Origin of the sequence: Streptomyces buecherae (assembly GCF_014295035.1) — a bacterium.
GTDB classification, from domain to species: domain Bacteria; phylum Actinomycetota; class Actinomycetes; order Streptomycetales; family Streptomycetaceae; genus Streptomyces; species Streptomyces youssoufiensis.
Genome location: NZ_CP060404.1, coordinates 3566957 through 3624627 on the forward strand (window position 1 = coordinate 3566957; position 57671 = coordinate 3624627).

Below are 57671 nucleotides of genomic sequence, written 5' to 3' on the forward strand. Positions count from 1 at the left end.
GACGGCGGTCGGCGTCGGCGTGGTCGCGGTGGGCGTACTGACGGTGGGCTACGGCAAGCTGCCCTGGATCGCACTCACCCTCGCGTTCTCGTTCGGCACCTACGGGCTGGTCAAGAAGCACATCGGGCTTGACGGCCTGGAGTCGCTCGCGGCCGAGACCGGCATGCAGTTCCTGCCGGCGCTCGGCTTCCTGATCTTCCTGGGGGCGCGCGGTGACAGCACCTTCGCCACCGATGGCGTCGGGCACGCGCTGCTGCTCGTCGGCTGCGGCTTCATCACCGCGGCGCCGCTGATCTGCTTCGGCGGCGCCGCCGTACGGCTGCCCCTTTCGGCGATCGGGATGTTGCAGTACATCGCGCCCACCTTCCAGTTCGTGCTGGGGCTCGTGGTCTTCCACGAGGAGATGCCCATCGAGCGGTGGGCCGGCTTCTCCTTGGTCTGGCTCGCCCTGGCCTTGCTGACCTGGGACGCCCTGCGGACCGCCCACCGGTCGCGGAGCGAACTGCGCGCGGCCGCGGCCCGCGCCGGCGAGGTCGCGGCCGTGCGCGCCGGCGAGGCGGTGGCCGTGGCACAGGCCGGCGCGGAGCCGGGCGCGGGCGTTCCCACCCGGGCCGTTGCCGCGGCGGCGGCCGAGCTCGCCGAGACGGGACGGGCCCCGGTGACGGGCGTCGTCGACGCCGGCGGCGACCTCCCGACACCTGACGAACTGCCCCGCTGACGCGCCGTTGACCTCGGCGCCCCAGGCCCCGGACGATGGGTGAACCGACGACCGGGGGCGGGGACATGGGCACCGCGCAACGCACGGACGCTCCACCCGACGCGGTGGCCGCCCTCGCCACGGCCCACGGCCTGGGGGCCCACCGGAGCACCGAGTTACGCGGCGACGCCGACGGCGGATGCCTGGGGTGTCTGGCTCTCGTCGTCCTCGTGCCTCCCGGCGCCGGCCTGCTTCTCGGCCCCTACGGACCGCGCGGCGCCACCATCGGAGCAGCCCTGCTGTCACTTGGCCTCCTCGTGCTCGTCCTGGGCCTGCGACATGCTCGCGCCGAGCCTCACGGGCAGCGGGTCTACTGCTTCGAGGGCGGCATCGTCACCCTGAGCGGTCGTGGGCAGCCGATCCCCCACGCGTGGCTCGACCTGGAGGCGGCCGAGTGGACGGAGACCGCGACCGTGGGCCAGGGGCAGCAACAGAGCCGCTACGACGTGCTGGAACTGCGCGACCTGGATGGCACGCCCCTGGCCCGCTTCGCGCAGCGCGACGCCGCGCGCGGCGCGGACCTCATCGCCGCGGACGAGGCGACGCGCGCCTTGCGACTCCTCGGGCGGGGCGAGTCCGTACGCTACGGCCGCTTCACCCTCACCAGCACGGGCCTCACGATCGCCGGGGCACCCCTGCCGCCCGGCCGGAGCACCCCCGGCCAGGACACCTCCGACCAGGGAGCGACTCCGATCGCCGGAGAGCGCCCAGCCGTCATCAGCGCGTCCGTGGCCTGGGACGAGATCCGCGCCGTGCACGTGAACGACACCTCGATCGAACTCGCCCTCCGGTACGCACACGACGACAATCAGGGGGCGGGCCAGCGCCCCAGCATCGTCCTGCCACGCGCGGAGGAGCCTCGGGAGCGCGTGGCGTTCGCCCTGGCCCGCCGCCTGCTGCGTGACCCCGGGGCGGCCTGACCGCTGCACCCACCGCGGCTCTCCCGACGACCGGCCCGGCGCGCTGCCGCCAGGCGCCCCGTGTGAGCGCCCCGTCCGAAGGGATCTCCGACGCTCGGGCAGCCCCGCGGGCCCCGCAGGGGCTCGGCTATCCCAGGGCATCGGCCACATGGGCCATCACCTGTTTCCAGTGCTCGCGGCGGTGGGCCCGTTCACTGGCGTCGGACAGCCGCTCCTGGTGGAACCGGAGCACCGCCTTCCCCTCCGCGCGGGCGCGCGAGACCGCCACCTGGATCGTGGTGTCCCTGGTGCTGCCGGGGGCGCGGTGCGTGAGGCGAATGCGGTCGCCCGGCCGGTACCCACGAACTTCGCCGGAGATGCCGTCGGCGGTCTCGTACGGCGCTCCCTTCTCCTGGTGCAGTTCGGCGCCCGGTCCCAGCCAGATGGCGATGCCCTCGTCGCCGCTGATGAAGTCCCACACCACGGAGGGCGGGTGGGGCAGGGTCTTCGAGACCCCGATCTCCCAACCAGCGTCCCGCGTCAGGCCGCGGGGCTGCTGGCTGTCAGCGGGAGGCTGCTCGGCGTTGGCGTCGGTGCTGGCGTTGGCGCCGGCGGGCCGCGACGCCGCAAGGGGCGTGGGGGTCGCTGCCTGCTGGCGGTGAGCCCGGGGGGTGAGCCGCGGCTCGGGCGGGGTCTCGTGAGCGGAACGGTCCTGGGCTCGCGGCTCATCAGGGTGAGCTGCGAATTCCGGCTCGGCGGGGCGGTCGTCGGCCGCGGCCTGCCGGGCACGCAGGGCCTTGACCTTGTGCACGTTTCCGCATCGCTGCATGGAACACCAACGACGGCGGCCGGGCCGCGAGGTGTCCACGAACAGGAGGTAGCAGTTGTCCGTCGCGCACTGTCGTATCCGGTGCGCGTACGGGCCGGAGAACAGCTCGATCGCGTCGCGTGCGACCGTCGAGAGGAGTTGCCCACCCGTCGCCGGACGCGCCCACCGCCGGTCCGAGGCGCCCAACAGCCGCGGCACCAGCGGCGGGGCGAGCGCCAGCTCGTTGACCACATCGAGGTCGGCGACCTCCAACGGCTGCCCGTGGGCCTGACGGGTCGCCATCCGAAGCAGCGCGTCCCGCAGCCGCTTGGCCTCCACCACCTCATCGGGCGTCACATCGATCTCGGGCACGGGCGTGAGCCTCGAACGCGCAGCCCACACGGCGAGGTCCGCGGGATGGCGCAACACCTCATAGCGCGCCCACTCACCCGGCCCCCCGGTGGGCACGAGCTCCAGGCACAGCGCCCCCGGGTCGAACCGGTAGGGCACCCCTTGTGGTGAGTGGAGGACCAATCCCCTTGCCATCTCGCTCATGTAACCACTATAACTGGTTTCACGGCGGATGGAAGAGGAAAGACACTCGGCAACAGCCAGAGGCGGAACGGGAGTTGGTCGGCCACCGTGGTCGAACGGCCCCGACCACCCGTCCATCAGCAGAAGCCCGAGATCCACGGGACCCGCAGATCCGGCAGGGACTAACAACGGGGAGACGAGCAGGACATGCAGCAGACACCACTGGCCTGGAAGGTCGTCGTCGACGCCGAGGACCCGCACCGCCAGGCGACATTCTGGGCAGCGGCGCTGCGCTATCGGACCGAGGACAACGGGGCCCTGATCGAACGCCTGCTGGCGGCCGGCGCGGTCGGCGAGCAGGAGACCGTGGAGTTCCAGGGCCGCCGCGCGTGGCGCGACCTCGTGGCCGTTCGGCACCCCGACGACCCGTTCGACCCGGGCAGCGACACGGGCCTGGGTCGCCGCATCCTCTTCCAGCGCGTCCCCGAGCCAAAGGCCACGAAGAACCGACTCCACCTCGATCTACACAGCGCACCGGGCGAGCGAGATGAGGAGATAGCGCGGCTGGAGGAACTGGGCGCGACCTCGCTCCACCGAGTGAGCCTCGGAGGCATTGAGTGGCAGGTCATGACGGACCCTGAGGGCAACGAATACTGTCTGCACTGACCACCCGCCACCCAGCGCCCGCCACACGCCCGCCCCTTCTGAGGGTTACTCAGGCGCCCCAGGGCACCTCGGGAGCGCCGCGCCCGAAGCCTCGGAAAACAACCTCTGGGCTCGCTCAAATCAGGGTTTGAACCACCCTTGAGCGGAATGATCGTCACGACGACATTCGAGCGGGGGTGGGCCGATGAAGAGCATCATCACAGCACGAATGAAGACCGCCGCACTGGCTGGCACGACCACCGCGCTGCTCCTCGCAGGGGCAGCCAACGTGAGCTCGGACGGGGCGGCGGACGACACCGACAACGGCAGGCAACGTGAGCTCGCGCTGGCGGACGAGGCCGCCGCGAATCTCTCCGATACCAGCTCAGAGGGGGTGCGCATCCTGCAAGGCAAGGGGCGAGCGTCGAAGCGCGTCGCCGCCAGCACGACGAAGACACTCGCGACGGGCCAACGTCTGATCGTGGAGGCCGTGTGCCTGGGCGCGGGCAGCGTCACGATCACCGCATCGGCGGGCGGCTCGTCAAGGCCCCGGCAGGTGCGCTGCACGGAAAGCGGAACCGGCAGGGCCAAGGCATCACGCTTCACGCTCATCACACAGAAAACCGGCCCGGTACGAGTGGCGGTACAGCCGTCCGGGAAAACCAGAGGCGGCCTCGCGTTCCGCGTTCGCACCCAGACCTGACTCCGTCGCCCGCCTCGTACGCCGCAGGACCACCACATCACCGAGCGGGCCGCACCACGGGCAGGCCGTAGCGACACCGCGCACGGCAGGGGCGGCAGCCCCACCCCATGCTTCTCCGGAGAATCCTGCACGCCGCGCACCCCGTGGGGGCCGACCCCTCCCGACGGGACGGGGCTCCCTTCCCGGCAGGGCCGGGTTCGCCCTCTGTCGAAGTCGGGCCGCCCTGGTTGGCCGCAAGACGGGTGCACCGCACGAGAGTTGAACCCGGGTGACGGCGGGAGAGGCGGCCCCTCGGAGGGGGCACTCGCCGGTGGGGGCACGGCCCGGGAGGGAACGTGGATCGACGCGGATGAGCGATATCCGGGGGGCGGTGTCCGGTTTCCGCCTTGACCTTGGAGGAGCAAGCACCGAACATCATGCACGCGTCAACTGCTCCCCCGCTCAGTGTGGCGCGCTCTCGGCCTCATCATGCGAGCGCCGCCCAGTGAACTGTTCGTTCCGTCCTATCCGTTCGGATTTCGGAAACCTGGAGCCTCGTATGTCATCGCACCCCACGCGACGTACCGTCTCTTCGCCCCGGAGGGCCTGGCTTCGCCGAGCCGGCACGGCGACCGCCGCCGCCGGAGCCATCGCCGGGCTGGTCGTCGCCTCGCCCACGGCCACGGCTTCGCCGTCGGCACCCGCGCCCGCCGAGGCCAGAACGGTGAGCCTGTCCACCTCGTCCGCACTCGCGGCGCCCGACATCTCGCTCACCAACGTCAAGGGACACCTGAACCAGCTCCAGTCGATCGCCTCCAGGAACGGTGGGAACCGTGCCCACGGGCGCCCCGGCTACCGGGCCTCGATCGACTACATCAAGGCCAAGCTGGACGCGGCCGGCTACACCACGTCCATCCAGCAGTTCACCGCCAGCGGCGCCACCGGGTACAACCTGATCGCCGACTGGCCCGGCGGCGACCCGCAGAACGTCGTGATGGCCGGTGCCCACCTGGACTCCGTGTCCGCCGGGCCGGGCATCAACGACAACGGTTCGGGCTCCGCCGCCATCCTGGAGACGGCACTCGCCGTGTCCCGCGAGGGGCTCAAGCCGACCCAGCATCTCCGCTTCGCCTGGTGGGGCGCCGAAGAGCTGGGCATCCTCGGTTCGCGGCACTACGTGAACACGCTGCCCAGCACGGAGCGATCGAAGATCGATGCCTACCTCAACTTCGACATGGTCGGCTCCCCCAACCCGGGCTACTTCGTGTACGACGATGACCGGCGGCTGGAAGCGGTGTTCAAGGACTGGTTCGCGGCCAAGGGCGTGTCCACCGAGATCGAGACGGAGGGCGACGGCCGGTCCGATCACGCCTCGTTCCAGCGCGTCGGCATACCCGTCGGCGGCCTGTTCACCGGCGCGGGGCGCACCAAGACCGCGGCGCAGGCCCAGAAGTGGGGCGGCACGGCGGGCCAGGCGTTCGACCGCTGCTACCACCGGTCATGCGACACGACCGCCAACATCAACGACACCGCGCTCGACCGGAACAGTGACGCCATAGCCCACGCGATATGGACGCTCGGAGCGCCGAGCTAGCACCGCCGCACCCACCACCCCGGCCTCGGACCCACTGTTCCGGGCCCGCTGTCCCGGACCTGGCCCCAGCAGGGAGCCAACCTGCTGGGGCCAGGCCCGGGTGATGGCTGGGCAACGAGCCGATGGACGGTTCCGGAGGTCTCGTCAGGGCTGCGGCCGGGGCGGGCCGCCGGGTTGGTGGGCGGTGGGGCCCGAACCGGTGGTGGGCCAGTCCGCGGGGAGGGTGTAGTGCCAGCCCTCGCGCCATCCGAAGGGGGCGTCGACCAGGTCCTCGATCGCGGCTCCGGTCAGCAGACAGTCGAGCGCCCACCTGTTGGCCGAGTGGGCGATCAGGAGCACGTGCTGGCCGTTCCATCCGGCGGCCAGGTCGTGCAGGAAGTCGCTGGTGGCCTGGATGACCTGACGGTAGCTCTGGCCGCCGGGGTACGGGTCGTCGATGTGCCGCGCGCGCTCGCCCGCCAGGACGGCGACCGGGCAGCCGTTGAGCTGACCGTAGTCACACTCGCGCAGGCGTGGGTCCTGGTGGAGGGGGATCGCGGTGTCGGCGAAGGCGATCCGTGCCGTCTCGACGGCACGGTGCAGATCGGAGGTGAACACGGCGGCCAGACCGGTGTCCCGGCGCCGGGCGCCGAGTTCGGCGGCGAGAAGTCGGCCCCGTTCGGAGAGCTTGCCCGGCAGCCAGCCGGTCGCGATGCCGTTCTCGTTGTCCTCGGTCAGCGAATGGGTCTCGTAGACGATGTCGACTGCCATGCCCGCTCCATGAGGTGTCGTGCGGCCGAGGCCGTGCGGCGGTGGGACGACCATGCCCAGCGGTTGCCCCGCTGTCGATGGGGATCACCTGACCGTGAGCCGTGCGCGGGTCGGCGGTGAGCATGCGGCTCGGCCAGCGAGCAGCAGGCTGCGGCCGGATCGGGCTGAGCTGGCCAAGCACGGCCGGACGGGTTGCCGCAGTCCGCGTCTCCCACCCCCGAAAGAGGTGTACCGGCGAACTCGACCCCGAGCTGTCACCGAGCCTCCTGGCGCTGGACCGGGTCATCGCCTCCACTCAACCGCACCCGCCCCGGCACGGGCGACCCGAATCCGGCAAACCTGCACGGCCACGGCACGAACGGAGGCGCCAAGAGCTGGCGCGCGGACCGAGCCGAGGAGGAGGCCGGCCCGCCGGCGCCCCTCCGGCACCGAACCCCGGCCGTCAGGATCTCCGGGGGCCGGCACCCGAACGGCCGGCCCGCCGCCCCGCCGACCCTCGGCTCAGGCTCTCGGACGCAGGGGTTCCGCCTCCGGGGCCGAGCCCCGAACCCAGGGCACGGAGACCAGAGCCTCGGACACGGGGCCCAGCCCCCCGGGCGCGGGGCCAAGGTCCCGGGCGCGGAAGAGCAGGACGGCGGGCGCGGGGGTCAGGCCGTGACGTCCCGTGCGGTGAAGCGGGCCCAGGCGGCGGAGCCGAAGACGGCCAGGTAGAGGCCCTGGAGGCCGAGGTTCTTGATGATCTCGTCCCAGTAGATCGGGTCGCGGAGGAGGTCGGCGAAGCTCAGCCAGTAGTGCGAGAAGAGGTAGGGGTGGATCACGTGCAACTGCGGGATGGTGTCCAGGATCTGCACCGTGATGAGCAGCCCGACCGTGGCCGCCATCGCCGCGATGCCGCTGTTGGTCAGCGTCGAGATGAACAGGCCGACGGCGGCCATACCGACCAGCGACAGCGCGACCACTCCGCCGACCGCCGCGGCCCGCACGATCGCTTCGGCGAAGGTGATGCGTGTCCCGGAGATCAGCGTGACGTCCCCGAGGGGGAAGAGGACCGCTCCCACGCCCAGTGCGACCAGCGCCACCGTCAACGTGGCGACCAGGCAGAAGGCCAGCGTGGTCGCGTACTTGGCCAGCAGGAGGCGGGTACGTCCGGCGGGGGCCACGAGGAGGTAGCGCAGCGTCCCCGCGCTCGCCTCGCCGGCGATGGAGTCGCCGGCGATCACGCCGATGGCCATCGGGAGGAAGACGGGAAGCGTCGCGGCGAGGGAGGCGAAGACCAGGAAGATGCCGTTGTTGGTGACCTGGGTGAGGAAGGCCGGGCCCTCACCGTTGCTGCCGCCGCCGTCCCCGACGGTGCCGCCGTCGCTGGTCTCGATCTTCACGGCGATGCCAACCAGGATCGGCACAGCGGCCAGTACGGCGAGCAGGGCCAGCGTGCGCCACCGGCGGAAGGTGATGCCCAGTTCACTGCGGAACAGGGCCAGTGACCACAGCGCGCTCGGGTGGCGTGGCAGGGCCGCGGCGCCGCCGCCCCGGGGTACGACGGCGAGCCCGTCCTCCTCCCGGTCGCCGCGCCGGGTCACGCGCGGCGACGGTTCCGCCTGCCGCCGGTCGGCCTCCCGAGCCGGTTGAGCTGCCGCGACCCGTGCGGCCTCCCGGGGGCGCTCGGTCGCCATACCCTTCGCCGGCCGCTCGGCCCCGGCCGTGCCCCCGACCTCGGACGCGCCCTCGATCTCGGACGCGCCCCCGACCTCGCCGGCCCCGACGGAGCCCACGGCGTCGGTGGCTTGCCCGGCTCCACCGGCATCGGCGGGCCTGGCAGGGCCCGTAACCCGCTCGCCGGCTCCGGGCCCTCCGGACCGCTCGGCCGTCCCGGCCTCCGCAGCGCGCTCCGGCCCCTCGGCCTGCTCGGCCCCCTCGGTCTGCTGAGCCCGCTCAGCCTTGCCCGCCCGCTCAGCCCGCGACATCGAAACCCTCCCCGGTCAGTGCGACGAACGCGTCCTCAAGCGAGGCCCGTTCCGTGCCGAAGCCTCGTACCCGTACGTCGGCCCGGACGAGGGCGGCGTTCAGGTCGGCGAGGTCGGTGGGCGTGCCGTCCGCGAGTTGGGTGGCCGGCGGCTCGCCGGTGATCCGGTCTCCCGTGACCGCGAGATCCGTCACGCCGTGCTCCTTGAGGATGCGGACCGCTTCCGCCGTGTCGGGTGTGGTGACGGTGAGTCGGCCACGCGTTCCGGCCGCGAGTTCGGCGACCGTGCCCTGCGTGATCAGGCGGCCCTGCGCCATCACGGCCGCGTGCGAACACACCTGCTCGATCTCGTCGAGGAGGTGGGAGGAGAGGAAGACGGTGATGCCGTCGTCGGCCAGTTCGCGTACCAGGGTGCGGATCTCGCGCATGCCCTGCGGGTCGAGTCCGTTGGTCGGCTCGTCCAGGATGAGCAGTTCGCGCGGCTGGAGCAGCGCGGCGGCCAGGCCGAGGCGCTGCTTCATGCCGAGCGAGTACGCGCGGGCCTTCTTGCCCGACGCCGCCGTGAGACCCACCCGGTCCAGGGCCGCGCCGACCCGGGCGGTGCGGGTGCGCGGGTCGGCGGTCGGGTCGGCGGCGTCGTAGCGCACGAGGTTGTCGCGGCCGGAGAGGAACCCGTACAGCGCGGGGCCCTCGATCAGCGCGCCGACCTTGGGCAACGCCTGACGGGCGGCGCGCGGCATGGGTGAGCCGAGCAGTCGGGCGCCGCCCGACGTCGGCTCGATCAGGCCCATCAGCATCCGGATGGTGGTCGTCTTCCCCGAGCCGTTGGGCCCGAGGAAGCCGAAGACGCTGCCGCGCGGTACGAGCAGGTCGAGCCCGTCCACGGCGAGCTGCCCACCCCGGTACCGCTTCGTGAGCCCGCGCGTCTCCACCGCGGGCGTCGATCCGGCGGACGGCTCGTCCACAGGCTCCCCCTTCGTCATCCGGTTCTCACTCGGTCGTTCTCTCGGCCCACGGCCTTGTCCGCGCCGCCCACGCTCCCGGCACCCCGGGCCGGCCACGCCTCGGACCCGTCGCGCTTCGGACCGGTCGCGCCTCGGACCGGTCGCGCCTGGGCCGCATCACCGCGAGCCACACCCGGCACAGGTGCGCTCACGCGACACAGACCGACCCGAAGGCGACCCGAGGCCAACCCACGTTGGCCTCGACCCACATCCGGACGGCACGAAACCGATCCAACACGAAACCAGTCCGTACGGAAACGAACCAGCACCGGCCGGCGCTCCCACCCGCACCAACCCCGCGGCGCGCGTGCGCCGACCCTGCGGCACCGTTCCCGTGGCGTACGCGGCCACCACCACGCATGCCCGCCATACGTCGGCTCACCCTGCCCGCCCGACGCACACCACCGAGCATGCACCGCGAGCCCGCCCCGTACCGCACGACGACACACGCGTCACGCCACAACACGCCGCTGCCGCGTGCCCGCCCCGCAGCGCACCGCACCCGCGCATCACGGGCCACACACCGCGCCCCGTACACAGCGCACACCACACGCCTCACGCCGCACGCCACGCGCGACACACCGTCCAGCACCCGTCACACGCGGCGCAGGGCAATCGGCCCACCGCATGCCGACGCAGGCAGCTTCCCCGCCTCGACCCGCTCGCCCCGGCCCGTCCCGGCTCCGCCCTGGGCCAGGACCCCAATCGGCCGCCCCCGAACCAGCCGCTCCCGAACCAGCCGCTCTCGCACCAGCCGGCGCGGGGCCCGGGGGCGCTCAGGGGCTGGGGCGCGGGCAACAGGGCGCTGGTGTGGCAAGGCCGTCCGGTGGTGCGTGCCCCTGGGGGCGTACGCACCACCGGACGGCCGGGCGCCGATCACCGTGCGGCCGGGCTCGGCCGCCGACGACCGCCGTGGGCCTGCCCGGCGGAGCCGGGGGGCCGGGCGGTCGCGGCGACCGGTTGGCCGCGTCGGCGGCTACTTGCCCGCGTTGGCGGCGTCGATCAGCGTGTCCTTGCCGACCGCACCGACGTACACGGTGCCGTCGTCCGTCAGCAGGGCGTTGACCAGGCGGGTGCTGAACACCGTGCCCGAGCCGAAGTCGCCCTTGACCTTGTCGCCGAGCTTGTCGAGGAACTGCGAGGCCGCCGCGGACTCGGCGCCCTCACCGTGCTGCTCGGTGGGCAGGCCGCCGGGCAGCTTGAGCTTGGCGACCGTGCCCCAACCCTCACCGATCACGTTCAGGCCGGACAGGTCGTCTGCGCCCAGTTCCTCACGCTGGCCGAGCTTGTCGGCCTTGCGGTCGAGGTCCTTCTGCTCGGTGACCTTGGCGCCCTTGGGGGGCGTGAACTCAAAGGTGCTGGCCTTCGGCTTGCCGAAGCTGACCTTGGTGAACCCCACGTCGACGACGGCCTTGCCGCCGCTCTTCGGGGCGAGCGTGAACTTGAGCGGGACACCGTTGTCCGCGTCCACGGCGATCCGGATGGAGCCGACCGTGGTGTCGCCCTTCGGGGTCAGCTTGAGCTGGTACGCGTCGCGACCGGCGATCTTCGCCGTGCCGTCCACCGTGACGGACGTGGTCTTGTCCGCCCCGGCCAGGACCTGCTTGGCCAGCTCCTGCGGAGTGGCGTCGGTCAGGTCCTTCGGCAGCCGCTCCTCGTGCTTGCCCTTGCCGTGGGAACGCTCCTGCTGGGGAGCGGTGGCGTGGTAGACCGAGTTGCTGCCGCTGTCGTACGCCCAGACCTGGTCACCGTTGCGGATCAGGCTGTACTCGGCGGCGTCCTCGATGATCGAGACGCGCTGCTTCTCCGGGCCGTCCGCCGCGATACGCAGGGTGTGCGAGCCCGCCGCCAGCTCGGTGAGCTTGGAAAGCGGCGCCGCGGACGCCTCGTCGCCGTCCTCGCCACCGTGCTGGCCGCCGCCCATTCCACCCAGCGACGAGCCGGCCGAGAGGCCGGGAATGCCCAGGTCAGTGCTGATCTTCACCGAGCCGGAAAGCTGCTGCGTGTCCGACGCGGCGATCTTGGCTATCAGTTCCTCTGCCGTGACCTTCGGCAGGTCGGGGTCGCCGCCGGAGTTGGCAAGCGCCGGGACCAGCCCGATCGTCGCCGCCGCCACCCCCGCCACCGCGACCGGGACGGCGTACCGCGCGGCTTTGTGCCGTCGCGCGGGACGCTCCTCGTCCCACTCGTCCGTGGCCTCTGTCGATCGGGTACGTGCCATGTGTGCTCTACCTCCGTCGTCGCCCGGCGGTTAATCAACGTCGCACTCGTCCACCCTCGGGCTTCATTGTCACCCGATCCGCCGTGCGGTGGCTTCTCCATCCCATCAAAAGCGCCGCCGCCTGGCGTCCCCCCGCAGGAGCAACTCCCCGTACCCCTGCGGGATGACACGTCTCAGACGAAAGACCAGGGTTCTCGGGGCAAGACCAGGGCCCGCACGGGAACTCGGGCCGCCACCTGGCCCGCCACCCGTCGGCCACGACGGGCACGGGTGGGTACGGGCACGGCGGGGCTTCGGGGCGGGGAAGGCGGCACTGGGGGGAAGGGAACTACGGGGGGGCGGAGGCTCAGCCCGCCCGGTGGACCACCGCGTCGCACAGGCCCTCGAGCGCCGAGCGCGCCGCGCCCGTCGGGAGCGGGGCGAGCATGGCGCGCGCCTCCGCCGCGTACCGCAGCGTGTCGCGTCGTGCCTGCTCAAGGGCGGGATGGGCGCGCAGCCTGTGCAGCACCTCGGCGTGCCGGGCGTCGTCCGTCAGGTCGCCATCAAGCAGCGCGCACAGCTCGCGGTCGGCCGCCGACCCACTCGCCTGGGCCTGGGCTCGCAGGTGGAGCACCGGCAGGGTGGCGATGCCCTCGCGCAGGTCCGTACCGGGGGTCTTGCCCGACTCGTGCGAGTCGCTCGCGATGTCCAGTACGTCGTCGGCGAGCTGGAAGGCGATGCCGAGGCGCTCCCCGTACTGGGTCAGCACGCTGATGACGCTCTCGTCCGCGCCCGCCATCATCGCGCCGAGCCGGCCCGAGACGGCGACCAGCGAGCCGGTCTTCCCGGCGAGGACATCGAGGTAGTGCTCGACCGGGTCGCGGCCGTCGCGCGGCCCCGCGGTCTCCAGGATCTGGCCGGTGACCAGGCGTTCGAACGCCTCGGCCTGGATGCGGACCGCTTCCGGTCCGAGGTCGGCCAGTATGTGCGAGGCGCGGGCGAAGAGGAAGTCGCCGGTCAGGACGGCCAGGGAGTTGCCCCAACGGTTGTTGGCACTGGGGACGCCGCGCCGCACGTCGGCCTCGTCCATCACGTCGTCGTGGTACAGCGTCGCCAGGTGGGTCAGCTCGACGACCACGGCCGACGGCACGATACCCGGCGCGTGCGGGTCCCCGAACTGCGCGGCCAGCAGAACCAGGAGCGGCCTGAAACGCTTGCCGCCGGCGCGTACCAGATGCTGGGCCGCCTCGGTGATGAACGGGACGTCGCTCTTGGTGGCCTCCAGCAGGCCCTCCTCGACGGCCGCCAACCCGGCAAGGGCGTCGGCTTCCAGAGTCTGGTCCCGCACGGTCAGCCCAAGGGGCCCGACGACGGTCACGAGAGGTACTCCTGTCTGCCTACGATCGCGTGGAATGTCGATGTGTCGCTGTCTCCACCACAAGGAAGCGTATCCGGTCGGGTATCGATCACCGTGAGCGCCTTCCCGGCCGCCGCTCCCCCCGAAGCGCTCGCCTCTTCGGGGTCGCCGCCGCCGTCGGTCACCGCGCGTGCACGCGTCTGCCCTGGTCGGCGTGCGGACGCCCACGCCAAGGCCAGGTTGCCGACAGGTGACGCCCGGCCTACGGCCCCCACCAACGCGGGCGGCCCCGCCCCCTGGCGGGCCCCGCGAGCGGCCTCCGCGCCGGCCCTCCGCAGCCCCGCCCGCCCCTCGGCCGGAACCTGGCCGGGACCCGGCCGGACCCGACCCGCCGCGCCCCGTACGTCCCGCACGCCCCATAGGCCCTGCACACTCCGCTCACCCCGTACACCCCCGGCACCACGCGCCCCCGCGAACGGCGGCCCGAGTACCCCGCCCCTCCCCCCACATCACCGGACCGAGGTACACCGCGGCCCCGCTCCCACGCGGCGCGGGCACCCGGCGAGAGACGGACACTCGGCGCCGCCGGTCCCCGCCCCAACCGCCCCGGGCACCGAGCACAACACACCCAGCACCCAGCACCCAGCACCCAGCACCCAGCACCCAGCACCCAGCAGGCCGGAAACCACGACCCGGGCTCCGCATTCCGGGATCGACGCTCCGGAAATCGGGAGTTCAGCACCGCTATGAGGCACGCGGCGTCCGATATTCGGACACGCTGAGTTATCCACAACCGCCTTGTGGCCCCCCTCAACCCGCCCTTCCAGACGTAGTCTGTGGCCTGCCAGCTTGCAGACGAGGAGAAGGCGAGGCAGCACCCATGCCCCAGCACAGCCCGCTCGACCTGGCCGAGGGTGACCCCTTCGGTCCGCACAACCTGCCGTACGGCGTCTTCACCACCTCGGACGAGCCGCAGCGGCGGCGGGTCGGCGTGCGGTACGGCGCGTACGTGCTGGACGTGCCCGCGCTGGCCGAGGCCACCGGTTCCGCCCACGCCGCCGTGCTCTCCGCCGGCACCCTCAACCCGCTGCTGGCCGCGGGCCGCGCCATATGGTCCGCCGTGCGCGCGGAGTTGGTCGACGCGCTCACCGACCCCGCGCGGCGCGCGACCGTCGAGCCGCTGCTGGTCCCGCTGGCCGACGTCGCGCTCCACCTGCCCTTCGACGTGGCCGACTACGTCGACTTCTACGCCAGCGAGCACCACGCCAGCAACGTCGGCCAGATCTTCCGCCCGAACGGCGACGCGCTCACCCCCAACTGGAAGCACCTGCCGATCGGTTACCACGGCCGCGCGGGCACCGTCGTCGTCAGCGGCACCCCGGTGGCCCGGCCCGCCGGCCAGCGCAAGGCGCCCGCCGACGCCGCGCCGACCTTCGGGCCCTCGCAGCGCCTGGACATCGAGGCCGAGTTGGGCTTCGTCGTCGGCGCCCCGTCCACGTTGGGCGAACCGGTGCCGCTGGACGCCTTCGCCGACCACGTCTTCGGCGTCACGCTGCTCAACGACTGGTCGGCGCGCGACATCCAGGCGTGGGAGTACGTGCCGCTCGGCCCGTTCCTCGGCAAGTCCTTCGCCACCTCCGTCTCCGCCTGGGTCACGCCGCTGGACGCGCTCGCGCACGCGCGTACGGCGCCGCCGCGGCGGGACGTTCCGCTGTTGCCCTACCTGGACGACTCGGCCGCCGCCGAACCGGGCGGCTTCGACATCCGGCTTGAGGTCGCCCTCAACGGGCACGTCATCTCGCGACCGCCGTTCTCCGCCATGTACTGGACGGCGGCGCAGCAACTCGCGCACATGACGGTCAACGGCGCCAGCCTGCGCACCGGCGACCTGTTCGCCTCCGGCACCATCAGCGGCCCCCGCCCCGAGGAGCGGGGCTGCCTGCTCGAACTGACCTGGTCCGGCCGCGACCCGGTGGAACTGCCCACCGGCAAGCGCACCTTCCTGGAGGACGGCGACGAGGTGACGATCACGGCCTGGGCCCCGGGGCCGGACGGCGTCCGCGTGGGCCTCGGCGAGGTCACCGGCAAGATCACCGGCCGGTAGTCGTACGGGCCCTGGACGGCGCGGCGTCGGGGTCGCCCGCGTGAGCCTCGTACGGGCCCACGCGGGGCCCGTGGCGCGGGGGTCGCGGGCGCCTCGCGGCGGGCGGGTCCGGGGGTGCCGGGGCGCCGTGCCGCGGGGGCGTCCGCGGCTCCGGAGCCGCGGACGCCGGCACTCCGTCGGTGGCGAGTCCGGCGTCCGCGGGGGCCGTACGGGCTGCTACGTTGTCAGGCTCCTGACCAAAACAGCGGCCGATCCGGGGGACGGGCCGGCCGGAACGGATGGAGAAGCGCGTGCGCAAGGCAGCCATGATCGCTGGTGCGTCGGCCCTCGCCGCCCTGCTCGTCACGGGGTGTGGCAGTGACAGCGACGGCGGCAAGGACGGCGACAAGGCGAAGCAGACGCCCTCGGGCGCCGAGCAGCAGCCGAGCGACGCCCCCGCCGAGGGCGACGGGAACAGCGCGAAGGTCGAGGGCACGTACCTGTCCAAGGACACCGGCAACGGCCAGCGCATCGTCCTCGGGGTCAAGGACAAGACCGCCTTCCTGGCCGGCCCGCACACCTGCACCGGCGCGTACCAGCAGAAGACGCTGATGCTCAAGTGCCCCGACGGCAACACCGACCGCACGATGGGCAAGGTCACCACGAACGCCGACGGCAGCCTGACCGTGGACTGGGACGCCCTGTCCCAGGACGACGTCCTCTTCCCGGCCAAGGCCGGCGATGCCATCCCGACCCCGTCCGGGCTCCCCGACATCCCGGACCTCGGCGGTGACCTGGACGACCTCAAGAACACCGGCGGTCTCGGCGGCTGACGCCCCGCCCGGTCTGGATCCGGTCCCGCGACCACCGCCACCGACCACCGCCACCGGCAGCCCCACCAGTCGGCGGCCGGTCGCCCCGCGCGGACTGCGACGGCGGCCGGTCACCCGCGCGGACCGCGCACACGCCGCGGGCCCGGCATCGCGCTTGGGTTCAAGGGGTCGTCGCAACACCGCTTGGTTTCAGGTGGTGAGTAGATCATGTAGACGCTCGGCTGGGGTATCCCAGCCGAGCGTCTTGCGTGGGCGGCCGTTGAGTTCCTGGGCGACGTGTTCGAGGTCTTCGGGAGTGTGGACGCTCAGGTCGGTGCCCTTGGGGAAGTACTGCCGCAGTAGCCCGTTGGTGTTCTCGTTCGAGCCGCGTTGCCAGGGTGAGGCGGGGTCGCAGAAGTAGACGGGCATGCCGGTGGCCATGCTGAACTGCTTGTGGCGTGCCATCTCGCTGCCTTGGTCCCAGGTGAGGGAACCACGCAGGTGGGCGGGCAGAGTCTGGATCGTGGTGAGGAGGCCGTCGCGGACGGTCTCGGCGTCGTGGGCTCCGCCGGGCAGGTGGACCAGCATGGTGTAGCGGGTGCTGCGCTCGACCAGGGTGGCGATCGCGGAACGGCCACCCGCGCCGATGATCAGGTCGCCTTCCCAGTGACCGGGCACGGCCCGGTCCTCGACGTCGGCCGGGCGGTCAGTGATCATCACCATCGGGTCGACGAACCTCGGGGTGCGTCGCTGGGGATCTCGGCGTGGCTTGCGGCGGGTACGGCCGGAGCGGATGGCTGCCTGCACTTGCCGTTTCAGGCCGCCGCGGGCCTGGAAGTACAACTCGTCTTTGGGATGCTCCCTGCGTAGAGCGTGGCAGATCTGCTCCGGTGACCACCGCCTGCGCAGCCGTCCTGGACGAAGCGCCGCAGCCGGCCTTCGTGCAGCAGTTTGCGCTCCTTGGGCCGGGGCCTGCGTGCGACGGCTGCCCGGTGGGCGGCGTAGGGCTGGTAATCCTCGCGGCCGGAGTTCGCCTCGATCTCCCGCTTGACCGTGCTCGCCGGCCGCCCCAGAACACGCCCGATCGCTCTCAGAGACCGACCCGCCGTCAGGAGGTCGTGGATCGTCTCGCGCTCGGCAAGCGTCAGGAAGCGCGGGTGGAGCTGCTTGTCCAGGGCCGCCAGGCCCACCGGTGCCGTGGTCACACCACCCATCGTGAGGGTCCCCGCCGCGTAGTCGACGCGGCGGCCGTCGGCGTAGGTGCGTGTGGTGCCGCTCTTCTTGACGCCTTGGTCCCAGTCCCGGGCCGTGCGCTCGTTCACCCCAGCGCGCCTCGCCGCCACGGACTGCGCGACGCCCTTGGCCCGCAGCTGCTCGTACTCGTCCCGCCCAGGGTGCCGCCGGGACACGCGCACCGAACTCCGGCCGGTCTGCCGGGCCCAGCCGAAGGCGGTGTTGCGGTTCACTCCCAGCTCACGCGCCACCACACTCACGTTCCCCACGACATCCAGCCGCACAAGGAAACGCTTCCTCAATCCTGCAAGATCAGCCCGCTCAACGGCCACGGTCCTCGCAACTCCCACAGATCACGGGTGTTGCGAGGACCGTTAGAACCCAAGCCCTCCATGGCGAAGGGGGCCGGGCCCGAGGCGTACGCCCGCCGTCTCGGTGCCCGGTGGCGGGGCCGGGGCGCGGGCGGACGGGAGGGTCAGCGGACGAAGACGCCCGCGTCGCCCGCCAGTTCCAGGAAGTACTGCGGCGCGATGCCGAGCACCAGCGTCACCGCGACGCCGATCGCGATCGCCGACGAGGTCAGCACGCTCGGCACGGCGACCGTCGGGCCGTCCGCGCGGGGCTCGCTGAAGAACATCAGCACGATGACGCGGATGTAGAAGAACGCCGCGATGGCCGATGACACCACGCCGACCACCACCAGGGCGCCCGCGCCACCCTCCGCCGCCGCCTTGAAGACCGCGAACTTGCCCGCGAACCCCGAGGTGAGCGGGATGCCGGCGAAGGCCAGCAGGAAGACCGCGAAGACCGCGCCCACCAGCGGGGAACGGCGCCCGAGGCCGGCCCACTTGGACAGGTGGGTGGCCTCGCCGCCCGCGTCCCGCACCAGCGTGACCACCGCGAACGCGCCCAGCGTCACGAAGCTGTACGCCCCCAGGTAGAAGAGGACCGAGGAGACGCCCTCCTCGTTGGTGGCGATGACACCGGCGAGGATGAAGCCCGCGTGGGCGATCGAGGAGTACGCGAGCAGCCGCTTCACGTCGGTCTGGGTGACCGCGACGATCGCGCCGGCCAGCATGGTGACGATCGCGACGCCCCACATCACCGGGCGCCAGTCCCACCGCAGCCCCGGCAGCACCACGTACAACAGGCGCAGCAGCGCGCCGAACGCCGCGACCTTGGTGGCCGCCGCCATGAAGCCGGTGACCGGGGTCGGCGCGCCCTGGTAGACGTCGGGGGTCCACATGTGGAACGGCACCGCGCCGATCTTGAACAGCAGGCCCATCAGCACCATGGCGCCGCCGATCAGCAGCAGCGCGTCGTTGCCCATCGTCTGCGCGAGGGCCGGGGTGATGTCGGCGACCTCGCCGTCCACCACGTCGGCGATCCGGCCGTAGGTGACCGAGCCGGCGTAGCCGTACAGCAGCGCGATGCCGAACAGCAGGAACGCCGAGGAGAACGCGCCGAGGAGGAAGTACTTGACCGCCGCCTCCTGCGACACGAGCCGCTGCCGGCGGGCGAGCGCGCACAGCACGTACAGCGGCAGCGAGAAGACCTCGAGCGCGATGAACAGCGTCAGCAGGTCGTTCGCCGCCGGGAAGACCAGCATGCCGCCGACCGCGAACAGCAGCAGCGGGAAGACCTCGGTGGTGGTGAAGCCGGCCTTGGTGGCCTCCTTCTCCGCGTCCCCGCCGGGCACGGCGGCGGCCTGGGCGGCGAAGGAGTCCACCCGGTTGCCGTGCGCCACCGGATCGAGGCGGCGTTCGGCGAAGGTGAAGACCGCGACCAGCGAGACCAGCAGGATGGTGCCCTGGAGGAAGAGCGCGGGGCCGTCCACCGCGATGGCGCCCTCCGCCGCGATCCGGGCCTTGCTCGTGCCGTAGTCGCCGACGGCCAGGCCGATCACGGCCGCGAAGGCGGCGGCGATGCCGAGCACGCTGGTGAACAACTGGGCCCCGTACCGCGCCTTGCGGGGCAGCAGCGCCTCGATGAGCACGCCCACGATGGCGGCGCCGATGACGATCAGCGTGGGCGCGAGCTGGCCGTACTCGATGTCGGGCGCCTTGAACTTGTCCGGCGACTCGGCCGCCATGGTCCACAGGCTGTGGACCGTTACGGGATCTGCCACGGCGCTCACTTCGCGGCCTCCACATCTTGTACGGGCACGTCAGGCTTGGGGTCCTGCTTGTCGACCACGGACAGCGTGCGGTCGACGGCCGGGTCGATCATCTCGGTGACCGGCTTGGGGTAGACGCCGAGGAAGACCAAGAGCGCGATCAGCGGGACCACCACGGTCAGCTCGCGCGCCCTGAGGTCGGGCATGTTCTCCACGCCCGCCTTCACCGGCCCGGTCATCGTGCGCTGATAGAGCACCAGCACGTACAGCGCGGCGAGCACGATGCCGACGGTGGCGATGATCCCGATGGCCGGGTACCGGCTGAACGTGCCGACCAGCACCAGGAACTCGCTGATGAACGGCGCCAGGCCGGGCAGCGACAGCGTCGCGAGCCCGCCGATCAGGAACGTGCCCGCGAGCACCGGGGCCACCTTCTGCACGCCGCCGTAGTCGGCGATGAGCCGCGAGCCGCGCCGGCTGATCAGGAACCCGGCGACGAGCATCAGGGCGGCGGTGGAGATGCCGTGGTTGACCATGTACAGCGTCGCGCCGCTCTGGCCCTGGCTGGTCATCGCGAAGATGCCCAGGATGATGAAGCCGAAGTGGGAGATCGACGCGTACGCCACCAGGCGCTTGATGTCGCGCTGGCCGACCGCGAGCAACGCCCCGTAGAGGATGCTGATCACGGCGAGCACCAGGATCACCGGCGTGGCCCACTTGCTGGCCTCCGGGAAGAGGTGCAGGCAGTAGCGGAGCATGGCGAAGGTGCCGACCTTGTCGACCACGGCGGTGATCAGCACGGCGACCGGCGCGGTCGACTCACCCATCGCGTTCGGCAGCCAGGTGTGCAGCGGCCACAGCGGCGCCTTCACCGCGAACGCGAAGAAGAAGCCGAGGAACAGCAGCCGTTCGGTGTTGGTCGAGATGGACAGCTCGCCGCTGGCCCGGGCCTCCGCGATCTGTTGCAGCGAGAAGGTGCCGCTGCCCAGGTCGTCGGCGGTCACCGCGTACAACCCGATGACGGCGGCCAGCATGATCAGCCCGCCGGCCAGGTTGTACAGCAGGAACTTGACCGCCGCGTAGCTGCGCTGGGTCGCGGTCTCCTGCTCGTTCTTGTGGCCCGCCCGGTCGCCGAAGCCGCCGATGAGGAAGTACATCGGGATCAGCATGGCTTCGAAGAAGACGTAGAAGAGGAAGACGTCGGTGGCCGCGAAGGAGAGGATCACCATCGCCTCGACCATCAGGATCAGCGCGAAGAAGCCCTGGGTGGGGCGCCACCGGCCGTGCGTGACGGACTGCGTCGCGGCGTCGGGCGCGCCGGCCGGCGGGTCGGCGTCGTGCCAGCCGGCGAGCACCACGAACGGGACGAGCAGCGCGGTCAGCCCGACCAGCACCACTCCGATGCCGTCCACGCCCAGCTCGTACCGGACGCCGAAGTCCGCGATCCAGGCGTGCGACTCGGTGAGTTGGTACGGATCCTCGCTGTCGGGGTCGAAGCGGACCAGCGCCACGGCGGCCAGCACCAGCGTGGCCAGCGAGAACAGCAGGGCCACCCACTTGGCGAGCGTGCGCTGTGCGGCCGGGACGGCCGCGACGGCGACGGCGCCGACGGCGGGCGCCACGGCCGTGGCCGTCAACAGGGGAAATGACATGTCAGACCGCCCTCATCAGCAGGGTCGCGGCGATCAGGACCGCCGTACCGCCGAACATCGAGACCGCGTAACTGCGCGCGTAGCCGTTCTGCAGTCGCCGCAGTCGCCCGGAGAGTCCGCCGACCGAGGCCGCGGTGCCGTTGACGACGCCGTCCACCAGCTTGTGGTCGACGTAGACCAGGCTGCGGGTCAGGTGCTCCCCGCCGCGGACCAGGACGACGTGGTTGAAGTCGTCCTGGAGCAGGTCGCGGCGGGCCGCCCGGGTGAGCAGCGAGCCGCGCGGGGCGACGACCGGGACCGGCTTGCGCCCGTACTGCGCCCAGGCCAGCGCGACGCCGACGACCAGCACCGCGACGGTGGACAGCGTGACGGTGGTCGCGCTCAGCGGCGAGTCGCCGTGGTCGTGCCCGGTGACCGGCTCCAGCCAGTGCACGAACCGGTCGCCGACGCTGAACAGGCCGCCCGCGAACACCGACCCGAAGGCCAGCACGATCATGGGGATGGTCATCGACTTCGGCGACTCGTGCGGGTGCGGCTCGGCGTGCTCGCCGCGGGTCTCGGCGGCGGGCTCGGCGCTGGGCGCCTCGGGCGAGCGGGTCGCCGTCTTGCGCCAGCGCTCCTCGCCGAAGAAGGTCAGCAGCATCACGCGGGTCATGTAGTACGCGGTGATGGCCGCGCCGAGCAGCGCCGTACCGCCGAGAATCCAGCCCTCGGTGCCGCCCTTGGCGAACGCCGCCTCGATGATCTTGTCCTTGGAGAAGAAGCCGGACAGACCGGGGAAGCCGATGATCGCCAGATAGCCGAGGCCGAAGGTGATGAACGTGATCGGCATGTACTTGCGCAGGCCGCCGTACTTGCGCATGTCCACCTCGTCGTTCATCCCGTGCATCACGGAACCCGCGCCGAGGAAGAGGCCGGCCTTGAAGAAGCCGTGCGTGACCAGGTGCATGATCGCGAAGACGTAGCCGATCGGGCCGAGCCCGGCGGCCAGGATCATGTACCCGATCTGCGACATGGTCGAGCCGGCCAGCGCCTTCTTGATGTCGTCCTTGGCACAACCGACGATCGCACCGAAGATCAGCGTGACCGCGCCGACCGCGACCACGGCGGTCTGCGCGTCGGGCGCCGCGTTGAAGATCGCGCCGGAGCGGGTGATGAGGTAGACGCCGGCGGTGACCATCGTCGCGGCGTGGATCAGGGCCGAGACCGGGGTCGGACCCTCCATCGCGTCACCCAGCCAGGACTGGAGCGGCACCTGCGCCGACTTGCCGCACGCGGCGAGTAGCAGCATCAGCCCGATCGCGGTGAGCTTGCCCTCGCCGGTCTCCCCGGTCGCCTCCAGGACGGGCCCGAAGGTGAAGGTGCCGAAGGTGGTGAACATCAGCATGATCGCGATGGACAGGCCGACGTCGCCGACCCGGTTGACCAGGAACGCCTTCTTGGCCGCCGTCGCCGCGCTCGGCTTGTGCTGCCAGAAGCCGATCAGCAGGTACGAGGCGAGGCCGACACCCTCCCAACCCACGTACAACAGCAGGTAGTTGTCGGCGATGACCAGCAGCAGCATCGCCGCGAGGAAGAGGTTGAGGTAGCCGAAGAAGCGCCGGCGCCGGTCGTCGTGCTCCATGTAGCCGACCGAGTAGATGTGGATCAGCGTGCCCACGCCCGTGATCAGCAGCACGAAGGTCATCGACAACTGGTCGAGCTGGAACGCGACGTCCGCCTGGAAGCCACTGACCGGGATCCAGCTGAACAGGTGCTGGTGCATGGCCCGGTGGTGCTCGTCCTCGCCCAGCATGTCGACGAAGAGCAGCACGCCGATCACGAACGAGGCCGCCGCGAGCAGCGTGCCGAGCCAGTGCCCGAGGCGGTCGAGCCGCTTGCCGCCGCACAGCAGCACGGCCGCGCCCAGCAGCGGCGCCGCGACAAGCCATCCGATGAGGTTTTCCACTGTCGCTACCCCTTACAGCTTCATCAGGCTGGCGTCGTCGACCGAGGCCGAGTGGCGGGAGCGGAAGATCATCACGATGATCGCGAGGCCGATCACGACCTCGGCCGCGGCGACGACCATCGTGAAGAAGGCCATGATCTGTCCGTCGAGGTTGCCGTGCATCCGGGAGAAGCTGACGAACGCCAGGTTGCAGGCGTTCAGCATCAGTTCGATGCACATGAACACGACGATCGCGTTCCGCCGGAGCAGCACCCCCGCCGCGCCGATGGTGAACAACAGGGCCGCCAGGTAGAGGTAGTTGATCGGGTTCACTTGACCTCCTCCTCGGCCCGGGCCTCGCCCGCGCCCCCGGGGTGGGTTCCGTTACGGGCGGACGGGGTGCGCTGGGCGGTCGGCCCGCCCTCGGCGTCGCCGCCGCGCTCCAGCCACTCCTCGGAGCGCTGTTCGAGGGCGGCGAGTTCGGCCAGCGATGTCCCGGAGACGTCCCGGATCTGGCCTCGGCCGCGCAGCGTCGCGCTGACGGTCTTCTCGGAGATCGAGCCGTCGGGCAGCAGCCCCGGGATGTCCACCGCGTTGTGCCGGGCGTAGACGCCGGGCGCGGGCAGCGGCGTGATCTGCTTGCCCTCGCGGATGCGGAGCAGCGCCCGCTCCCGCTGGGTCTTGGCGCGCTCGGTGCGCTCCCGGTGGGTGAGGACCATCGCGCCGACGGCGGCGGTGATCAGCAGCGCGCCGGTGATCTCGAAGGCGAAGACGTACTTGGTGAAGATCAGCTCCGCCAGTCCTTCGACGTTGCCGCCGGCGTTCGCCTTGGCCAGGCCCTCCGAGTTCTTCAGCGACGCGTTGCCGATGCCGGCGATCAGGAGGATGCCGAAGCCGAGGCCGCAGCCGGCGGCCAGCCAGCGCTGCCCCTTGATCGTCTCGGTGAGGGAGTCGGCCGCGGTGACGCCGACCAGCATCACGACGAACAGGAAGAGCATCATGATCGCGCCGGTGTAGACGACGATCTGCACGACGCCCAGGAAGTACGCGCCGTTGGCGAGGTAGAACACCGCCAGGATGATCATGGTGCCGGCGAGCGAGAGGGCGGAGTGCACCGCCTTCTTCATCAGGATGGTGGCCAGCGCGCCGATCACGGCGACGGTGCCAAGCACCCAGAACTGCACGGCCTCGCCGGTCGAGGTGGTGGAGGCCGCGGCGGCCAGTGTGCTCACGCCGTGACCCCCTTGCCCTGCGCGCTGGTCCCGCTGCGTGCCGCCGCGGCGGCCTCGGGCGCGCTGACCGGGCCGTCCTCGGCGGCGTCGGCCGGCTCCGCGCCCGGCGGCTGCTCGCCCTTGCTGACCGCGACCTGCCGGACGGTGCCGGGGGCGGCCTCGGTGACCAGGCCGCGGTAGTAGTCCTGCTCGTCCGTGCCGGGGAAGATCGAGTGCGGCGACTCGACCATGCCCTCCTGCAACCCGGCGAGCAGCTCCTCCTTGGTGTAGATGAGCGACTCGCGGGAGCTGTCGGCCAGTTCGTACTCGTTCGTCATGGTCAGCGCCCGGGTCGGGCACGCCTCGACGCACAGGCCGCACAGGATGCAGCGCAGGTAGTTGATCTGGTAGACGCGGCCGTACCGCTCGCCCGGGGAGTAGCGCTCCTCCTCGGTGTTGTCCGCGCCCTCCACGTAGATCGCGTCGGCCGGGCAGGCCCAGGCGCACAGCTCGCAGCCGATGCACTTCTCCAGCCCGTCCGGATGCCGGTTGAGCTGGTGGCGACCGTGGAACCGGGGCGCTGTGGGCTTCTTCTGCTCCGGGTACTGCTCGGTCAGCCGCTTCTTGAACATGGCCTTGAAGGTCACGCCGAACCCGGCGACCGGATTCTGGAAGTCAGACACGGTCGGCCTCCTTCACTGCCGGGGGTACGGGGGTCGCCCCCCGGAAGGCACGAGCCTGAAAGTCAGACACGGTCGGCCTCCTTCGCTGCCGGGGGTACGGGGGTCGCCCCCCGGGAGACACCAGCCTGGAAGTCAGACACGGTCGGCCTCCTTCGCTGCCGGGGGTACGGGGGTCGCCCCCCGGAAGGCACGAGCCTGGACGTCAGACACCGCCCGTCTCCTTTCCGTCACTGACAGTGTCGCCCCCGCCACTGACAATGAGCTCGCGCTCCTGGCGCGGTCGTCGTCGTGGCACGGGCGGCGGGGTCTGCCCCGGCAGGGGTGGCACGGGGAAGCCGCCCGCCATCGGGTCGAAGGCCGGTTCGGGCGCCGCTTCGGCCTCGGACTCGGCCCGCCTGTCCGCGCGGTCGCGGTACATGTCCCAGACGAACGAGAGGAGCAGCAGCGCCAGGACGGCGCCACCGACGTAGAGCACGATGTCCTGGAACTCGTAGTCCTCGTTGCGCAGCGCCCGCACCGTGGCGACCAGCATCAGCCAGACCATGGAGACCGGGATGAGCACCTTCCAGCCCAGCTTCATGAACTGGTCGTAGCGCACCCGCGGCAGCGTGGCGCGCAGCCAGACGAAGGCGAACAGCAGGGTCAGCAGCTTGCCGACGAACCAGAGCATCGGCCACCAGCCGTGGTTCGCGCCCTCCCAGAAGGTGCTGATCGGGTACGGGGCCCGCCAGCCGCCGAGGAAGAGGGTGACCGCGACGGCCGAGACGGTGACCATGTTGATGTACTCGGCGAGCATGAACATCGCGAACTTGATCGACGAGTACTCGGTGTTGAAGCCGCCGACCAGGTCGCCCTCGGACTCCGGCATGTCGAACGGGGCGCGGTTGGTCTCGCCGACCATCGCGATCAGGTAGATGATGAAGGAGACCGGCAGCAGGATCGCGTACCAACGGTCGTGCTGACCCTCGACGATGGCCGAGGTGGACATCGAGCCGGAGTGCAGGAAGACCGCGGCGAACGCCAGGCCCATCGCGATCTCGTAGCTGATCATCTGCGCGCACGAGCGCAGGCCCCCGAGCAGCGGGTACGTCGAGCCGGAGGACCAACCCGCCAGCACGATGCCGTAGATGCCGACCGACGCCGTGGCCAGGATGTAGAGGACGGCGATCGGCAGGTCGGTGAGCTGCATCGTGGTGCGCTCGCCGAAGATGGAGATCTCGTTGCCCGCCGGGCCGAACGGGATGACGGCGACGGCCATGAACGCGGGGATCGCGGCGATGATCGGCGCGAGCAGGTACACCGCCTTGTCCGCCCGCTTGACGATCACGTCTTCCTTGAGCATCAGCTTCACGCCGTCCGCGAGGGACTGCAGCATGCCCCAGGGGCCGTGCCGGTTGGGGCCGATGCGGAGCTGCATCCAGGCGACGACCTTGCGCTCCATGACGATGGAGATCAGCACCGTCACCATCAGGAACGCGACGCAGAAGACGGCCTTGATGACCACCAGCCACCACGGGTCGTGTCCGAACGCGGACAGGTCCTCCGCCGCGAGATAGCTCAGGTCGCTCTGTGCGCCAGCGACGACGCCGGTCATCCCGTCACCTCCGTACCCAGCTCCGGGGCGACCTGGGCGGGCGCGCCGATCGTGACCAACTCGCCGGTGCGGGCGCCCAGGTCACGCTGGGCGCCGCCGCCGGTCGAGTTCAGCGGCAGCCACACCACCCGGTCGGGCATCTCCGTGACCGCCAGCGGCAGCGTCACCGTGCCGGCCGGGCCGCGCACCTGGAGCAACTGGCCGTCCCGTACGCCGGCCTCGGCGGCCGTCGTGGCCGACAGGCGGGCGAGCGGGGCGTGTCGGGTGCCGGTCAGCGCCTCGTCGCCTTCCTGGAGCCGGCCCTGGTCGAGCAGCAGCCGGTGGCCGGCGAGCACCGCCTGGCCCGCCGCCGGGCGCGGCAGCGGGGCGCCGCCCTGTCCGGTCGGCGTCGGCAGCGTCGTGACCGGCGCCGCCTCCCAGCCGCCGAGCCGGTCCAGTTCGCGCCGCGCGGCGCGCACGTCGGGCAGCGCGATCGGGGCGTCCATGTGGTCGGCCAGCATGTGCAGCACCCGACCGTCGGGCTGTACGTGGCGGCGGGCCATCTGGTCGGGCTTGACCGCGGCCTCGAACGAGCGGGCCCGGCCCTCCCAGTTGAGGAAGGTGCCCGACTTCTCGACCACGGCCGAGACCGGCAGCACCACGTCCGCGCGGTCGGTGACCTCGGACGGCCGCTGCTCCAGGCTGACCAGGAACGGCACCGCGTCCAGCGCCTCGACGGCGCGGGCCGGGTCGGGCAGGTCGGCCACCTCGACGCCGCCGACGAGCAGCGCGCCGAGTTCGCCGCCCGCGGCGGCCTCGATGATCTGCCCGGTGTCGCGTCCGTGCCGGGGCGGCAGTTCGCGCACCCGCCACAGCTCGGCGACCTCCTCGCGGGCGCTCGGGCTGGTGGCCGGGCGCCCGCCGGGCAGCAGCCCGGGCAGCGCGCCCGCCTCGATCGCGCCGCGCTCGCCGGCCCGGCGCGGAATCCACGTCAGGCTGGCGCCGGTGGCCGAGGCCAGCCGGACGGCGGCGGTCAGCGCGCCGGGCACGGCCGCCAGCCGCTCCCCGACGACGATCGCCGACCCCTCGGCGCGCAGCGCGTCGGCCGCGCGCTGGCCCAGTTCGTCCAGGCCGACGCCGCCGGCCAGCGCGTCCAGCCATTCCGTCTCGGTGCCGGGCGCCGCGGGCAGCAGCGTGCCGCCCGCCTTGGTCAGGCCGCGGGTCGCGTACGGGGCGATGCCGAAGGTGCGCTGGCCGTGCTTGCGGTGGGCCTTGCGCAGTCGCAGGAAGACGCCGGGCGCCTCCTCCTCCGCCTCGAACCCGACGAGCAGCACGGCCGGGGCCGCCTCTAGCGTCGCGTTGGTCAGCCCCCGTCCGTCCAGGTCGCGGCCGCGACCGGCGACGTACCCGGTGAGGAAGTCGGCCTCCTCGGTGCTGTGCGCCCGGGCGCGGAAGTCGATGTCGTTGGTGTCCAGGGCGACCCGCGCGAACTTGGCGTAGGCGTACGCGTCCTCGACGGTCAGCCGCCCGCCGGTCAGCACCCCGGTCCGGCCGCGCGCGCCCTCCAGGCCGCGGGCCGCGGCGGCCAGCGCCTCGGGCCAGCTCGCCGGCTCCAGCTCGCCGCTGTCGGCGTTGCGTACCAGCGGCGTGGTCAGCCGCTCGGGACGCTGCGCGTACCGGAAGGCGAACCGGCCCTTGTCGCAGATCCACTCCTCGTTGACCTCGGGGTCGTTGGCGGCGAGCCGCCGCATGACCTTGCCGCGCCGGTGGTCGGTGCGGGTGGCGCAGCCGCCGGCGCAGTGCTCGCACACGCTCGGCGAGGAGACCAGGTCGAAGGGGCGGGAGCGGAACCGGTAGGCCGCCGAGGTCAGCGCGCCCACCGGGCAGATCTGGATGGTGTTGCCGGAGAAGTACGACTGGAACGGGTCGTCCTCACCGGTGCCGACCTGCTGGAGCGCGCCGCGCTCCAGGAGTTCGATCATCGGGTCGCCGGCGATCTGGTTGGAGAAGCGGGTGCAGCGGGCACAGAGCACGCAGCGCTCGCGGTCGAGCAGCACCTGCGTGGAGATCGGCACCGGCTTGGCGAAGGTGCGCTTCTGGCCCTCGAACCGGCTCTCCGGGTCGCCGGTGGACATGGCCTGGTTCTGCAGCGGGCACTCGCCGCCCTTGTCGCAGACCGGGCAGTCCAACGGGTGGTTGATCAGCAGCAGCTCCATCACACCGCGCTGCGCCTTCTCCGCGACCGGCGAGCTGAGCTGCGACTTGACGACCATGCCGTCGGTGCAGGTGATGGTGCACGAGGCCATCGGCTTGCGCTGGCCCTCCACCTCCACGATGCACTGCCGGCAGGCGCCGGCCGGGTCCAGGAGCGGGTGGTCGCAGAAGCGGGGGATCTCGATGCCGAGCAGTTCGGCGGCCCGGATGACCAGGGTGCCCTTGGGCACGCTGATCTCGATGCCGTCGATGGTGAGGGAGACCAGGTCTTCCGGTGGCACCGCCGCAGCGCCGCCGGAGGAGGGGCCCGCGGCGGAACCACTGCTGGCTCCGGTGGTCGTGACGGTCACGCGTTCACCTCCAGGTGGGCGTCTGTGGGGTCGTCGGCCCAGGCCGTGGACCTGGCCGGGTCGAAGGGGCAGCCTCGGCCGCCCAGGTGCCGCTCGTACTCCTCGCGGAAGTACGTGAGCGAGGAGAAGATGGGGCTGGCCGCGCCGTCGCCGAGCGCGCAGAAGGACTTGCCGTTGATGTTGTCGGCGATGTCCTGGAGCTTGTCGAGGTCCTCGGCGCGGCCCTTGCCGGCCTCGATGTCGCGCAGCAACTGCACGAGCCAGTACGTGCCCTCGCGGCAGGGGGTGCACTTGCCGCAGGACTCGTGGGCGTAGAACTCGGTCCAGCGGGTGACGGCGCGCACCACGCAGGTGGTCTCGTCGAAGCACTGGAGCGCCTTGGTGCCGAGCATCGAGCCGGCGGCGCCGACGCCCTCGTAGTCCAGGGGTACGTCGAGGTGTTCGTCGGTGAGCAGCGGCGTGGACGAGCCGCCCGGGGTCCAGAACTTGAGCCGGTGGCCGGGGCGGATGCCGCCGCTCATGTCGAGGAGTTGGCGCAGCGTGATGCCGAGCGGCGCCTCGTACTGGCCGGGGCGGGCGACGTGGCCGGAGAGCGAGTACAGCGTGAAGCCGGGTGACTTCTCGCTGCCCATCGACCTGAACCACTCCTTGCCCTTGTTCAGGATGGCGGGAACAGAGGCGATGGACTCGACGTTGTTCACCACGGTGGGGCACGCGTACAGACCCGCGACGGCCGGGAAGGGCGGGCGCAGTCGGGGTTGGCCGCGGCGCCCTTCGAGGGAGTCGAGCAGCGCGGTCTCCTCGCCACAGATGTACGCGCCGGCGCCGGCGTGCACGGTGATGTCGAGGTCGAGTCCGCTGCCGAGGATGTCGCGGCCGAGATAGCCGGCCTCGTACGCCTCGCGCACGGCCTCGTGCAGCCGCCGCAGCACGGGGACGACCTCGCCGCGCAGGTAGATGAAGGCGTGCTGGGAGCGGATGGCATGACAGGCGATGATCATGCCTTCGATGAGCGAGTGCGGGTTGGCGAAGAGGAGGGGGATGTCCTTGCAGGTGCCGGGCTCGGACTCGTCGGCGTTGACGACGAGGTAGTGCGGCTTGCCGTCGCCCTGCGGGATGAACTGCCACTTCATGCCGGTCGGGAAGCCGGCGCCGCCGCGACCGCGCAGCCCCGACTCCTTGACGTAGGCGATCACGTCGTCGGGCGGCATGGCCAGCGCCTTGCGCAGCCCCTCGTACCCCTCGTGGCGCCGGTAGGTCTCCAGCGTCCAGGACTCGGGCTGGTCCCAGAACGCGGAGAGGACCGGCGCGAGCAGCTTCTCCGGGCTGGTGCCGCCCCCGGCGTGTTGCTGGGCGGTGCCCCCGGTCTCCTCGGTGGACACGGTCATCACTCCCCCTCCTCGGCTGCGGGGCCGGCAGGATGGCTGGGGTCGGAGGCCGCGGTGGACTGCGGCGCGTCGTGCGAGCTGGGGTGGGTCTCGGGCGGCTGCTGGCCCGGGCCCGGCGCGGGCGGGGCGTCGCTCGGCTCGCTCTCGCCGCGCGGCGAGACGATCCGCCCCGGGGCCGCCTCGCCCTTGGCGAGCTTGAGGCCGACCAGCGAGGCCGGGCCCGCGCCGCCGCTGGCGGCGACCGCGCCGGGCCGCTCGTCGGGGAAGCCGGCCAGGATGCGCGCGGTCTCCTTGTACGTGCACAGCGGCGCGCCCCGGGTGGGCCGCACGGCCCGGCCGGCGCGCAGGTCGTCCACCAGCGCCTTGGCGCTCTCGATGGTCTGCCCGTCGAAGAACTCCCAGTTGACCATGACGACGGGGGCGAAGTCGCAGGCCGCGTTGCACTCGATGTGTTCGAGGGTGACCTTGCCGTCGTCGGTGGTCTCGTTGTTGCCGACGCCCAGGTGCTGCTGGAGCGCCTCGAAGATCGCGTCGCCGCCCATCACCGCGCACAGCGTGTTGGTGCACACGCCCACCTGGTAGTCGCCGCTCGGCTTGCGGCGGTACATGGTGTAGAAGGTGGCGACCGCGGTCACCTCGGCGGTGGTCAGCTCCAGCACCTCGGCGCAGAACCGGACGCCGGTACGGGAGACGTGGCCCTCCTCGGACTGCACCAGGTGCAGCAGCGGCAGCAGCGCGGAGCGGCTGTCGGGGTAGCGGGCGATCACCTCCCGGGCGTCGGCCTCCAGCCGGGCCCGTACCTCGGCCGGGTAGTCGGGGGCCGGGAGCTGGGGCATGCCAAGGGCTACGTCGTGCGTGGCGCTCACCGGTCGACGCCTCCCATCACGGGGTCGAGGGACGCCACGGCGACGATGACGTCGGCGACCTGGCCGCCCTCGCACATCGCCGCCATGGCCTGGAGGTTGGTGAAGGAGGGGTCCCTGAAGTGGACCCGGTAGGGGCGGGTGCCGCCGTCGCTGACGGCGTGCACGCCCAGCTCGCCCTTGGGCGACTCGACGGCCGCGTACGCCTGCCCCGGCGGGACCCGGAAGCCCTCGGTGACCAGCTTGAAGTGGTGGATCAGGGCCTCCATCGAGGTGCCCATGATCTTCTTGATGTGGTCGAGCGAGTTGCCGAGCCCGTCCGGGCCGAGGGCGAGCTGCGCGGGCCAGGCGATCTTCTTGTCGCCGACCATGACCGGGCCCGGTTCGAGGCGGTCCAGGCACTGTTCGACGATGCGCAGCGACTGGTGCATCTCCTCGACCCGGATCAGGAAGCGGCCGTAGGCGTCGCAGGTGTCCACGGTCGGGACGTCGAACTCGTAGTTCTCGTACCCGCAGTACGGCTGCGTCTTGCGCAGGTCGTGCGGCAGTCCGGCCGAGCGCAGTACCGGCCCGGTGACGCCGAGGGCCATGCAGCCGGCCAGGTCCAGGTAGCCGATGCCCACCGTGCGGCCCTTGAAGACGGGGTTGCCGGTGGCGAGCTTGTCGTACTCCGGGAGGTTCTTGCGCAGCTTCTTGAGCAGCTCGCGCAGTTGCTCCACGGCGCCCGGCGGCAGGTCCTGGGCGAGGCCGCCGGGGCGGATGAACGCGTGGTTCATGCGCAACCCGGTGATCAGCTCGTACGCGTCCAGGATCATCTCGCGGTCCCGGAAGCCGTAGACCATCACCGTGGTGGCGCCCAACTCCATGCCGCCGGTGGCGATGCACACCAGGTGCGAGGAGAGCCGGTTCAGCTCCATCAGCAGGACCCGGATCACCGAGGCCCGGTCGGGGATGTGGTCCTCGATGCCGAGCAGCTTCTCCACCGCGAGGCAGTACGCCGCCTCGTTGTAGAAGGAGGTCAGGTAGTCCATGCGGGTCACGAACGTGGTGCCCTGCGTCCACGTGCGGTACTCGAGGTTCTTCTCGATGCCGGTGTGCAGGTAGCCGATGCCGCAGCGGGCCTCGGTGACCGTCTCGCCGTCGATCTCCAGGATCAGCCGCAGCACGCCGTGCGTGGAGGGGTGCTGCGGGCCCATGTTGACGATGATCCGCTCGTCGTCGCTGCGGGCCGCGGCGGCGGCGACCTCGTCCCAGTCGCCACCGGTGACCGTGTAGACGGTGCCCTCGGTGGTCTCCCTGGGCTGCGACGGCGGCGGCTCGGCAGCCCCCGGGGCCGGCCCTGACGTGGGGTGCGCGTGCGAGGTGCTCATTAGCTGTACGACCTCCGCTGGTCGGGAGCCGGGATCTGGGCGCCCTTGTACTCGACGGGGATGCCACCGAGCGGGTAGTCCTTGCGCTGCGGAAAGCCCTGCCAGTCGTCGGGCATCATGATCCGCGTGAGGGCGGGGTGGCCGTCGAAGATGAGGCCGAAGAAGTCGTAGACCTCGCGCTCGTGCCAGTCGTTGGTCGGGTAGACGTCCACGATCGAGGGCACGTGCGGATCGGCGTCGGGGGCGCTCACCTCAAGGCGGATCAGCCGGTTGTGGGTGATCGAGCGCAGGTGGTAGACGGCGTGCAGCTCGCGGCCCTTGTCGCCGGGGAAGTGCACGCCGCTCACGCCCGTACACAGCTCGAAGCGGAGCGCCGGGTCGTCGCGCAGGGTGCGGGCGACGCGCGGCAGGTGCTCGCGGGCGATGTGGAAGGTGAGTTCCCGGCGGTCCACGACGGTCTTCTCGATCGCGTTCTCCGGCAGCAGCCCCTGCTCGTCGAGCGCGCCCTCCAACTCGTCGGCGATCTCGTCGAAGACGCCGTACCCGGCGGCGCCGTCCGGCCCGCCGTACGGGCGGCTGGAGGCACCGGGCAGCCGCACCGTGCGCACCAGGCCGCCGTAGCCCGTGGTGTCGCCGCCGTTGTTGGCGCCGAACATGCCGCGCCGGGTGCCGATGACCTCGCCGGCGTCACCGCGCTGACCCGGCAGGTTGTTGGCGTTCACGTCCTGGTCGGGGTTGGCGCCGACCGGCTCCTTGTGGTCGCTCATCGCAGCAGCCCCTTCATCTCGATCAGGGGCAGCGCGCCGAGCGCCGCTTCCTCCGCCTCGCGCGCGGCCTGCTCGCGGTTGACGCCGAGCTTGCCGCCCTGGATCTTCTGGTGGAGCTTGAGGATGGCGTCGAGCAGCATCTCGGGCCGGGGCGGGCAGCCGGGCAGGTAGATGTCGACCGGCACGATGTGGTCGACGCCCTGCACGATGGCGTAGTTGTTGAACATCCCGCCGGACGAGGCGCACACGCCCATGGAGATGACCCACTTGGGGTTCGGCATCTGGTCGTAGACCTGCCGGAGCACGGGCGCCATCTTCTGGCTGACCCGGCCGGCGACGATCATGAGGTCGGCCTGCCGGGGCGAGCCGCGGAAGACCTCCATGCCGAAGCGGGCGAGGTCGTAGCGGCCGGCGCCGGTGGTCATCATCTCGATGGCGCAGCAGGCGAGGCCGAAGGTGGCCGGGAAGACCGACGACTTACGGACCCAGCCCGCGGCGCTCTCGACGGTCGTGAGCAGGAACCCGCTCGGCAGCTTCTCTTCGATACCCATGGCGTTGTGGCTCCTCCCGCTTCCGTTAGTCCCATTCCAGGCCGCCGCGACGCCAGACGTAGGCGTACGCGACGAAGACGGTGAGCACGAAGAGGAGCATCTCCACGAGCCCGAACAGGCCGAGCGCGTCGAAGGTGACGGCCCAGGGATAAAGGAAGACGATCTCGATGTCGAAGACGATGAAGAGCATCGCCGTCAGGTAGTACTTGATCGGGAAACGCCCGCCACCGGCCGGCTGCGGGGTCGGCTCGATACCGCACTCGTAGGCTTCGAGCTTCGCCCGGTTGTAGCGCTTGGGGCCGATGAACGTGGCCGCCACCACGGAGAAGATCGCAAAGCCTGCCCCGAGGGCTCCTAGTACGAGGATGGGCGCATAGGCGTTCACCGCTCCTCGCTCCTCTCAGTCGACGATGACTGCTGGGCTCCCCCGGTGGGGGAGGGCTGCTGAGCCCGCGCACTGCCTCAAAGATCGCGAACATGTGAGGCAGTTCACAAGCCCGATTCGCCTGCATCCTATGCCTGTCGCCTTGTGATCTGCGACACGGGATACCGGACCGAGTTTGTGATCTCCACCACCTGACGAACGATCATGAAGTCGGATGAGCGGTGATCTCTCCACGGGAAGCGGCCGAGTGATCACCAAAGGTGACATTCAAGGGTGTTACCGCTGGTCAAACGAGTCTCGCTCTATCAAGAGATGGCCCATGCACGCAAATTGGCCATGGACGGCACGGCTTGATATAGGAGTCGAGGCGCCGGCGAGGTCTCGCACGACCCGCGACACCGCGACGGTGATCGTCGGCTCGCGCCTCCGTTCACGAGGCCCCCGGCCGTGACGTGCGCCACATCACCACCCGTACGAGATCTCGATTTTGCGGCAACCCTTGGCACGGACCACCCGATGGTGATAGGCGCGTTCGACGTGCCGGTTGACCGCCAAAAGCCATGCGTAGGCCCATGATCGCGAAAATCGGACAGGGCCCGGCCGGTCCCCATCAAGATCAACTTGGCCGAAAACTGGGCGCGTACACGCCAATTGTGGCGAGCGCCACGTTTGTTGTGAGCAACCTGTGCATCCTGATAGCCAGTGTTCTCATGTCCCAGACCGCTCACATACCCAGCCACCGGAAGCCCCGCCGCTCCGCCTCGTCGCGAGCACTTCGCGCAGGGGTGACCGGTGGCATCCTCACGCTCACGGTGGCCGGAACCGCTGTGTCGGCCTCCGCTGCCGAGCCCACCGCGGAGACGACGCAGGAGCTGCCCACGCTCACCGCCGACCTGGCGCTGAACACGGTGCAGTCCGCCGACGCCACCCAGCAGGCGGCCTTCAGCTACCAGCTCCAGGACCAGCAGGAGCAGGCGGCCGGCAAGGCCAAGTCGGAGGCCAAGAAGGCCAAGACCGAGGCCGAGCGCAAGGCCAAGGAGGCGAAGGAGCACGCCGAGCGCGCCGCCGCCAAGCGCGCCGCCGCCGCGGAGAAGGCCCGCGAGCAGCGCGCCTCCCGCACCGCCGAGCGCACCACGCTCAGCACCACGAGCACCACCAGCACCAGCTCCACCAGTGGCAACAGCTCCGACGCCTCGTCGTCCGACGCTTCCTCCACCCCGCGGACCGAGGCCCCCTCCACCTCGACCGGCAGCGGCAACGCCGCCGCGGTGGTCAACTTCGTCAAGGCGCAGGTCGGCAAGGCGTACATCCCCGGCGCCATGGGCCCGTCCTCGTACGACTGCTCCGGCCTCACCAGCGTCGCCTTCCGCCAGGTCGGCGTGACCCTGCCGCGCGTCTCGCAGGACCAGTCCACCTTCGGCACCCAGGTCTCCCTGAGCAACCTGCAGCCCGGCGACATCCTGTACTGGGGCAGCGCGGGCAGCGCCTACCACGTCGCGGTCTACATCGGCGACGGCCAGTTCGTCGGCGCCCAGAACTCCAACACCGGCGTGGTCCAGCGCAGCATGAGCTACGACATGCCGACGGGCGCGGTGCGGGTGCTCTGAGCTTCGCCTTCGCGGCGGGCGTCTCTGATTTCGGTTGCGGCTTCGGTTGCGGCTTCGGGGGCCTGAGCTTCGAGGCGGCGCGCCTGAGGCTTCCGCTTCGGGGTGCGCGTCGTTGCCTCGCGCCGAGTTTGCCTCGTAGGCCGGCCTCGCGGCGGTTCGCGGGTTCGCCTCGTGGCGGGCGGTGTTCGTCCCTCGGCGTGTGGCGGGTGGTGCGCGTTCGCACGCCGTGTTGCCCGGTCGGGCAAGCCGTGGGTGGTCCCCGCGGGCGCTGTACGGCCCCTGCGTGGGCGCGTGAGCGCCGCGGGGGCGGTGGTGGCGGTGCGCGTTACGCGAGTGACGCGTGTGCTGCCTGAGCCGTACGGAGCCGCCTCGCAGGCCGCCTGTACGGCACAGAGCCGACGCGCGTCGTACGCGTACGTGTCATACGAAGGGCCGCCGCTTCCTCTTGGAGGGAGCGGCGGCCCTTCGGCGTTCTTCGCTGTAGGCGGGCGCGCGGGCGCGTGCCGTTGGCGCTCGCGGAGCGGTCGCGCTGCCCCCGCGTGGCCGAAGGGCGCTGTTGGGGGCGGGGGTTGGCCGGCGGGGCCTGCCGGCTGGCGACACCCCACGTTACGGTCGTGTACACGCATCTGTGCTGTGACGGGGGGTTACGTGGTCACCGTCATGCTGTTTCTGGGCTCGATCGTGGGCGCGGTGGTGGGGCTGGCCTGGAAGTTGGGGCGGCGGGGCGGGCTGCGGGGCGAGTCGGCGGACGAGTTACGCATCGAGCAACTGCGCCGACAACAGGCGAGCGGCGCGCGAGCCAGCTACAGCTCGATCAACGTGCGCAGCACGTTCGGCTTGACCGCCGAGGACAACCACAAGTACCACCGGTGAGGGGCTCTACGGGATACGCCCTGCCCTCTTGGCCAACAGCACCCCTGTCACCGCGGCTGTTTTCCCCTCAGCGCCGGTCAACAGTTTTGGCAACGATCTAAAAGTCGTACTCCTCGCCCATGGCAGCACAGACCTGACGACCGCCAGCCGCACGTGCCACAAATTCAATGCCGCCGTACTCGCACACTATTCGCGAAATATCGGTGCGCGGGGTCAGGCGCACCCGACACCATCCGAGCTCTATGCTGCCCGCCACAAGAAATGACCCATCGGCAGCGATGATTCCGGCTCCGTGCGCCCACACCGCCCACATCCTGTGGATCTCGGCGCGGACATTCACAGCCTTGCGGGAAATTCGCGCGTTGGGCACAACTTCAGTGTTCGCTACAGCCGAGATCGCTTCGAGAACCGTCGGCGATGTGTCCTCATCTGCGGGTCCCAGTACTTCGAGACCGACCGACGCAACTCCACCTCCACGCTCAATCGATTTCTCCTACTTCGCCGCGCCACAGAAACGTCGATGCATACCGCACACTCAACTAGGCATGTGCATGAAGTCTTCCAAGGCCGACCGTAGCCAGTCATAAAAGTGTGGATATTCCGCTCGCTGCTCCCACCCAGGGGTTGTGAACCTTTCTCACCCGCGAACCATGACGCGCGAAATCCGAGAGAATTGCTCCAACCAGTAATCGGGACAGTCGGAATCATCGATCTGTAGGTCGATCTCCGCACGCGAAGCCAGGACGAACACGATCCCTGCTACTCCTCCCAGGAGGCTTCGCAGAATTGGGTGATTAGTAGACCAGTGACGCCGGAGTAGAGCTGTCGCAAAGGTGGCGAAAGACGTGGCGTTCAACTCGCATTCGTCGTCTACGACCGGACCGATACCCGTACCCTCGCTCAACAGCGAGGCGATATCTTCAGCTTCGGCAACAAACAGCTTGGCGATGGAGCTCGAGGGATTCCATATATCACGGTCTGCAACGTGAAAGAAGCAGCTCATCAAACCCCCCACCGCAGTACGACGTTTTGCACGCAGGCGCGCAGTTCATCGCCTGTCAGGTTTCCGGACTCCCAAGGACTCGCATCGAACGAATATTCTTCGACAGCAGCGAAGATCTCTTGCATGTCCGATGCAATCCGCCCCCTCGCGCGCTCGCCATCATGTAACGCCTTCCGCCGGCCGGCCAACCAACCTTTGGCGAACTCTGGTGCGGAAATTTCCCCGTGCGCGAATGACCTCATCACCGCCAACTGCCGGGCCATCCCGGTCCTGGCCGGAACATCGCGAAGCGATCCCCAGGCGACATAACGTGCGGGGTACCTTCGCGCAACATCTTGGAGAGTAGGCACACGTGCTGAGAGCCGTCGAGCAGTTCTCTCGAACTGCGTTCGCAGGCGGTCGACACCTTCGCCTGCCGCCCCGCCCAGGAAGTGGGCATCGCCCGCGATGAGGGCGTAGCCATGTTCGGTGAAGAGAAGGGCTCCGCGGAGATTGGACGCGGCAACGAGTGCTGGCCGCCCTCGACATCGGTCACCAACCGCAGTATGCACCGATTCCTGCGACACGGCAGCTTCAGTCAGCGGCTGCTTCCCTCGACCCTCAGCAAGTGTGGATATCAGGATGACGCGCGCCCCACAGGAGCGACTTCCGGCTACCAAGCGGCGCACGTGATCTGAGCCGAGTCGGGTACCAGCCACAACAGGGACAACGTGTTTATCATGCTGCGCGAGCCACTCTTCTGAGTACCGCTCCGGACCCGCGAGAGTACGGCCATTTAGCTCTTCGTTCGTTCGCACGTGCACCCCTCCACGAGGGACAGCCTCCCCCACGCCTCGCGTCCCGCATCGCTGGATTTCTGCCCCCGAAATGACACGGCCGCGCACTCGTCCACCAGCCCCATGCGGCCCCCCTGCCACATCCCCCACACGACCACGCACAGCCGCCGCCGCAGCCGCCGTGACTGCGTACCGCACACACCGTACGACACTCCGTCAGCATGTTCGAGACCGGTCGGGCACCTGCTCGCCCGGGGTGCCCCGGCGTGCCCCCGGTTCACGACTTCCGGTGAGCTGTCGCCACAACGCCCTCCCCGCCGCCCCTGGTTCGCCACGCTCGGCGGTGCAGCGAGAGACGAGCGCTCGGCCGGCCACGCGCGGCCGAGCAGAACGAAGGGCTCAGCCATGCAGGGATGGAGCACCCGCCGCCGGGACGCGCGGCTCAGGCGACTGGGGCCGTCGCGGGTGGAGCGGACGGCGCGGTTGCCGTACCCCGACGGGTGGTTCGGGCTGGCGACCAGTCGGGAGGTCAGGCGCGGGGCGGTGGTGACGCGGCGGCTGATGGGGGACGACGTGGTGCTCTACCGCACCCGAGGCGGGCGCCTGCGCGCCGTACGCCCCTTCTGTCCGCACCTCGGCGCGCACCTGGGCCACGGCGGGGCCGTGCGCGGCGAGAACCTCGTCTGCCCCTTCCACCACTTCGAGTTCGCCCCGGACGGGGCCTGCGTCGCCACCGGGTACGGCAGCAGCCCGCCGCCGAAGGCGCGGCTGGGGGCGCTGCCCGTACGGGAGGTGGACGACCTGATCTACGTGTGGCGGCACGCGCAGGGGCAGCCGCCCTCGTGGGAGATCGAGCCGTGGCCGCTCGACGCCGCGTACCCGACCCCGTACGGCAAGCGGCACCTGTTGCGTGACCACCCGCAGGACGTGGTGGAGAACATCGTGGACTTCGGCCACCTGACGCCCATTCACGGCACGGTGGGCGAGGTGCTGAGCGAGCCACGGTTCGAGGCGGAGGGACTGCGCACCAGCTTCCGCATCCTGCCGGCCGGGCGCGACGCGGCGGCCTGGGTCTCGGCCGCGGCCCCGGAGTTGACGGTGCGGGTGCAGGGTCTCGGCATCGTCTACACGAGCGTCGAGGTGCCGAAGATCGGCTGTCACATCCGTACGGTGCTGACCGCCACGCCGGTGAGCCCGACCCACGTCGAGGTGTACGTCTCCGGCACGATGTGGTTCGACCGGCTCGGGCGCGGCCGGGCGGCCGGCGCGCTGACCAGCGCCCTGTCCCGGCCACTGGCCTGGGTGGGCTCGTTCGACTTCGGCAAGGACTTCCCCGTCTGGGCCCACAAGACCTACCTGGAGCGCCCCCGGCTCGCCAAGGGCGACGGCCCGATCATGAACTACCGCCGCTGGGCCCGGCAGTTCTACAGCGAGCCGCTGGGGGCGGACGTCGCGGAGGAGGCCGGATAGCCATCGGGCGTGGGCCGGTGCCTCAGCGGGCGGCTCCACTCACGCCCGCGCGGAGAAATTTCCTACCGCCGGTGCTACGTTTTATTCATGACCGCACAGAACGCCGAGCGAGCCGGCAAGAGGTCCGTGTCGATGGCCCAGTCGTTGATCAGGGAAGTCGAGGAGCGTACGGGAAAGAGCGGCTTCTCCTCCGTCGTCGCCGAGGCCCTGGAAGAGTGGCTCGCCACCCAGAAGCTCCGCGAGGTCGTGGCCGCCGACCAGGAGGCGTTCGGGCCCGTCTCCCCCGAGGCTCGGCGGCAGGCGGAACAGGAGTGGTGAGCAAGCGTCTCAAGGTCAAGCCCAAGAGTGAGGGCACGCTCGTCCTGGACGCCCAAGGGCTTTCCTTGCACGTCGACGGCGATGAGGGGATGCGGGCCCGCATCGAGGTCGCTCAGCAGAGCGGTCGTCGAGTGGCGCTGTCCGCCCTGACCCCGCTGGAAGTCCGCCGGACCGGGGCCGCCGCCAAGCGGCTCCAGTTCCTGCTGTCCCGGTTCGACGTCAAGCCGGTCAACGACGCGGTGATGGACGCCGCGGCGAAGCTCCTGGACGCCTCGGGTCTTGACGGGCACGAATGCCTGGTGGACGCGCTCGTGGTCGCCACGGCCGCCCTCTGCACGCCTCCGGTGCTCCTCGTCACATCGGACACGTCACACATTCCGGCCCTGTGCAAGGCTGCCAGGGAACTCCCCGGCGCTCCCACGGTGAGGATCGTCCACGTCTGAGGTGTCCTTGAGGACGCGCGGGTAGCGCTCCAGCGCGGCCTCGCGCTGGGCGGCGGTCGGGCGGGCCTTGGCCTGGACGATGACCACAGCGTCCCGCGGCAGGCGTGAGACCCGCCAGCGGACTGATCAGGGGGGCTCGGCCGTACGGAACGCGACCCCGAGGGCGGCTGCGGAGCGCCTGGCACGGCGGTCATCGACCCGGCCGACAGGCGTGCGCTTGCCTTCAACCATGGTTGAGGTTCTACGTTCTCGGTATGGCCCGCACCGCAGCGCGGACCCGCACCGGAGTGCCAGGAGGGTACCCATGACGACCCAGCAGATGTCCGACGCCGAAATCGCCGGGCAGCCCGCCGCGTACTGGACCGGCGTCGCCTACGAGGCGCTCATCGCGTTCATCCGGGCCCGGCAGGCAGAGAAGGGCCACACGCAGCCTCAGTACTGGCTGCTGCGCAACCTGTCGGCGAACGACCTCTCGCCCAGCGGCGAGGGGATGTCCCTGCCCGCGCTGCGGGAGGCCATGGCCTCCTACCTCCGGCCCGAGGACGATCTGGCGGCGGAGGCCGAGGGACTTCTGGAGCGTGGTTGGCTGACGCGGGACGCCGAGGGTCGGCTGTGGCTCACCGACGAGGGCGAGCGGGCCCGCGTCGACCTGGCACGCAACACCCCCGCGATACGCGCCGTCCTGCACGACGGCATCGCCGACGCGGACTACGTCACCACGGTGAAGGTGCTCCAGCGACTGATCCACAACGCGGGCGGGCCGGTCGCCTGACGGCCGGAGGCCGGGGCGGTGCGTACCGGTGGGTGTACCGGGCGGGCCGTTCGGTGTGCCGGCGGGCCCGCCCTGGTCGTCCTGGTCGTCCTGGTCAGGCGCGCGGAGCGACCTTGCTCAGCCCGTTGATGATGCGGTCCATCGCGTCGCCGCCCGTCGGGTCGGTGAGGTTGGCCAGCATCTTGAGGACGAAGCGCATGAGGAGGGGGTGGGTCAGGCCGCGCTCGGTGGCGATCTTCATGATCTTCGGCTGGCCGATGAGCTTCACGAAGGCACGGCCGAGCGTGTAGTAACCGCCGTAGGTGTCCTTGAGGACGCGCGGGTAGCGCTCCAGCGCGGCCTCGCGCTGGGCGGCGGTCGGGCGGGCCTTGGCCTGGACGATGACCTCGGAGGCGATCTGCGCCGACTCCATGGCGTACGCGATGCCCTCGCCGTTGAACGGGTTGACCATGCCGCCCGAGTCGCCGACGAGCAGCAGGCCGCGCGTGTAGTGCGGCTGCCGGTTGAACGCCATCGGCAGCGCGGCGCCACGGATCGGGCCCGTCATGTGCTCGGGCGTGAACTGCCACTCCTCGGGCATCGAGGCGCACCACGCCTTGAGGACCTCGCGCCAGTCCAGGTCCTTGTAGCCGCTGGAGGTGTTGAGCACGCCCAGGCCCACGTTGCAGGTGCCGTCGCCCATGCCGAAGACCCAGCCGTAGCCCGGCAGCAGCTTGGGGGTGTCGCCGCGGCGGTCCCACAGTTCGAGCCAGGACTCCAGGTAGTCGTCCTTGTCGCGCGGGCTGTCGAAGTAGGTGCGCACGGCCACGCCCATCGGGCGGTTCTCGGCCCGGTGCAGGCCCATCGCGAGGGAGAGCCGCGAGGAGTTGCCGTCGGCCGCGACGACCAGCGGCGCGTGGAAGGTGACGGGCGTCTTGTCCTGACCGAGCTTGGCGTGTACGCCGGTGATGCGGTTGGTGCGCGGGTCGATGATCGGCGCGCCGACGTTGCACTGCTCGTACAGCCGCGCCCCCGCCTTCTGCGCCTGCACCGCCAACTGCTCGTCGAAGTCGTCCCGCTTGCGGACCAGGCCGTAGTCCGGGTACGAGGCGAGGTCGGGCCAGTCGAGCTGGAGGCGGGTGCCGCCGCTGATGATGCGCAGGCCCTGGTTGCGCAGCCAGCCGGCCTCCTCGCTGATGTCGATGCCCATCGCGACGAGCTGCTTGGTGGCGCGCGGGGTCAGGCCGTCGCCGCACACCTTCTCGCGCGGGAACGACGTCTTCTCCAGGAGCAGGACGTCGAGGCCGGCCTTGGCGAGGTAGTACGCGGTGGTCGAGCCGGCCGGGCCCGCGCCGACCACGATCACGTCGGCGGTGCGCTCGGAGAGCGCGTCGTCGCCGAGGCCGACGGCGACGGCCGACGGCGTGCGCGGACCCTTGGTGAGGGCCGTGTCCTTGCTGGTGGCCGTGTCCTTGGTGGCCGTGTCCTTGGAGGTGGCCGCGTCCTTGGTGGTGGCGGACTCGGACGGCGAGGCCGTGGCGTCGGCGGCGGGCTCGGCCTCCGGGCCCGGGGCGGCGGCTGCCGGTTCTATGGCGCTGGTCGCGGCGGACTCGGCTGCTCCGGTCCCGGTACCGCTGCCGCCCGTCCCTGGGGCGTCGGTCTCGGAGGCGCCGGTCTGGGGAAGGTCGGTCTCGGCGGGGGCGTTCTCGCTCACGGAGGTTCTCCCGAAGACTCGGTATCTGCGTGCCGGTCGCGCCGGGCACTGGACGGGTGCAGTCTATGTGGCGTACGCGAAGTCGCGAGAAGGGCGCCCTCATGCCGATATCCGGAGCTAGTGTGCAGTTGCGAGTACCGATCCCCGAGGACGCGGCTGCCTGGCACCGGCTCTTCGACGACCCCGACGTCATGGAGTTCCACGGCGGCGCGTCCCATGACCTCGCCCACTACGAGGAATTCAGCGCCCGCCAGCGCGCCCACCACGACCACATCGGCGTCTGTCTCTACACCCTGCTCGACGCGGCCGGCGAACCCGTCGGCTTCACCGGCGCCCAGCCCTGGCCGCACGAGTGGGGCCCGAAGGGCGAGATCGAGATCGGTTGGCGGCTCGGCCGCGCGCACTGGGGCCGGGGTTACGCGACCCTCGCCGCCGAGACGACGCTGGAGCGGGCGCGCGCGGTCGGCATCCGGCACGTGGTCGCGATGGTCGCCGCGGAGAACGCGCGGTCCATCGCGGTCATCCAGCGGCTGGGCATGAAGGAGTCGGAGACCTACGTCTCGCCGGTCTCCAAGACCCGCGGGCTCTGCTTCCGGCTCGACCTGTAGCGACGGCGGTTCCCTCCCCCGGTCCGGGGCGGCGACCGGCCGGCCGTCGTCCGGCTTCGTGGCGGCCGGCCGTCGTCCGCGATGGCTGCGATCGGCCGGTTTCCGGTGACCGCGGCCGGCCGAGCGGCCCGGCCACGCGCCGGCGGCCGGCCGGCCGTCAGCCGCCCTCGGACCAGGTGTCCAGGGCCGCGTCGAACGCCTCGCGGTCCACGGCGAACGTCTCGGCGGGGCCCTGGAAGTAGATCGCGTACTCCGTGCCGTCCTCCGTGACGTACGCCTGGTCGATGGCGTGCATCGCCCGGCCGGTCTTCTTCTCGACCCAGCGGAACTCCCAGCGGGCGCCGTCCCGGCCCTGGAAGGTGTTGGCCGAGAGGTCGAGCTGTTCGTAGTCGCCGGTGCGCGCGGACGTGATGCCCTCCAGCTCGCGGAAGTGGTCGATCGCCGACTGGCTGGTGCCGCGCAGCACGCCGATGCGCAGGTAGCTGTTGTCCTCCGTGGCGCCGGGCCCGCGGTAGTCGATCTGGCCGCCGCGCACCTCGCGCACCCAGCCGGTCGGCACGGCGAGCGAGAAGCCCTGCGGGTCCCGCGCCGTCCGGTAGCCCTCGGGTGGCTCGCCGGGCCCGAGGTCGCCCGACGCGTCGGGGGACGTGTCGGCTGACGGGGTGTCGGTCGGGGCGTCGGTGGGGTCGGGGGACGCCGGGTCGGTGGGCGGGGCGGGGGCGGTCGTCGGCGCGGAAGGCTCACGCGCGGCGGGTGACTCGCGTCCGCCGTCGCCGGAGACCTCCGTACCGCCGGCCGGGTCGGAACCGCCCGGGGGCTCGCTCTCCACGGCGACGGACGCCCGGTCGTCGTCGCCGTCGTCCCGCAACACCAGCACGCCGGCCGTGGCCCCGCCCCCGACCACGAACGCCGCCAGCCCCACGGCGAGCCACACCAGCACCCGCCGCCGCCCGGACACCCGCCGGGCCGTCCCCGCTCCGCCGGCCGCACCGGCGCCGCCGGCCACGACGACCGGGGTGGTGGGCGGGGTGTCGTGCTGTGCCGGCGGCGGGGTGGCGTACCCGGGCGACTGGGCGGCGGCGTACGGGGCGGGGTGCGACGGCCCGGCGTACGGTGACGCCTGGGGCGCCGGCGGCTGCGGGCCGGGGTACGGCTCGGGCTGCGGCGGCGTCCCGTAGCCGGGCGGGCCGGACGAGCCGGGCGGGCCGGGTGGCGGGGTGGCGGGCCCGGCGGGGAGCGTGGGCGGGTGGACCGGTGGCCGGGCCGCGGGTCGGGCGGGCGTCGTGGCCGAGGCCGGGTGGGTGGCCGGCAGGGGCCTGCCCGGGACGGTCGGTGGGTCGACGTACGGTATGTCCCGCGCGGTGTGCGAACGGGTCGGCGCGTCCGGCGACACGGCTTCGGGGTCGGGGCCGCTGGCGGGCTCACCCGTGCTCGGGCCGCCGTCAGGCGCACTGGTCGGTACGGCGGTTGAGGCGACCGTGGGCGGCTCGTCGGCGGGGGCCGGGGGGACATCCGGGCCCGGGGCGAGGAGGTCGCCTCCGCACCCCATGCAGAAACGCGCCTCGTTCGGTGCCGAGGCACCACAGGCAGAGCAGGACTTCGACGGCACGGGTGGCACGGGTTGCTCCGAGGGTTCGGCGCGGCGAGGTGAGGCGTGGGGGTGGGCGCATACTCTAGCGGCGGCCGGGCCCGTCGTCGCCCGCTACGACGGGGTCAACCCCCCATAACGCGCCCGGCTTTGCTCCCCCGCCTCGTGCGCCCCAGTCGCACCACCCGGCCGCCGCGGGCCCGCTCACCGTCGGGGAGCCGCCTGGAGCCACCTGGAGCCGCCGCCAGCCACCGCATCCACCGCGAGCCCCGCCGTCGAGCCGGTCAGCCCCAGGTCAGCGGGTCGAGGTGGAGGTAGAAGCGCAGGCGGTCGTGGTCCAGGGCGACGCCGTACCGCTCGGCGAACGCCGCGTCCGCGGCCCGGGCCCGCGCCTCGTCCGGCCAGGTCTCGCGCGCGTTGGTGAGCAGCAGCGCCAGGTCGGCGTGGCGGTCGGCGAGGCCGAGGCGGCCCAGGTCGATGAAGCCCGACACGTCGAGGGTGCGCGGGTCGAGGAGGATGTTGGGCAGACACAGGTCCCCGTGGCTGACGACCGTGTCGGCCGCCTCCTGCTCCCGCCGCAGGGCGAGCTGCCCGGTGAGGCGGGCCAGCAACTCCCGGGGAGGGGTGCGCCGCTGCTCCTCGGGGAGGAAGTCCGGGTTCACGGCGTCCCGGGACACGACGTCGCGCGCCACGGCGACCACGCCGTCAAGACCCCGCCGGAACGGGCACTCCGCCACCGGCACCGCGTGCAGCCGACGGACCGCGTCGGCGACGCGCTCCCAGGCGGCCCGCAGCTCGTCGGCGGACACCTGGTCGGCGGGTACGCCGGGGACGGCGCTGGTCAGCAGGCAGGCGCCGGCGTCGGTACGGCGCCAGTCGAGCACCCGGGGGCCCGGCAGCCCCCGTTCGCTGAACCAGGCGACCCGGTCGCGCTCGGCGGTCAGCTCGGCCACGTCGGCGGCGGGCACGCACTTGGCGTACCGGGTGGCGTCCGCGCCCCGGAAGACGAGGGCCCCCGACTCGCCCGAGGTGACCGGCAGCCAGTCGCCGTCCGTCAGACCGAACAGCGCCGGCGTCAGGGGCGGGGGCGCGGCGTGGTCGCTCATGGCGGCCACCCTAGCCAGGGCGTGTCCGCCGAGCCGGGCCGGTGCCGGGGCAGGTGGCCGGAGCGGAGGCCGATTCCGAGGCCGGTCGGACGGGGACCGCGGGTGACCGGTCAGCCGTCCTGCGGCTTCGTGCCCCGGTGCAGGGCGACGACGCCGCCGGTCAGGTTGCGCCAGGCGACGCGGGACCAGCCGGCGCGCTGGAGGACCCCGGCCAGGCCGGGCTGGTCGGGCCAGGCGCGGATGGACTCGGCGAGGTAGACGTACGCGTCCGGGCTGCTGCTCACGGCCGTGGCGACCGGCGGCAGCGCCCGCATCAGGTACTCCGTGTAGACCGTGCGGAACGGCGCCCACGTCGGCTGGCTGAACTCGCAGATGACGATCTTGCCGCCGGGCCTGGTCACGCGCAGCATCTCGCGCAGCGCGCCCTCGGTGTCCTGCACGTTGCGCAGCCCGAAGGAGATCGTGACGGTGTCGAAGACGCCCTCCGCGAACGGGAGTCGGGTGGCGTCGCCGGCCGTGAGCGGCAGGAACGGGTTGCGCTGCTTTCCGGCCCGCAGCATGCCCAGCGAGAAGTCGCAGGGCACGACGTACGCGCCGGCGGCCGTGAACGGCAGCGACGACGTCCCTGTGCCGGCGGCCAGGTCGAGCACCCGCTCCCCCGGGCGCGCGTCCACGGCGCGCGCGACGGCCTTGCGCCACAGCCGGGACTGCCCGAGCGAGAGCACGTCGTTGGTGAGGTCGTAGTTGGCCGCCACGTCATCGAACATCGCGGCGACTTCGTGCGGCTGCTTGTCCAGGGAAGCTCGGGTCACCCTCCCATTGTTCACCCGGCCTCCCCCGGCCCCCCTCGGGGGTCGCCCCGACGGCGAGCCGGCCGGCCCGCCGCGACGACGGCCCGGCCCGGGCGCCCGTGGGGGCGCTCCCGGGCCAGCGCGTCTCAGCGGCGGCGGAAGACCAGGCGGCCGTCGAGCACCGTGGCCACGCAGCTCGCCGCGCCACGGGTGGCCAGCTCGGCCACCGCGGCCACGGCGAACACCGCGAAGTCGGCCCGGGCCCCGGGCGACAGCGGGCCGGTGAAGGTGGTCTCGGGCGGCGTGCCCGCGGGCAGGGCGGCTATCGGGTCGAGCAGGGCGGGAGCCGGCGGGTCGGCGGCCCCGGCCGGGTCGGGCGCGGCGCTCGCGCGGGACCCGGGGATCACGACGAGGCCCGCCCTGGCCACCGCCGTGCGCACCGCGGGCCGCGCGAAGGGGCCGGCCACCGCCGTCGTGCCGTGCCGCAGCATCCGCTGGGTGCCGCGCCGCGCGGACTCGCCCCAGCGCGCGTCGGCCAGCCCGAGGTCGGCCAGCACCGCGGGGTCGGCCAGCGGCTCGGTGCCCAGGCGCTCGGCCTCGCGCGGGTCCGGGTGGTAGGCGGCCTCGAGGAGCGCCGCGGCCCGCGCGTTGAGCAGCCCGGGCGTGAGCAGCCCGGGCCAACGCCGCTCCCGCGCGCCCGGGTGCTCGGCCGCCATCTCCTCGTACGGGCCGACCGCGGCGATGCGCGCGCCGTCCACGACGACCGCCCCGTCCGCGACGGGCTCCGCCCCCGGGCCGGTGAGCAGCAGCTCGGCCCCGTGAATCGTCAGCACGCGTCGCCCCCCATCCGTGTAACGGCCCCCGCCCAGGCCCGGTTCAGCGGGCGTCGATGAGCTTGAGGGCGGGGTGGGCCGTGCCGCCGTCGATCGCGGTCGACGACAGGTGCGAGACGACCTTGTCGTCCACCGGGTCGTTGGCCGGGTCGTCGTGCACCACCAGGTGCTCGTACGTCGTGGCGCGCTGCGCCGGGACCCGGCCCGCCTTGCGGATCAGGTCGATGATCTCCATCCGGTTGGAGCGGTGCCGGGCGCCGGCCGAGGAGACCACGTTCTCCTCCAGCATGATCGAGCCCAGGTCGTCCGCCCCGTAGTGCAGCGAGAGCTGGCCGACCTCCTTGCCGGTGGTCAGCCACGAACCCTGGATGTGCGCGACGTTGTCGAGGAAGAGGCGCGCGATGGCGATCATCCGCAGGTACTCGAAGAGGGTGGCCTGCGTCTGGCCCTTGAGGTGGTTGTTCTCGGGCTGGTACGTGTACGGGATGAAGGCGCGGAAGCCGCCCGTGCGGTCCTGCACGTCGCGGATCATCCGCAGGTGCTCGATCCGCTCGGCGTTGGTCTCGCCGGTGCCCATCAGCATCGTGGAGGTGGACTCGACGCCCAGGTTGTGGGCGATCTCCATGATCTCCAGCCAGCGCTCGCCCGACTCCTTGAGCGGTGCGATGGCCTTCCGCGGGCGCTCCGGCAGCAGCTCGGCGCCCGCGCCGGCGAACGAGTCGAGCCCCGCCGCGTGGATGCGCCGGATGGCCTCGTCGGCGGTGACGCCGGAGATCCGCGACATGTGCTCGATCTCGGAGGCGCCCAGCGAGTGGATGACGAGCTGCGGGAACGCCTTCTTGATCGCCGCGAAGTGCTCCTCGTAGTACTCCACGCCGAAGTCCGGGTGGTGGCCGCCCTGGAACATGATCTGGGTGCCGCCGAGCTCGACGGTCTCCGCGCAGCGGCGCAGGATGTCGTCCAGGTCGCGGGTCCAGCCCTTGTCGTGGGCCTTGGGCGGCGCGTAGAAGGCGCAGAACTTGCAGGCCGTCACGCAGACGTTGGTGTAGTTGATGTTCCGCTCGATGATGTACGTCGCGATGTGCTCCGTCCCGGCGTACCGCCGGCGGCGCGCGGCGTCGGCGGCCGCGCCGAGCGCGTGCAGAGGCGCGTCCCGGTACAGGTCGAGCGCCTCCTCCGGGGTGATCCGACCGCCGCCGGCGGCGCGGTCGAGGACGGACTGCAGATCGGCGTTCTCCGTCACCGGGGCGTCCCTTCCGGAGGGTTACGTACGGACATCAGTCAGCGTACGCCAGGGGTCCGACACCCCGGCCCGCGGCCGGCCAACCCCCGCGACCTGCGGCGCGGCGTCCGGTGACGTGGGCCACGACGGCACCGGCGGCCAGCGAGCCCGCCCGTACTCGCGCCGCCCCGCCAGCCTGCCAGCCCGCCGGCCCGTCAGCGACGGCAGTGCCTCAGCCCGCCGCCGGCTGCTTGACCATGCGGGCCACCGGGCGCCCGGCCGCCTCGTCCTGCGACTTGTAGACGAGCTTGCCGCTCTCCCGGTCCAGCGTGTACGTGGCCTGCGCCGTCACGCCCGTGCACAGGAACGAGCCGCCTTCCTTGGACTCGTCGGTGGCCTCGGTGATCGTCAGCCGGGTGTTCCGCTCCGTCACCGAGCGCAGCGTGCCCTTGGCGTAGCAGCGCTGCCCGAAGACGTCGGTGACCGCCTCGACGACGACCGTCCCGGTACGGCCCTGGCGGACGGTCGCGATGTGCTCGCCGTTGTACTTGCCCTTGGCGTACTGGGGCCCCTTCCAGGTGCCGATCAGGTCCTTCGGCACGGCGCCCCCGCCCGGCGCCCCGGTGCCCGGCCCGGTCGGCTCGCCGCCCGCCGGATGCGAGCCGTCGGGCGCGGGCGTCGTCGCGCTGGAGTGGGGGGACGGGGACTGGCTCTGCTTGTCGCCGCCGGCGTGCGTGTCGCCACCGCCGCCGCCCCGCATCGCGTCGTAGACGACGACCGCCGTGGTCGCCACGGCGAGCGCGCCGGCGACCGAGAGCACCAGCGAACAGCTCAGCCACCTCGGCCGGCCGCGCCGCCCGAGCCCGGCCGACAGCGCCATCCGCCGCTCCCGCCCCGCCCGGTCCTCGCCGTCCGCGTCACCCTCCGGTCCGTGCGGACCACCGCCCGGGGCGCCCGGAGCGCCGCCGGGCCGGCGCGGGGCGCCCTCACCGGCGTCACCGGTGACGGCTCCGTCCACCCGCCCCGCACCCGCCGTGGCGGCCTCCGCCACGGCGGCCCCGCCCCCCTCCGGCGAGCGACGCGGGGCCGCGACCGGGGCCGCGGCGCCGGCGTGGCTGGACTGACCGGCGCCGCTGGGGTGGCTGACACCGCTGGGGTGCTGGGGCTGGCTGGCGTGGCCGGTGCCGCCGGCGCGGCCTCCGTACGAGGGGTCGGGCGGCCCGAACGCCCCGGCGCGCACGCCCGAGTCCATCCCCACCGTCTCGGGCCCGAGCGCCTGCGGGGACAGGGTCGTGGGCCCGCCGGGTGGCGGGCCGGCCCCGGCGGAACCGGCGGCCGGCCAGGCGGAGGCGGGCGGCGGTGTCGGGGCTGGGGACGGGAACGGGGCCGACTCCAGCGGCTCCGCCTCCAGGTCGAGCAGTTCCATCGCGCGCCGGCTGGCGCCCTCCACCAGCGGCGCGGGCAGCCACCCGGGCCGCACCAGGCCGGCCGCGCCACCACCCGCGCCCGTGTCCGTATCCGCGCCCGTATCCCCGCCCGCGTCGGCGGTCAGTCGGCGCACCAGCTCGGCCGGCGTGGGGCGGCCGGTCGGGTCCTTGACCAGGCAGTCGGCGACGATCGCGCGCAACTCGCCCGCCAGCGAGGGGCCCAGCTCCGGCTGCTCGTGCACGACCCGATAGAGCAGCGCGGCCGAGGAGTCGCCGGGAAAGGGGGGCCGGCCGGTGGCGGCGTACGCCAGGACGGCGCCCAGCGAGAACACGTCGGCGGCGGCCGTCGCGCCCTGGCCGAGGATCTGCTCGGGCGACATGTAGCCGGGCGAGCCGATGGAGACGCCGGTGGAGGTGAGGGAGGCGGTGCCGTCGATGGCGCGGGTGATGCCGAAGTCGATGAGCCGCGGCCCGTCCAGGGCGAGCAGCACGTTCGACGGTTTGACGTCGCGGTGCACCAGGCCCAGGCCGTGCACGGCCACCAGCGCCTCCGCCAGGCTCGCGCCCAGCGCGCGTACGCAGGGCGCCGGCAGCGCGCCCAGGTCCTCGACGGCCTGGGTGAGGGAGGGGCCGGCGACGTAACCGGTGGCCACCCAGGGCACCGCGGCCTCCGGGTCGGCGTCGAGCACGGGGGCCGTCCAGGCACCACCCACCCGTCGGGCCGCCTCCACCTCGCGCCGGAAACGGGCCCGGAACTGGGCGTCCGTCGCGAAGTGCGGGTGGACCAGCTTCACGGCGACGGTGCGTCCGCCCGCGCTGCGGCCCAGGTAGACCCGGCCCATCCCGCCCGAACCCAGGCGCCGCAGCAGCCGGTACGCGCCGATGCGGCGGGGATCATCCGGTTCCAGTGGGTACATCGTGTGCCTCCCCCTCCACTGCGCCGCCCAGCTTAGGTGCGCGGCGCGCGGCGCGGGCAGGGTACCGACGACCGCGCTCGGCCCGTGGGCCAAGGCCGCCCGGACGCGTGGACCGCGCCCGGGGCGAGCGGGCGGCGGCCGTGCGGCGGGCCGTCGGGGTGGGGCACGGAAGCGGGGAGTGGTCCCGGCCCCCGGGGTGTGGTCCCGTCGTCCCCGGGGTCAGTGGGCGCCGCGGGTCAGCAGGTCCACGCGGACGTCGGCGGGGAAGCCCGTGGTGGGGCCCGTGCGGCGGGCGAACTCGGCGATGCCGGCGAGCTGCTCGGCGCCGAGGCTGAAGTCGAGGGTGGTGAAGTACCGTTCCAGCACCTCCGGCTCGAACGCCTCCCACCGCGCCGCCTGCTCGGCCACCTTGGCGACCTCCTCCAGCGAGACGTCGCGCGAGGACAGGAACGCCTCGTGCACCTTGTGCACCAGCTCCGGCTCCTGCTCCAGGTACGAGCGGCGCGCGGCCCAGACCGCGAAGACGAACGGCAGCCCCGTCCAGTCCTTCCACATCTGGCCCAGGTCGTGCACGTCGAGCCCGAACCTGGGCGCGTAGTGCAGGTTGGCCCGCAGCGCGGCGTCGCCGATCAGCACCGCCGCCTGCGCCTCCTGCATCATCACCCCCAGGTCGGGCGGGCAGGTGTAGTACTCGGGCCGCACGCCGAAGCGCTCGGAGAGCAGGAGTTGCGCGAGCCGTACGGAGGTGCGCGACGTCGAGCCGAGGGCGACGCGGGCGGCGTCCAACTGGTCCAGCGGCACCTGGGAGACGATCACGCACGACATGACCGGGCCGTCGCAGCCGACCGCGAGGTCGGGGAAGGCGACCAGGTCGTCCGCGTTCCGCAGGAACTCGACCAGGGTGACCGGGGCGATGTCCAGGTCGCCGCGGACGAGCTGCTCGCTGAGCTTCTCGGGGGTGTCCTTGGTCAGCTCGAGATCGAGGAGGCTGCCGGTGCGGGCGAGCCCCCAGTACAGCGGAAGGCAGTTGAGGAACTGGATGTGGCCGACCCGCGGCCGGCTCCGGCGGTGGCCGGTGGCGGTAGCGGCGACAGGGGTTGAATTGTCCACATCCGGAGGCTAGCCCTGGGGTGTGGTCCTGGTGGCGCCGGGGGGCACGGTGGCGCGGCGCGGAGGATCGCGCTCGTTGCCCGGGCACCGCTGACGTGCGCGCTTTTCCCTTCCTCGGCGCATGGAAACCGCCCGTCCCCGTGATCTTTCGCTCTTTCCCCTCGGCATCTGCCGTGCTAGGCTCGCCGCAAGTTGCAGTTTGGTTTCCCTTGCAGTACAGAGCCTGCGGAGCATGTGACGCCGCAGGCTTTTGTAGTTTTCAGACTTCTTGCAGGTTCTGGAGCAGGGCAACCCTTTGGCCCAAGGAGGGCTTATGGCTACCGGAACCGTGAAGTGGTTCAACGCTGAAAAGGGCTTCGGCTTCATCGCCCAGGACGGCGGCGGCCCGGATGTCTTCGTCCACTACTCCGCGATCAACGCCTCTGGTTTCCGCTCCCTGGAGGAGAACCAGCAGGTTAACTTCGACGTCACGCAGGGTCCGAAGGGCCCGCAGGCGGAGAACGTAACCCCTGTCTGATCCTCTGGATCTTTCGCGGGTTCGGCCATCGCGGTCGGCACCTATTCGTTCCTGATGTAGTACCCAAGGAGCCCTGCTCCCCGTTTCGACGGGAAGCGGGGCTCCTGCCTTTTCCCGGCCCCCGTCTCTCACCCCTCCCGCGCCCCTCTTCGGTGCGCTCGGTTCTGACGAAGACCTGGTGAGTTCTGGCGACTTTCGTGCTGTCCCTCGCTCGCTTCTTGCGGGTTCTTGCCGGGTTTCCCTCGCGTTTCTCCGACGTTCCGGCCCCGCGTTCCGCGCGGGCGAGGTCGCGGCTCCCTTTTCCCGGGGCGGGGCTCACTCGCGGGCGTACAGTTCCTCGATCTCCGCGGCGAAGTCCTTGGCCACCGCGGCCCGGCGCAGCTTGAGCGAGGGCGTGAGGTGGCCGGTCGCCTCGGTGAACTCGACCGGCAGCACCCGGAAGCGGCGGATCGACTCGGGGCGGGAGACCAGCGTGTTGGCGTCGTCCACGGCCCGTGCCAGCTCCGCCCTCAGCGTCTCGTCCCACACGAGTTCGGGCAGCGACACCTCCCGCTTGCCGTGCATCCGGCGCCAGTGCGCGAGGCCGTCCGGGTCCAGGGTGATCAGGGCGGTGACGTACGGGCGGTCGTCGCCGACGACCATGCACTGGCCGACCAGCGGGTGGGCCCGCAGCCGGTCCTCCAGCGGCGCGGGGGCCACGTTCTTGCCGCCGGAGGTGACGATCAGCTCCTTCTTGCGGCCGGTGATGGTGAGGTAGCCGTCGGCGTCCAGGGCGCCGATGTCGCCCGTCGGGAACCAGCCGTCGGCCGTGGTGGCCGGCGTGCACGTGCCGCGCTCCCCGTCCCAGTAGCCGGCGAAGACCTGGCCGCCGCGGAGCAGCACCTCCCCGTCGTCGGCGATCCGCACCGCGCTGCCGGGCATCGGCCAACCGACCGTGTCGAGCCGGGGCGCGAGCGGCGGCGTGACGGTGGCAGCGGCGGTGGTCTCGGTCAGGCCGTACCCCTCGAAGACGTCCACGCCGGCGCCGGCGTAGAACGCGGCCAGCCGGTGCCCGAGCGGCGAGCCGCCGCAGATGACGTACCGCACCCCGCCCCCGAGCGCCGCCCGGATGCGGCGGTAGACCAGCGCGTCGTACAGCGTCCGGGCCACCTTCAGGCCCGGCCCGGGGCCGGGGCCCGTGCCGCGCTCGGCGGCCAGCACGGCCCGCCCGTAGCGCTGGGCGACGCGCGTGGCGCGATCGAAGGAGGCGGCGCGGCCCATGCGCTCGGCCGTGGCCCGCCCGGTGTTGTGGACCTTCTCCAGGACGTACGGGATGGCCAGCAGGAACGTCGGCCGAAAGCCCGCGAGGTCGGCGAGCAGGTCGTCGGTCTGGATGCTGGGCGCGTGGCCGAGGCGTACCCGGGCGCGCAGGCAGCCGACGGCGATCATCCGCCCGAAGACGTGGGCCAGCGGGAGGAAGAGGAGGGTCGAGGCGGGTTCCGTGCTGGTCGCGCGGAAGACCGGATGCAGCAGTTCGATGCCGTTGTCCACCTCGGCGAAGAAGTTGGCGTGGGTGAGCACGCAGCCCTTGGGGCGACCGGTGGTGCCCGAGGTGTAGATGAGGGTGGCCATGTCGGCGGGTTGGCGCTGCCGGCGCCGCGCGGCCACCTCCTCGTCGGCGATGTCGCGCCCGCTGGCGCCGATCTGCCCGATGGCGCCGGCGTCGAGTTGCCACAGGTGGGCCAGGCCGGGCAGGCGGGTGCGCTCCCCGCTGATCAGGCGGGCCTGCTCGACGCCCTCGACGGCGCACGCGGCGGCGCCCGAGTCGCGCAGTATCCAGTGGGCCTGGAGCGCGGAGGAGGTCGGGTAGATCGGGACGGTGACCAGCCCGGCGGCCCAGGCGGCGAAGTCGAGGAGGGTCCACTCGTAGCTGGTGCGGGCCATGATGGCGAGCCGGTCGCCGGGGCGCAGGCCGTGCGCGATCAGCCCCTTGGCGGTGGCGAGCACGGCGGACGCGAACTCGGCCGCGGTCACGTCCCGCCACGTGCCGTCCGGCTGCTTGCGGCTGAGCACGGCCTCGGTGGGCGCCTCGGCCGCGTTGTCGAACGGGATGTCGCCGAGCGAGCCCCGCGTGACCTCGGGCACGAACGCCGGCACGGCCACCTCCCGGACGACGCCGGCCACGACGGTCTTCTCCGGCTCCACCAGGACGGGCGGCCCCTCCGCCGCGCCACCGGGCAGCGGACGGTCCACCCGCCCCGCCGCCGGTCCGGGGAGGTCAGCGCCCTGCCGGGCGGGGTCGGCGCCGGGGGGAGCGGTACGGGAGCGGGGGTGTTGGGAGTGTTGGGCGCGCGCGGAGCGTGCGGACCGCGCGGGGTGCTGTGGGGACACGAGCGGCTCCAGGTTCTGCTGGGTGACTCCTGTGGTGGTTCGGGGTGCGGTTGTGCGGAGGTGCGGGTCGTGCCGAGGGTGCGGGTCGTGCCGGGGTGCGGGTCGTGCGGAGGTGCGGCGGCTCGACTGGCGGCGGGGCCGGGGTGGGCGTGGCCGCCGAGGTGAGGGCGACCAGCCCGCGACGTAGGCGGGTTGGCCTACTCGGGCAGGCGTGCGCCGGCGCGGTCGGGCGGGCGTACGGGGGCGCGCGGGAGGGGGCGGGGCGGGCGGCGGGCCGCCCCGGGTCCCGGGGCGCTCACCATCGGCCAGCTCCTGACCACTCAGTAACCTTACTTGCAAGTGAAGTACGCGAGACGGAGCGGTTGGCCAATGCCTGAACCCCACATCGCTGCCGCGATGTGGGGTTCGGTTTCCACCGGCACCGCGCGGGTGCCGCCCTCGCCACGGGCCGACCGGGGCCGTGCCGGCGAGGTCAGGGCCCGGTGACCGGGCCCGCGTCCGTCAGGCGCTCGGCTGCCACTTCTGGTCACGCAGCAGGTTGCCGAGGCCGGCCCAGGCGAAGTTCATCAGCGTGGCCGCGGCCTCCTTGGCCGTCGGGCCGCCCGGCGAGCCCGCCCAGTCGGCCATCGACTCGGCCGCCCCGACCAGGGCGTACGCCAGGCCGGCCACCTCCCGGTCGGCGAACTCCGGGTCGCAGTCGGCCTCCTTGGACGCCTCGCCGATGAGCTGTTCCACGAAGCTGACCAACTCGGCGCGCATGGCCGCCACCTCGCGCACGAACGGTTCGCCCTGCGAACGCGCCTGGCTGTGCAGGACGGCCCAGCCGTCCGGGTGCTCGGCGGTGTACGTGAAGAGGCCGCGCAGCCCGCTCCACAGTTGTCGGTCGGCCGGCACGTCGCGCTCCACGGCCGCCCGCACCGCCGCGACCAGCGCCTTGGCCTCGCGCCTGATGCAGGCGGTGAACAGTTCTTCCTTGGAGTTCAGGTACAGGTACACCAGCGGCTTGGAGACCCCGGCCAGTTCGGCGATGTCGTCCATGGAAGCGGCCCGGTAGCCCCGTCGCGCGAACGTCCGCACGGCGGCGTCGAGCATCTGTTGCTCCCGCACCGCCCGCGGCATCCGCTTGCTCCTACCGCCACCCATGTGCAACGCCCCTCCGAGAACCCAACGTGCTGACGAGTAAAGCTACGTTCCCCACGCGGGCATCATCCCCGCCCGGCGCCGACCGCGAGAAGTGATCGGCGGGGCGGGGGCGATGCCTGCTTCCCATGTCACCGGTGTGCTACGTCCCCGCGGGGCCCGCCCACCGGCCGGGCGCCGCTCCGCGAACGCCGCACCACCACCGCGCGCACCGCCACCGCGCGCACCGCCACCGCGCGCACCGGTGCCCCGGTCGCGGTGGGCGACCGGGGCACCTGGTGGCGCGGGGTTCGCTAGGCGGCTGCCGGCAGCGCGCCCTCCTGTTTGCCCTCCGGCTGGCCCTCGTCCAGCGGCGAGGCGGAGGCCGTCTCGTACGCCCGGTGGTCGAGGATCTTCTCGCGGGCCGAGACCAGGACCGGGATGAGCGCCTGGCCGGCCACGTTGGTGGCGGTGCGCATCATGTCCACGATCGGGTCGATGGCCATCAGCAGGCCGACGCCCTCCAGCGGCAGGCCCAGCGTGGACAGGGTCAGGGTGAGCATCACGGTCGCGCCGGTGAGGCCGGCCGTGGCGGCGGAGCCGATCACCGAGACGAACGCGATCAGCAGGTAGTCGCCGATGTCGAGCTGCACGTCGAAGATCTGCGCGATGAAGATGGCCGCGATGGCCGGGTAGATCGAGGCGCAGCCGTCCATCTTGGTCGTGGAGCCGAAGGG

47 protein-coding genes and 3 pseudogenes (2 of these 50 running past the window's edge) are annotated in these 57671 nt (G+C 72.0%); 15 read left to right on the plus strand and 35 right to left on the minus strand.

Features of this window, described 5'->3' with window-relative positions:
• Together rarD and H7H31_RS13490 are read left to right on the plus strand one after the other, a co-directional pair.
• Window positions 1–718, plus strand: partial view of an EamA family transporter RarD gene (gene rarD, locus H7H31_RS13485; RefSeq protein WP_232110295.1) — the 3' portion only. 335 nt of this gene lie to the left of the window's left edge; only the last 718 of its 1053 coding nucleotides appear in the window; its start codon lies off the left edge, out of view; it ends in the stop codon at window positions 716–718.
• A 35-nt stretch (window positions 719–753) separates the two neighbouring features.
• Window positions 754–1677 (plus strand): hypothetical protein, encoded by a 924-nt coding sequence (locus H7H31_RS13490; protein WP_187063679.1) that lies wholly within the window; start codon window positions 754–756, stop codon window positions 1675–1677.
• Window positions 1678–1804: 127 nt separating this feature from the next.
• Here the strand turns inward: H7H31_RS13490 and H7H31_RS13495 are convergent, their stop codons facing one another.
• Together H7H31_RS13495 and H7H31_RS13500 are read right to left on the minus strand one after the other, a co-directional pair.
• A complete protein-coding gene (locus tag H7H31_RS13495) occupies window positions 1805–2200 on the minus strand; it encodes an SRPBCC family protein (RefSeq protein WP_187063687.1) in 396 nt (131 codons plus the stop codon).
• 246 nt (window positions 2201–2446) lie between these two features.
• Window positions 2447–3136: pseudogene (locus H7H31_RS13500) on the minus strand (CGNR zinc finger domain-containing protein); the annotation flags it as partial.
• 69 nt (window positions 3137–3205) lie between these two features.
• On the opposite strand from H7H31_RS13500, the gene H7H31_RS13505 reads away from it, so the two are divergent.
• The 3 genes and pseudogenes from H7H31_RS13505 to H7H31_RS13515 form a co-directional block, all read left to right on the plus strand.
• Entirely contained in the window at window positions 3206–3664 is a 459-nt protein-coding gene (locus tag H7H31_RS13505) for a VOC family protein (RefSeq protein ID WP_187063680.1), read from the plus strand.
• A 184-nt stretch (window positions 3665–3848) separates the two neighbouring features.
• A complete protein-coding gene (locus tag H7H31_RS13510; protein ID WP_187063681.1) occupies window positions 3849–4346 on the plus strand; it encodes a hypothetical protein in 498 nt (165 codons plus the stop codon).
• Window positions 4347–4884: 538 nt separating this feature from the next.
• Window positions 4885–5916 (plus strand): annotated as a pseudogene (locus H7H31_RS13515) (M28 family metallopeptidase); the annotation flags it as partial.
• A 147-nt stretch (window positions 5917–6063) separates the two neighbouring features.
• Here H7H31_RS13515 and H7H31_RS13520 read toward each other — a convergent pair.
• The 5 genes from H7H31_RS13520 to H7H31_RS13540 form a co-directional block, all read right to left on the minus strand.
• Window positions 6064–6669, minus strand: a complete 606-nt coding sequence (locus tag H7H31_RS13520) for a histidine phosphatase family protein (RefSeq protein WP_187063683.1) — start codon at window positions 6667–6669, stop codon at window positions 6064–6066.
• Between the two features lie 647 nt (window positions 6670–7316).
• A complete protein-coding gene (locus H7H31_RS13525; RefSeq protein ID WP_187063688.1) occupies window positions 7317–8342 on the minus strand; it encodes an ABC transporter permease in 1026 nt (341 codons plus the stop codon).
• 277 nt (window positions 8343–8619) lie between these two features.
• Window positions 8620–9615, minus strand: coding sequence for an ABC transporter ATP-binding protein (locus H7H31_RS13530; RefSeq protein WP_187063684.1), 996 nt, complete (start codon window positions 9613–9615; stop codon window positions 8620–8622).
• Window positions 9616–10612: 997 nt separating this feature from the next.
• Window positions 10613–11857: a LolA family protein gene (locus H7H31_RS13535; RefSeq protein ID WP_187063685.1), complete on the minus strand. Its 1245-nt coding sequence runs from the start codon at window positions 11855–11857 to the stop codon at window positions 10613–10615.
• A gap of 346 nt (window positions 11858–12203) precedes the next feature.
• The gene (locus tag H7H31_RS13540) at window positions 12204–13214 is read right to left on the minus strand and encodes a polyprenyl synthetase family protein (protein WP_187059590.1); all 1011 of its coding nucleotides are present in this window, start codon (window positions 13212–13214) and stop codon (window positions 12204–12206) included.
• A gap of 859 nt (window positions 13215–14073) precedes the next feature.
• On the opposite strand from H7H31_RS13540, the gene fahA reads away from it, so the two are divergent.
• On the plus strand, window positions 14074–15297 hold the full coding sequence (gene fahA / locus H7H31_RS13545; protein ID WP_187064167.1) for a fumarylacetoacetase: 1224 nt from the start codon (window positions 14074–14076) through the stop codon (window positions 15295–15297).
• A gap of 290 nt (window positions 15298–15587) precedes the next feature.
• Window positions 15588–16109 carry a hypothetical protein gene (locus tag H7H31_RS13550; RefSeq protein ID WP_232109822.1) on the plus strand — a complete coding sequence of 174 codons (522 nt, stop codon included), beginning with the start codon at window positions 15588–15590 and terminating at the stop codon, window positions 16107–16109.
• A 189-nt stretch (window positions 16110–16298) separates the two neighbouring features.
• On the opposite strand, the pseudogene H7H31_RS13555 reads toward H7H31_RS13550, so the two are convergent.
• The 15 genes and pseudogenes from H7H31_RS13555 to H7H31_RS13625 all read right to left on the minus strand — a co-directional run bounded on the left by H7H31_RS13555 (window position 16299) and on the right by H7H31_RS13625 (window position 34371).
• A pseudogene (locus H7H31_RS13555) lies at window positions 16299–17458 on the minus strand (IS30 family transposase).
• Window positions 17459–17796: 338 nt separating this feature from the next.
• Entirely contained in the window at window positions 17797–19413 is a 1617-nt protein-coding gene (gene nuoN, locus H7H31_RS13560) for an NADH-quinone oxidoreductase subunit NuoN (RefSeq protein ID WP_187064187.1), read from the minus strand.
• A gap of 41 nt (window positions 19414–19454) precedes the next feature.
• On the minus strand, window positions 19455–21089 hold the full coding sequence (locus tag H7H31_RS13565; RefSeq protein ID WP_187064169.1) for an NADH-quinone oxidoreductase subunit M: 1635 nt from the start codon (window positions 21087–21089) through the stop codon (window positions 19455–19457).
• Window position 21090: 1 nt separating this feature from the next.
• On the minus strand, window positions 21091–23037 hold the full coding sequence (gene nuoL / locus H7H31_RS13570) for an NADH-quinone oxidoreductase subunit L (protein ID WP_187064170.1): 1947 nt from the start codon (window positions 23035–23037) through the stop codon (window positions 21091–21093).
• A gap of 12 nt (window positions 23038–23049) precedes the next feature.
• Window positions 23050–23349, minus strand: a complete 300-nt coding sequence (gene nuoK, locus H7H31_RS13575) for an NADH-quinone oxidoreductase subunit NuoK (RefSeq protein ID WP_187064171.1) — start codon at window positions 23347–23349, stop codon at window positions 23050–23052.
• Complete coding sequence (locus tag H7H31_RS13580) at window positions 23346–24248, minus strand: NADH-quinone oxidoreductase subunit J (RefSeq protein ID WP_187064172.1); 903 nt, start codon at window positions 24246–24248, stop codon at window positions 23346–23348. Before H7H31_RS13580 ends, nuoK begins: the two co-directional genes overlap by 4 nt.
• Complete coding sequence (gene nuoI, locus H7H31_RS13585) at window positions 24245–24859, minus strand: NADH-quinone oxidoreductase subunit NuoI (protein WP_254391105.1); 615 nt, start codon at window positions 24857–24859, stop codon at window positions 24245–24247. Before nuoI ends, H7H31_RS13580 begins: the two co-directional genes overlap by 4 nt.
• A 253-nt stretch (window positions 24860–25112) precedes the next feature.
• Window positions 25113–26504, minus strand: a complete 1392-nt coding sequence (nuoH, locus tag H7H31_RS13590; RefSeq protein WP_187064174.1) for an NADH-quinone oxidoreductase subunit NuoH — start codon at window positions 26502–26504, stop codon at window positions 25113–25115.
• On the minus strand, window positions 26501–29047 hold the full coding sequence (locus H7H31_RS13595; protein ID WP_187064175.1) for an NADH-quinone oxidoreductase subunit G: 2547 nt from the start codon (window positions 29045–29047) through the stop codon (window positions 26501–26503). The genes nuoH and H7H31_RS13595 overlap by 4 nt, the downstream gene beginning before the upstream one ends.
• Entirely contained in the window at window positions 29044–30435 is a 1392-nt protein-coding gene (gene nuoF / locus H7H31_RS13600; protein ID WP_187064176.1) for an NADH-quinone oxidoreductase subunit NuoF, read from the minus strand. The genes H7H31_RS13595 and nuoF overlap by 4 nt, the downstream gene beginning before the upstream one ends.
• Window positions 30435–31271 (minus strand): NADH-quinone oxidoreductase subunit NuoE, encoded by an 837-nt coding sequence (gene nuoE, locus H7H31_RS13605; RefSeq protein ID WP_187064188.1) that lies wholly within the window; start codon window positions 31269–31271, stop codon window positions 30435–30437. Before nuoE ends, nuoF begins: the two co-directional genes overlap by 1 nt.
• Window positions 31272–31297: 26 nt before the next feature.
• Complete coding sequence (locus tag H7H31_RS13610; protein WP_187064177.1) at window positions 31298–32668, minus strand: NADH-quinone oxidoreductase subunit D; 1371 nt, start codon at window positions 32666–32668, stop codon at window positions 31298–31300.
• On the minus strand, window positions 32668–33435 hold the full coding sequence (locus tag H7H31_RS13615) for an NADH-quinone oxidoreductase subunit C (RefSeq protein WP_187064178.1): 768 nt from the start codon (window positions 33433–33435) through the stop codon (window positions 32668–32670). The genes H7H31_RS13610 and H7H31_RS13615 overlap by 1 nt, the downstream gene beginning before the upstream one ends.
• The gene (locus H7H31_RS13620; protein WP_176163434.1) at window positions 33432–33986 is read right to left on the minus strand and encodes a NuoB/complex I 20 kDa subunit family protein; all 555 of its coding nucleotides are present in this window, start codon (window positions 33984–33986) and stop codon (window positions 33432–33434) included. Before H7H31_RS13620 ends, H7H31_RS13615 begins: the two co-directional genes overlap by 4 nt.
• A gap of 25 nt (window positions 33987–34011) precedes the next feature.
• The gene (locus H7H31_RS13625; RefSeq protein ID WP_184575553.1) at window positions 34012–34371 is read right to left on the minus strand and encodes an NADH-quinone oxidoreductase subunit A; all 360 of its coding nucleotides are present in this window, start codon (window positions 34369–34371) and stop codon (window positions 34012–34014) included.
• Between the two features lie 710 nt (window positions 34372–35081).
• Here H7H31_RS13625 and H7H31_RS13630 point away from each other — a divergent pair.
• The gene (locus H7H31_RS13630) at window positions 35082–35978 is read left to right on the plus strand and encodes a C40 family peptidase (RefSeq protein WP_187064179.1); all 897 of its coding nucleotides are present in this window, start codon (window positions 35082–35084) and stop codon (window positions 35976–35978) included.
• Window positions 35979–36638: 660 nt separating this feature from the next.
• Window positions 36639–36851 carry a hypothetical protein gene (locus H7H31_RS13635; protein WP_176163431.1) on the plus strand — a complete coding sequence of 71 codons (213 nt, stop codon included), beginning with the start codon at window positions 36639–36641 and terminating at the stop codon, window positions 36849–36851.
• 97 nt (window positions 36852–36948) lie between these two features.
• On the opposite strand, the gene H7H31_RS13640 is transcribed toward H7H31_RS13635, so the two are convergent.
• A complete protein-coding gene (locus H7H31_RS13640; protein ID WP_187064180.1) occupies window positions 36949–37221 on the minus strand; it encodes a hypothetical protein in 273 nt (90 codons plus the stop codon).
• Window positions 37222–37488: 267 nt separating this feature from the next.
• Window positions 37489–37854, minus strand: a complete 366-nt coding sequence (locus H7H31_RS34980) for a DUF6086 family protein (protein ID WP_222625458.1) — start codon at window positions 37852–37854, stop codon at window positions 37489–37491.
• Between the two features lie 1181 nt (window positions 37855–39035).
• On the opposite strand from H7H31_RS34980, the gene H7H31_RS13650 reads away from it, so the two are divergent.
• The 4 genes from H7H31_RS13650 (at window position 39036) to H7H31_RS13665 (ending at window position 41633) form a co-directional block, all read left to right on the plus strand.
• Window positions 39036–40100: a Rieske 2Fe-2S domain-containing protein gene (locus tag H7H31_RS13650; RefSeq protein ID WP_187064182.1), complete on the plus strand. Its 1065-nt coding sequence runs from the start codon at window positions 39036–39038 to the stop codon at window positions 40098–40100.
• An 87-nt stretch (window positions 40101–40187) separates the two neighbouring features.
• Window positions 40188–40418: a hypothetical protein gene (locus H7H31_RS13655; protein ID WP_187064183.1), complete on the plus strand. Its 231-nt coding sequence runs from the start codon at window positions 40188–40190 to the stop codon at window positions 40416–40418.
• Window positions 40415–40861, plus strand: a complete 447-nt coding sequence (locus tag H7H31_RS13660) for a PIN domain-containing protein (RefSeq protein WP_187064184.1) — start codon at window positions 40415–40417, stop codon at window positions 40859–40861. Before H7H31_RS13655 ends, H7H31_RS13660 begins: the two co-directional genes overlap by 4 nt.
• Window positions 40862–41165: 304 nt before the next feature.
• Window positions 41166–41633 (plus strand): MarR family transcriptional regulator, encoded by a 468-nt coding sequence (locus H7H31_RS13665; protein ID WP_187064185.1) that lies wholly within the window; start codon window positions 41166–41168, stop codon window positions 41631–41633.
• A gap of 94 nt (window positions 41634–41727) precedes the next feature.
• Here H7H31_RS13665 and H7H31_RS13670 read toward each other — a convergent pair whose 3' ends face one another.
• Complete coding sequence (locus H7H31_RS13670; protein ID WP_187064189.1) at window positions 41728–42978, minus strand: geranylgeranyl reductase family protein; 1251 nt, start codon at window positions 42976–42978, stop codon at window positions 41728–41730.
• A gap of 449 nt (window positions 42979–43427) precedes the next feature.
• On the opposite strand from H7H31_RS13670, the gene H7H31_RS13675 reads away from it, so the two are divergent.
• Complete coding sequence (locus H7H31_RS13675) at window positions 43428–43934, plus strand: GNAT family N-acetyltransferase (RefSeq protein ID WP_187064186.1); 507 nt, start codon at window positions 43428–43430, stop codon at window positions 43932–43934.
• A 157-nt stretch (window positions 43935–44091) separates the two neighbouring features.
• Here H7H31_RS13675 and H7H31_RS13680 read toward each other — a convergent pair whose 3' ends face one another.
• From H7H31_RS13680 to H7H31_RS13710, 7 genes are all read right to left on the minus strand, one after another.
• On the minus strand, window positions 44092–45327 hold the full coding sequence (locus H7H31_RS13680; RefSeq protein WP_187117916.1) for a hypothetical protein: 1236 nt from the start codon (window positions 45325–45327) through the stop codon (window positions 44092–44094).
• 479 nt (window positions 45328–45806) lie between these two features.
• Window positions 45807–46628, minus strand: a complete 822-nt coding sequence (locus H7H31_RS13685) for an APH(3'') family aminoglycoside O-phosphotransferase (protein ID WP_187061623.1) — start codon at window positions 46626–46628, stop codon at window positions 45807–45809.
• A gap of 110 nt (window positions 46629–46738) precedes the next feature.
• A complete protein-coding gene (locus tag H7H31_RS13690) occupies window positions 46739–47440 on the minus strand; it encodes a demethylmenaquinone methyltransferase (protein ID WP_187061624.1) in 702 nt (233 codons plus the stop codon).
• 125 nt (window positions 47441–47565) lie between these two features.
• A complete protein-coding gene (locus H7H31_RS13695) occupies window positions 47566–48252 on the minus strand; it encodes an imidazolonepropionase-like domain-containing protein (protein ID WP_187061625.1) in 687 nt (228 codons plus the stop codon).
• A 43-nt stretch (window positions 48253–48295) separates the two neighbouring features.
• Window positions 48296–49495, minus strand: coding sequence for a cyclic dehypoxanthinyl futalosine synthase (mqnC, locus tag H7H31_RS13700; RefSeq protein ID WP_176163384.1), 1200 nt, complete (start codon window positions 49493–49495; stop codon window positions 48296–48298).
• A gap of 211 nt (window positions 49496–49706) precedes the next feature.
• Window positions 49707–51818, minus strand: a complete 2112-nt coding sequence (locus H7H31_RS13705; RefSeq protein WP_187061626.1) for a serine/threonine-protein kinase — start codon at window positions 51816–51818, stop codon at window positions 49707–49709.
• Between the two features lie 219 nt (window positions 51819–52037).
• Window positions 52038–52928, minus strand: coding sequence for a menaquinone biosynthetic enzyme MqnA/MqnD family protein (locus H7H31_RS13710; protein WP_187061627.1), 891 nt, complete (start codon window positions 52926–52928; stop codon window positions 52038–52040).
• Between the two features lie 313 nt (window positions 52929–53241).
• On the opposite strand from H7H31_RS13710, the gene H7H31_RS13715 reads away from it, so the two are divergent.
• The gene (locus tag H7H31_RS13715; RefSeq protein ID WP_003984261.1) at window positions 53242–53445 is read left to right on the plus strand and encodes a cold-shock protein; all 204 of its coding nucleotides are present in this window, start codon (window positions 53242–53244) and stop codon (window positions 53443–53445) included.
• A gap of 315 nt (window positions 53446–53760) precedes the next feature.
• Here the strand turns inward: H7H31_RS13715 and H7H31_RS13720 are convergent, their stop codons facing one another.
• The 3 genes from H7H31_RS13720 to H7H31_RS13730 form a co-directional block, all read right to left on the minus strand.
• Window positions 53761–55677: an AMP-dependent synthetase/ligase gene (locus H7H31_RS13720; RefSeq protein ID WP_187061628.1), complete on the minus strand. Its 1917-nt coding sequence runs from the start codon at window positions 55675–55677 to the stop codon at window positions 53761–53763.
• 639 nt (window positions 55678–56316) lie between these two features.
• The gene (locus H7H31_RS13725; protein WP_176163381.1) at window positions 56317–56958 is read right to left on the minus strand and encodes a TetR/AcrR family transcriptional regulator; all 642 of its coding nucleotides are present in this window, start codon (window positions 56956–56958) and stop codon (window positions 56317–56319) included.
• A gap of 290 nt (window positions 56959–57248) precedes the next feature.
• Window positions 57249–57671: the final stretch of a dicarboxylate/amino acid:cation symporter gene (locus H7H31_RS13730; protein ID WP_187060077.1), read on the minus strand. Its footprint extends 897 nt past the window's final position; 423 of the gene's 1320 nt are visible here — the last part of the coding sequence; its start codon lies beyond the right edge, outside the window — the gene reads right to left on this strand; its stop codon occupies window positions 57249–57251.

What these genes read in the sequence shown, in the direction of transcription:
- H7H31_RS13635 (WP_176163431.1), top strand. Translation starts at nt 36,639, where the DNA reads ATGCTGTTTCTGGGCTCGATCGTGGGCGCGGTGGTGGGGCTGGCCTGG.
- H7H31_RS13630 (WP_187064179.1), top strand. Translation starts at nt 35,082, where the DNA reads ATGTCCCAGACCGCTCACATACCCAGCCACCGGAAGCCCCGCCGCTCC.
- H7H31_RS13715 (WP_003984261.1), top strand. Translation starts at nt 53,242, where the DNA reads ATGGCTACCGGAACCGTGAAGTGGTTCAACGCTGAAAAGGGCTTCGGC.
- nuoE (WP_187064188.1), bottom strand. Translation starts at nt 31,271, where the DNA reads ATGCCCCAGCTCCCGGCCCCCGACTACCCGGCCGAGGTACGGGCCCGG.
- H7H31_RS13615 (WP_187064178.1), bottom strand. Translation starts at nt 33,435, where the DNA reads ATGAGCGACCACAAGGAGCCGGTCGGCGCCAACCCCGACCAGGACGTG.
- H7H31_RS13685 (WP_187061623.1), bottom strand. Translation starts at nt 46,628, where the DNA reads ATGAGCGACCACGCCGCGCCCCCGCCCCTGACGCCGGCGCTGTTCGGT.
- H7H31_RS13610 (WP_187064177.1), bottom strand. Translation starts at nt 32,668, where the DNA reads ATGAGCACCTCGCACGCGCACCCCACGTCAGGGCCGGCCCCGGGGGCT.
- nuoH (WP_187064174.1), bottom strand. Translation starts at nt 26,504, where the DNA reads ATGACCGGCGTCGTCGCTGGCGCACAGAGCGACCTGAGCTATCTCGCG.
- H7H31_RS13620 (WP_176163434.1), bottom strand. Translation starts at nt 33,986, where the DNA reads ATGGGTATCGAAGAGAAGCTGCCGAGCGGGTTCCTGCTCACGACCGTC.
- H7H31_RS13525 (WP_187063688.1), bottom strand. Translation starts at nt 8,342, where the DNA reads ATGGCGACCGAGCGCCCCCGGGAGGCCGCACGGGTCGCGGCAGCTCAA.
- H7H31_RS13535 (WP_187063685.1), bottom strand. Translation starts at nt 11,857, where the DNA reads ATGGCACGTACCCGATCGACAGAGGCCACGGACGAGTGGGACGAGGAG.
- nuoI (WP_254391105.1), bottom strand. Translation starts at nt 24,859, where the DNA reads ATGTTCAAGAAGCGGCTGACCGAGCAGTACCCGGAGCAGAAGAAGCCC.
- H7H31_RS13725 (WP_176163381.1), bottom strand. Translation starts at nt 56,958, where the DNA reads ATGGGTGGCGGTAGGAGCAAGCGGATGCCGCGGGCGGTGCGGGAGCAA.
- H7H31_RS13520 (WP_187063683.1), bottom strand. Translation starts at nt 6,669, where the DNA reads ATGGCAGTCGACATCGTCTACGAGACCCATTCGCTGACCGAGGACAAC.
- nuoN (WP_187064187.1), bottom strand. Translation starts at nt 19,413, where the DNA reads ATGGCGGCCGAGTCGCCGGACAAGTTCAAGGCGCCCGACATCGAGTAC.
- H7H31_RS13490 (WP_187063679.1), top strand. Translation starts at nt 754, where the DNA reads ATGGGTGAACCGACGACCGGGGGCGGGGACATGGGCACCGCGCAACGC.
- H7H31_RS13510 (WP_187063681.1), top strand. Translation starts at nt 3,849, where the DNA reads ATGAAGAGCATCATCACAGCACGAATGAAGACCGCCGCACTGGCTGGC.
- H7H31_RS13530 (WP_187063684.1), bottom strand. Translation starts at nt 9,615, where the DNA reads ATGACGAAGGGGGAGCCTGTGGACGAGCCGTCCGCCGGATCGACGCCC.
- H7H31_RS13665 (WP_187064185.1), top strand. Translation starts at nt 41,166, where the DNA reads ATGACGACCCAGCAGATGTCCGACGCCGAAATCGCCGGGCAGCCCGCC.
- H7H31_RS13565 (WP_187064169.1), bottom strand. Translation starts at nt 21,089, where the DNA reads ATGTCATTTCCCCTGTTGACGGCCACGGCCGTGGCGCCCGCCGTCGGC.
- H7H31_RS13705 (WP_187061626.1), bottom strand. Translation starts at nt 51,818, where the DNA reads ATGTACCCACTGGAACCGGATGATCCCCGCCGCATCGGCGCGTACCGG.
- fahA (WP_187064167.1), top strand. Translation starts at nt 14,074, where the DNA reads ATGCCCCAGCACAGCCCGCTCGACCTGGCCGAGGGTGACCCCTTCGGT.
- H7H31_RS13505 (WP_187063680.1), top strand. Translation starts at nt 3,206, where the DNA reads ATGCAGCAGACACCACTGGCCTGGAAGGTCGTCGTCGACGCCGAGGAC.
- H7H31_RS13650 (WP_187064182.1), top strand. Translation starts at nt 39,036, where the DNA reads ATGCAGGGATGGAGCACCCGCCGCCGGGACGCGCGGCTCAGGCGACTG.
- H7H31_RS34980 (WP_222625458.1), bottom strand. Translation starts at nt 37,854, where the DNA reads ATGAGCTGCTTCTTTCACGTTGCAGACCGTGATATATGGAATCCCTCG.
- H7H31_RS13655 (WP_187064183.1), top strand. Translation starts at nt 40,188, where the DNA reads ATGACCGCACAGAACGCCGAGCGAGCCGGCAAGAGGTCCGTGTCGATG.
- nuoF (WP_187064176.1), bottom strand. Translation starts at nt 30,435, where the DNA reads ATGACCGTGTCCACCGAGGAGACCGGGGGCACCGCCCAGCAACACGCC.
- H7H31_RS13675 (WP_187064186.1), top strand. Translation starts at nt 43,428, where the DNA reads ATGCCGATATCCGGAGCTAGTGTGCAGTTGCGAGTACCGATCCCCGAG.